The sequence below is a fragment of the Paracandidimonas lactea genome (genome assembly GCF_021653995.1).
Taxonomy (GTDB): domain Bacteria; phylum Pseudomonadota; class Gammaproteobacteria; order Burkholderiales; family Burkholderiaceae_B; genus Allopusillimonas; species Allopusillimonas lactea.
This window is the reverse complement of record NZ_JAJJOZ010000009.1, coordinates 1-57,514: the sequence shown is the minus strand read 5'-3', so window position 1 is coordinate 57,514 and position 57,514 is coordinate 1. Positions and strand designations below refer to the sequence as shown.

Here is a 57,514-nt window from a genome sequence, read left to right as displayed (position 1 = left end):
TATACACGCGCCCGCTGGTCGGGGTGTCCAGCCCGGCGATCATGCGCAGGGTGGTCGACTTGCCGCAGCCCGAGGGGCCGAGCAGTACATTCAGCGTACCTGCCTGTAGCGTGAAGCTGATGTGATCCACCGCTGGCGGGGGCGTCGCGGCATGGCGTGGTGTTTCGCCGTACTGCTTCACGACAGACTCAAGAACAATCTCAGACATGCGTTTCCTGGTGTGTTGCTCGAAGCGTTTGTTGATGCGTTTGTTGATGCGTTTGTTGATGTGTGGTGGCGGCACACTTCGGTACGGATCGCTATTCGTCGATCAACGCACCCTCTTCACGAAAGGGGTAGGGGCCGGCGAACTTGCCGATGTAGGCATGGTGGGTGATCAATGCGCCGCCGCGCCATTCATGCAAATGAAAAGCGGACGGCTCCATGATGAAGGCGTCGGGCCCGTCGGGGCGCAGGTCCAGGACGATCTGGTGAGCGGTGCTGGGACAGATCGATACCACGGTTCCGCCGAAGCGCCGGAAAATCGTGCGGTGCACGTGTCCGCAGATAATGCGCTCTATATTGGGGTAGCGTGCTACCAGGCGCTCGAGCTCGGGTGCGCCTTCGAGCAGCCCCATTGCATCCATATGGGCGATGCCGGTTTCAAAAGGGGGGTGATGCATGGCAATAATCGTCGGCCGACCCGGTTGTTCCGCCAAGCGCTCTGCAAGCCATGCCAGCCGCACCGGGCACAGCTGGCCATGGCTTTCATGCGATACCACTGTATCGAGCATCAACAGGCGTACCGGGTAGTCATCAACGGTGTACTGCAGAAACTCGCTGTCGGTATGCAGGTAGGCGTGATCATTGAAGGTGCGTTTCAGCTCGTCTCGTGCGTCGTGGTTGCCGGGCATCAGAAAATACCGGCACTTCAATGCGTCGAGCATCTGGCGCAGGTGCGCGTATTCCTGCGGGCGGCCGAAATCGGTGAGGTCGCCGCTGATGATCACGGCATCGGGCCGCACATACAAGTTGTTCAGCGCTTCGATGGCGGGCGGCAGGTATTGGCCTGTCTCCACCACCCTATAGGCTTTTTGGCCTGGCATGCGTATGTGCAGATCGGTGATTTGTGCAATCAGCATAGAGGTTCTCGTGTGCTGGGATGTTGGAAGGATTTCAGCGTGCGGCAACGGTTCCTCCTTCGACAATGCAGTGTGCCAAGCGTATTGAAGGTGGGCGATGGCCCGCCAGGTTAGTGAGGAGCATGGCACAGGCGCGCGCGCCGAATTCGCGGCTGGGTTGCGCCACAGATGTGAGTGGGGGCGTCATCAGGCTACCGATCTTGATGCCGTCGAACCCGCATACAGAAATATCCTTCGGGACACGCAGACCCAATGTTGCAAGCTGAGAGATCACCGAACAGGCCAACAAATCGTTGGAGCAGAACAGCACTGTTGGTGCTTCGGGGCCATTGATCAATTGATACAGTGAGTCCATGTGCGCGCCGGTATGTTTGGGCGCAATCCAGTGCCGCACCTCGGGCAGCCCAAGCACTTTCGCCTGGCGGCGCGCCCCCTGGAGCCGCAGGCGTGCGCGGTCAGACGCCGCCAGCGGGCCGCTGATGAAGCCGATGCGGCGATGCCCGAGTGTGGCCAGGTGCGACACCATCGCCGCCGCTGCCGCGCTGTTGTTTACTGAAACAAAAGGCAGCGTGCGCGACTCGTTGTAGACCAATATGTATGGCATGCCCTGTTTGCGCAGTGCGCGCAGCATATGGTTGCGGGCGGGGTTGCCTACCGTGAGAATCAGCCCTTCCACACGGTGGTCCAGAAGCTCATGGACAGCGCTGGCCTCGGTTTGCGGCTGGTAGCCTGAGGTGGACATCATGACGCTGTATCCTGCCGCTCGGGCGTGGGCTTCGGCGCCTTCGAAGCATTCGGCGAATACGGGGTTTGTGAGGGTAGGCAGCAGCAAGCCTATGGTGCGTGTATGGCCCGCTCGCAGGCTGCTGCCTACACGGTTGGGCCGGAAACCGCTGTTGTGTGCAACGGCACGTATGGCTGTCAGTGTTTCGTCACGGACGAGTTCGGGGCGGTTGAAGGCACGCGACACTGTGGCGGGCGATACGCCTGCCTGGCGTGCAATCTCGATGATCGAGACTGGGGTTTTGCGCCGCATGTCGTCCACAATGTTCTCCCGGGAGGGGTGGGGATTGAAAACGTTTTCATCATAAGCATCAAATGTTGCCGCCTGATTACTGCAACTGCGCGCAAGCCCGGCGCGCGGCTCATCGGCACGCCAAGCTTTAGCCGCAGTATACGAGCCGGTGAGAGCGAGCGTATGCAGGAAACCCCGGGTTGTGTCATCTGATTGGCTGTGGCTGGCAACGCGATGCCGGGCCTAGTGGCGTTCAAGCCCATTACCTGCCCGAAAGGTTGCGGGCTGCTATGCACTGGGTCAACCGTGATCTGGCGGCAATTGGGCCGATGCGCGCCGACATGCGCAGGACGCGACGATGGGCACTTGGGCCCGCGCCAGCGCCACCGTTCGGGCGTAATGCAACAGCGCGGTGCTGAAAGGATAAAGCTTGGCATCTGTGGGGAATGGTTCCCGGAGGATGCAAGACCAGTGGCCGAAGCGGATGTACACATGGAGCCGCATCGGTACAAACGCCTCGAATAGATCTGGAAGATAACGAACAACTGACTCGGGTAGCGCTTTGCGCATCGCCGGCAATGCTGAAGACGCCTCACCCAAGACCATAACGGCTCAAAAACAAAACCGGCGTCGATTGTGTCGACGCCGGTTTTCGGGGTATATGCAGTGCCGTTCCGATCAGGAATCTGGCTGCCGGTCTGTCGCGTGTGGCGACAGGACGGCGGGAATAACAAGCATCAGGCGGCGATCGCCTCAGCCTTGCGGCTGACCGCATGGCGATTGACCGCGCCCAGAATGGCCAGGAACGAGGCTGTGACAATATCCTCGTGAATGCCGACGCCAAACCCGGTCGGTGAATCCCCTACGCGCACCTCTACATAACTGGCTGCGCGCGTATCCGCACCTGTGCCGATCGCGTGTTCGGTGTAATCCATAATCTTGATATCCGCATCCAGCGCGGCCACGAAGGCCGAGATCGCACCATCACCTCGGCCGACCAGATTGCGGATTTCGCCGTTTTCTTCCAGTTCGACTTCGATCTGGAACTGCTGGCCCTTGCCCGCCTTCGGATCGCCCGTTACGCGGTGGCGCACCAGCTTCCACGGCTTGTCCAACTTCAGGTACTCGTCGGCGAAAATATCGTATACCTGCGTCGCCGTGACTTCGGCGCCTGTTTGGTCTGTCACGCGCTGGATGGCGCGGCTGAACTCAATCTGCAGGCGGCGCGGCAACACCAGGCCGTGCTCCTGTTCGAGCAGGTACGACACGCCGCCCTTGCCCGACTGGCTGTTCACGCGGATCACCGCATCGTAGCTGCGGCCCAGGTCGGCCGGATCAATCGGCAGGTACGGGACTTCCCAGAGCGCATCGGGCTGCTGCTGCGCGAAGCCCTTTTTGATTGCATCCTGGTGCGAGCCCGAAAACGCCGTGAAGACGAGATCGCCCGCATAGGGGTGGCGCGGATGTACCGGCAATTGGTTGCAGTATTCGACGCAGCGGCGCACTTCATCGATGTCGGAGAAATCCAGGCCGGGGTGGATGCCCTGGGTATACAGATTCAATGCCAGCGTAACCAAGTCTACGTTGCCGGTGCGCTCGCCATTGCCAAACAGGCAGCCCTCGATGCGGTCGGCACCCGCCATAACGGCCATCTCGGCGGCCGCCACCGCGGTGCCGCGGTCATTGTGTGGGTGCACGCTCAGCACGATACAGTCGCGCTTGTTCAGGTTATTGTGCATCCATTCAATCTGGTCGGCATACATATTGGGCGTGGTCGCCTCGACCGTTGCCGGCAGGTTGTAGATGATCTTGGATTCGGGTGTGGGCTGCCACACTTCGGTCACGGCATTGCAGACGTCCAGGGCGAATTCGGGTTCTGTTGTGCTGAACACCTCGGGCGAGTACTCGTAGCGCCAGTATGTTTCAGGGTGCTCGGACGTCAGTTGCTTGACCAGGCGTGTGCCGTTCAGCGCAATCTGCTTGACCTCTTCTTTGCTCATGTTGAAGACGATCTTGCGGAACGCGGGTGCGCAGGCGTTGTACAAGTGGACGATGGCTCGCTTGGCGCCAGCGGCGGATTCGACCGTGCGGCGGATCAGGTCGTCGCGCGACTGGGTGAGCACAATAATGGTGACATCTTCAGGGATACGCTGTTCGTCGACCAGCTTGCGCACAAAATCGAAATCCGTCTGTGAGGCAGACGGAAAACCCACCTCGATTTCCTTGAAACCGATCTTGACCAACTGCTCGAAGAGGCGCAGCTTGCGTTCTACGCTCATGGGTTCGATCAGTGACTGGTTGCCATCGCGCAGGTCGGTGCTCATCCAGATGGGCGGATGGGTGATCCGCTTGCTGGGCCAAGTACGCTCGGAAAAATCACGTGCGAACGGCACAAATGGACGGTATTTGTCGGAAGGGTTGGCAATCATGGGGGCACCTGTATTCGATATTCTGCTGTACTTATGCGTTCACCGGGGTATTGCAGCGGCTATGCCTGCGAGGGGCGGGTAGCGATAAACGGTGGGTGAACGGAATAGGATTGTGGCGTGGAACGGCTGCCGAACTGCCACGCAACGCTAGGCCCGGCAACCGATCGGTAGCAGCAGGGGTAGGGCCAGTAGCGAGAGGGAGGCGCTGCGCGAGGATACGCAGGCAGGCAACGCTACTGCCGTGGAGCCGGCAGTAATGACATCTGGCGAGATGGCGTTGCGAATATTCATAAGGTGATAGTCCACCATATTTCTAGTGTGTTGGCAAGCCTTTTGTATCGCCCTGCGGGGCGGATGGCGGTGCGTCGGGCGCCGGCTCGGTTGATGCGCGTGGCGGCCGAAGCAGGGCGGCGTGGCTGCGTGCAAGGTGGATTTTGGCGGCGCGGCCGTGCCGAAGTTCGGCCGCTGTGCGTTGCAAATCGCCAACGGTAATAGGGTGGCGGCTATCGCGCCAGACCCAGCGCAGCACTTCCAGGGCCGGCTCGGACAGCTGCGACGCGAGCATGGCGACGGTGGATTCGTTGACCAGGCGCTGCCGCACGCGCCTGCGGGTGCTTTGTACGAAGCCATACAGAAAATAGGCAATAATAAGCGTGCACAGGGCGACCACCGCCCACCAGAAAAACGGGTTGTACTGCTGCAGCAAGGCAACGGCCTGTACCCCAAGGGCCTGCAGGCCGCTATAGTCGATGCCTCGTCCGAAATCCACCAGGCGGTTCAGCAGGTCATACCAAACCAGTGCCACCACTGCAACGACCACCACGCAAAGTATGATTTGCGAGGCGGTCAGCTTCAGCAATGTGCTGCGCAGCAGGGCGTGGTCGGCGGCGGTCGGCTGGTGTGGGGATGTGGTCGGCTTCATACTGGGTATTTTATCTATGCAATCGCGTCAATCACTAGAGCTTCGTCAGCATCAGCAACTGGCCCTGACGCCGCAGCTGCAGCAATCGATCCGGTTTCTGCAGTTGTCGACGCAGGATCTTGAGCTTGAAGTGGCGCACGCGCTGGACGAAAACCCCCTGCTCGAACGCGAGGAAGAGTATGACACCGAAGCCGATGGCTCGGTGGCGGGGGAAGAGCGCGCGCAGGAAGACCGATGGGCGACGCAGGGCGTTGGCGGGCGCGCCAGCACTGCGAATGCCGACGATGAAGCGGTGCGGCCCGAGGCCGCCATCCCCGAAACCCTGCAGGACCACCTGCTTGAGCAACTGCAGCTCACGCGCGCCTCTCCGCGCGACCGCGGTCTGGTCACGATCCTGATCGACGAACTCGACGACAATGGCTACCTGGCCACGCCACTGAGCGATATCCACGCCTGTCTGCCGCCAGAGCTGAGCGTTGAGCCCGAAGAGCTGCATGCTGCCCTGCGGCTGCTGCAATCGTTCGACCCACTCGGAATCGCCGCCACCTCACTTGGCGAATGCCTGGCGCTGCAACTGAAGAGCCGCCACGCCAGCGGCGACCTCGCCACCGACGAGCAGGCCTATGCCTGTGCGCTGCGCATTGCTGATCAGCACCTCGAGATACTTGCCACGGGCAACCTGACGCGCCTGCGCGGTGCGCTGGGTTGTGATGCAGCCACGCTGCAGGCGGCCCATGCCTTGTTGTTGTCGCTTGAGCCCCGGCCCGCGCGCAATTGGGCCGGCTCGCCGGCCGATTACATCATCCCCGACGTCTTGGTGCGCAGTGTGGGCAAGCGCTGGCGGGCCAGCATTAACCCGGCGGTCATGCCACGGCTGCGCGTGAATGTTATCTACGAAACGCTACTCGATAAGGCGCCCGAATCCGCCGCTATGCAGGCACAGCTGCAGCAGGCGCACGGTTTGATTAAAAGCATGCACCAGCGCTTTGTCACCATTTTGCGGGTGGCGCAGGCCATTGTGGATCGCCAGCAGGGTTTTTTCGAAGAGGGCGTGCAGGCCATGAAACCGCTGGTGCTGCGCGATATCGCCGAGGTCCTGGGCATGCACGAGTCCACCGTGTCACGTGCCGCGCGTCAAAAGTATGCCCAGACGCCCTGGGGGGTGTTCGAGCTCAAGCGCTTCTTCGGCACCGCGGTGCAGACGGACGACGGCGAAGCCACGTCCGCCACCGCCGTGCGCTCCCTGATCGCCAAGCTGGTACAGGCCGAATCACCACGCAAGCCGCTGTCCGACAGCCAGATCGCGGCGAGACTGGCCGAGCAGGGCGTCGTCATCGCCCGGCGCACTGTGGCCAAATATCGCGAGGCCGCCGGCATTGAGCCTGCGATTTTGCGCAAGGCCCGCGCCAGCCTCGATCCAGGCACTCCAGGCTGAGTCCAGGCACTCCAGGCTTAGACGAACGCCCAATACCGGCTATCACCTCTAGCTTCGATGCGGTTGCCGGCACAGATACCTGGCACAGATACCTGGCACAGATACCTGGCACAGATACCTGGCACAGATACCGGCATTGATACCGGCATTGATACCGGCATTGATACCGGCATTGGCCCGTCGATGAAAACCCCTTTTAAAACAGGGGATTGCGTGATGAAAAATAACGACAAAAGTTACAGATGGATAATTGCATTACATAAAGGATTGGTTGATAATTATTCTCATGTTTATTTGTATCTGTAATGCCATCACTGAACGCCAGGTTCAGGAAGCTGTCGCCCAAGGGGCTGACACCATGGGCGCCTTGCAAGGGCAGCTCGGTGTCGGTACGTGCTGCGGTTGCTGTTCCGATACAGCGGCTGAGTACCTGCCGGGTGGCCGCTATGCCAGCGAAAACGTGCTTCGTTCCGCGCAAGCCACTCCTGTGGAAGCTGCAGCCAACGACACGGGCTTGGGCGGTATGGTCGAAGTTGCCATCCGCCGCGCCTGATCATACCCGCCTGCGCGCATCGTTCCGTAACATTTGCTGGCAATTTTGTTTTGTCAGCTGGCTGGCCTGTCGTTGTCTTCGGCACGCGTCAATGTACGGCTTATTTATGCGTCCCAAAGCGGGGCGTGTTGTCGGTTTTTCCGTTCTCGCCTCCCTGCGTGATACGCCCATAGCCCTGTATCCGCCCATCTCACCCGCCGGCAGCACGCCCATGTGGGTATAAAAGCATTCAAAAAATCAATTCATTCTTATTCTCACACAGCGTCCGAACACGCCTGTAATGCCTTGATTTGCAATGATGAAAGCCTAAACAATTGACTGCGCAACATGGTAGCCTTATGGCTAGCCCGCACGTTCTTGCAGCGTGTGGCGATGATTAACGATACCAAGCAGGAGCGCGGCCATGAAAGGCGACCCCACCGTAATCAAACATCTCAACGCACAGTTAAAGAACGAGCTTACGGCCATCAATCAGTATTTTCTGCATGCGCGCATGCTCAATCACTGGGGCATGGACAAGCTCGGCAAGCATGAATACGACGAGTCCATCGGCGAAATGAAGCACGCAGACCGCCTGATCGAACGTATTTTCATGCTCGATGGCCTGCCCAATTTGCAGGATCTGCACAAGCTGCTCATCGGGGAAAACGTGCCCGAGATCCTTTCCTGTGATCTCAAGCTCGAGACGGCGGCCCAGGCCACCGTGAAAGAAGCCATGGCTTACTGTGAATCCGTGCGCGATTTCGTTTCTCGCGATCTGTTCCAGGACATCCTGAACGACACCGAAGAGCATATCGACTGGCTGGAAACCCAGATCGAACTGGTTGATCGCGTCGGCCTGCAGAACTACCTGCAGTCGCAGATGGGCAGCGCAAGCTGATCGTAATCACGCCGGCTGCGGTCGGTATGTACGCCAGAAGGGCCCGGTGCACGCCCGCGTAGCGCTGCGAACGGGCAAAAAGGCTCCCCAAAAAAGGGAGCCTTTTTGTTGAGCAGCAGATGTAATGGGTGCGGGCGTGCGGCAGCAAGGATGCTGATGCAACGGGGTGTCGATGCAAGTGCCGTTTACACGGATTGAGTGCCGTCACACAGCGTTGGCGACAGCGGCAGGCCTGGGACGCTAGAACGACTTGGCTGGGCAGTCGGGCACACGACCCCAGGCATTATTGGGCTCGCAATACTTGTTGCGCGCCGCCCAGGCACAGCTGGGACGATCGAAGAAGCCCTTGGCGCTGCATGCCTGCAGATCCTGGCGTAGGCTGGCTTGCCAAGCGCGGTTGTTGGCGGGTGCTGTGGGTGGCGGCGGGGGAGGAGGCGGCGCCATCTCGACCGGTTGCAGCGGCACACTGTCGCCCCCCAAGCCCAGGCCGGTGACATCGGCAATCCCCTTGAGCGCAGGCACATTGCCTTCGGCCAGCATGCGGGCTTCGTCCATGGTGATGGTCGTGGTGGCGACGTGAATGGCTGGGTTGGTAGTTACACTTTTTGTAGAGGGTTCTTCCAGCTGCCAGGCCACTTGCGTAGGCGCATCGGGCACACCCAGGCGGCCATTGACCAGCGGCTGGGGCGGGCGGGCAGTGAACGGGCGGCCGTTGGCATCTAGCACAGGCACGGCGTCCAGTTCGGGGTGCACGGGAATGACGGGCGCTGTGGGGCCGTGCGCCACCAGCCAGTCGCCCAGTTTCAGGCCACCCCAGGCTGATGCGCCTGCGGCCACCAACAGTACTGCAAAAATAAAACGCCAGGACATTGTTACTCTCTGTATGCCACGATAGGCCTAGTGTAAACACGTTGGCATGCGGGCCCGGTTGATACCGCTGTGCTGACTCCTATGCGCCCTTGCCGAAAACCTTGCCACCGTGTTCGCGCATGGTATGAAAAGTAATGCCAGGGTAAAGCTCTTGCGCAACCCGGAGCTGGGCAGCCGACGATGCCAGAAACGCAAGGGCTTCCACCACATCATAGGCGATGTTGGCCGCATTCGCGTTCATGAATTTTCGCAATACCTGGGGGTCTTCCGCTGTAAACCAACGTGCCATGTTGTAACGCGAGGACATCATGCGGGCATCGACGCCGTACTCGGTCTTGAGGCGGTGGGCCACGACCTCGAACTGCAGTTGCCCCACAGCACCCAACAACAGCGCGCCACCGGCGATTTCGGGGCGGAATACCTGGATAGCGCCTTCTTCGCCAAGCTGAGTCAGGCCTATGCGCAATTGTTTGGTGCGTAAAGGATCTTTGACTTCTACGGCTTGGAAGAGTTCGGGCGCAAAAAACGGCAGGCCAGTGAACTGCAGCACCTCGCCTTCAGTGAGCACGTCGCCAAGCTGGAGGACACCGTGATTGGGAATGCCGATGACGTCGCCTGCGTAGGCTTCGTCGAGCAGTTCGCGGCGCTGCGACAGGAATGACACCACGTTGTTGGGGCGGATTTCTTTACCTGTGCGGGCGACTTTGAGCCGCATGCCGCGCTCGAACTTGCCCGAGCTGACGCGCACGAAGGCGACGCGGTCGCGGTGGGCAGGGTCCATATTGGCCTGTACCTTGAAAACGACGCCGCTGAACTTGCCTTCGTCGGGCTCGACGGTACGTTGCAGCGCGGCGCGTGGGCCGGGCCTGGGCGCAAGCTCGACGAGGGCATCCAGGACTTCCTGAACCCCGAAATTATTGATGGCGGAGCCAAAGAACACAGGGGTTTGCCGGCCAGCCAGAAAGGTTTGATGATCAAATGCGGGTGCGGCGGCCTGAATAAGCTCGATCTCGTCGCGGGCCTTGCTGAAATTGTCGCCGAAACGCGCGGCAATCTCGGGGTTGTCCAGGCCGTTGATCAGGTCGTCGTGGTCGTCGCGGCGCTCCTGGCCGGCGCGGAAGACGCGCATGCGATCGTTGCGGATATCGAACACGCCGCCAAACTGGCGCCCCATGCCGACAGGCCAAGAGAACGGCACAGCGTCCATCCCCAGGTGGGATTCGATTTCGGACAGCAGGTCGAGTGGCTCGCGCACTTCGCGGTCGAGCTTGTTGATGAAGGTGATGATGGGGGTATTGCGCGCCCGGCAGACTTGCAGCAGGCGGATGGTTTGGGGCTCGACGCCGTTGGCGGCATCGATCACCATCAGGGCTGCATCCACCGCGGTCAGTACGCGGTAGGTGTCTTCGGAGAAGTCTTGGTGACCCGGGGTATCGAGCAGGTTGATCACGCAGTCGCGGTATTCCATTTGCATGACCGATGACGCGACGGAAATACCGCGCTGCTTTTCGATTTCCATCCAGTCGGAGGATGCGTGGCGGCTGGCCTTGCGCGCTTTGACGCTGCCGGCGATTTGGATCGCGCCTGCAAACAGCAGCAGCTTCTCGGTGAGCGTGGTTTTACCGGCGTCTGGGTGGGAGATGATGGCGAACGTGCGCCGGCGGGCGACTTCTTGCTTGATTGAACTCATGGAGGGATTTTAGCTTGGCTGGCCTCAGTCTTTGGCGTGATGGCTGAATGTGGCGAGTACCGTGCCCGCCAGCACAAACAGCGTACCGAAAACACGGTTGAGCCAACGAATGTGGCGAGGGTTGCGCAGCAGCCGCAGCAGGCGCTCGGCCAGGGTGGTATAGCAGCCCATCGCCACCAAGTCGGTGGTACACAGGGTGGCGGCCATGGCGGCGTACTGCAGCGCCATGGGTTGGGAAAGATCCAGAAACTGCGGCACTACGGCCAGCAGAAACACAGTGCCCTTGGGGTTGGTGATATTGATCAGAAAGCCGCGCAGAATCAGGTCGTGCCGGCGGAACTCGGGCTGCTGCTGAGCGTGAACGGCAACCGGGGCGGCGTCTGTGGTGAACTGGCGCCAGCCCAGGTATACCAAATACCCCACCCCCAGCCATTTGACGACCGCGAAGGCGGTTTCGGAAGCCGCCAGCAGTGCGCCCAGACCGACCGCCACAATCAGGAACTGCGCCAGCAGGCCCAGTTGCAGGCCTATGGTCGTCCAGTAGCCGCGCCGGAAGCCATAGCGCAGGCCCGAACTCATGGCGCTGATGGCGCCAGGGCCGGGCGAAAACGAAATCGCCCAGGACGCTGCGAAAAAGGCCAACCAGGTTGAAAACGACATGATTGCGGCGAAGCGAGAGATCAAAAGCCCTGCGGCGGTTGCACGCAGGGGCGGGAGGGTGGCTTACTTGGCCAACAGGGCGGCGCGCTGCGGCGCGGGGCGCTGCGACGGGCGATTGTCGCGGCGACCGCCCTCGGCAGCCGCACGCGGCATGGTGTCGCTGTGTGCGCCCGGGCGTCGGGCCTCGGCTGTTGCGTGTGCGGCACCCTCGGTACGGGCAAAGTGCTCGCGGCGTGCGGGTGCGTTTTCACGTGCACCAGCCGGCCGCCCTTGCCCGGCGGGGCGTCGGGCGCGTTGGCCTTCGGGGCGGCCCTGGCCGGCACTGGCGCGGCGCTCATCACCGCCGTTGCCGCGGGGGCGATTTTCGTCACCCCCGCGTCCGTTGCCGGTGCGCCGTGCACCGCCATTAGCGCCCGCGCTGCTGCGGCGCTCGCCACCGCTGCGCTCGGCATCGCGCTCCTGCGCCGGTTCGGCGCGGACCATGTCAGGCGTCCAGCCTTCGATGGTGGTGCGCTCAATTGGGCGTTTGATCAGTTTTTCGATGGCGGTCAGCAGCTTGACCTCAGTGCGGTCGACCAGCGACAGGGCCGAGCCCTCGCTGCCGGCGCGGCCCGTGCGGCCGATGCGGTGCACGTAATCTTCAGGCACATTGGGCAGCTCGAAGTTGACGACATGGGGCAACTGGTCGATATCGATACCGCGGGCGGCGATATCGGTGGCCACCAGCACGGCAACCTTGCCGTCCTTGAAGCCGGCCAGTGCACGCGTGCGGGCGGCCTGGCTCTTGTTGCCGTGTATGGCAGCGGCGGACAGGCCGTCCTTGACCAGTTTTTCGGCCAGGCGGTTGGCGCCGTGCTTGGTGCGCGTGAAGACCAGCACCTGGTGCCAGCCGCTTTCCCGGATGATGTGGCTGAGCAGGTCGCGCTTGTGCGATTGCTCGGTCAGCACGACGCGTTGGCTGACCAGCTCGGAGGCGGTGTTGCGGCGCGCGACGGAAATCTCGATCGGATTCTTTAGCACGGTGTGCGACAGTTCGCGGATTTCGTCGGAGAACGTGGCTGAGAACAGCAGGTTCTGGCGCGTTTTGGGCAGCAGCGCCAGCACGCGGCGGATGTCGCGGATAAAGCCCATGTCGAGCATGCGGTCGGCTTCATCCAGTACCAGGATTTCGACGCCCGATAGGTCGACGGTTTTTTGCTGCGTATGGTCCAGCAGGCGGCCGGGCGTGGCTACGAGGATATCAAGCGGCTTGCGCAACGCGCTGATCTGCGGGTTGATGTTGACCCCGCCGAACATCACCATCGAGCGGATCTGCGTGTACTGGCTGTATGTGCGAACGGATTCTTCGACCTGTGCGGTGAGTTCGCGTGTGGGGGTGAGGATCAGGACGCGTGGCCGGCCAGGTTTGCGCGCCGTCGCGGGCTGTTGCAGCAGGCGGTGCAGAATGGGTAGCGTGAAGCCGGCCGTTTTGCCGGTGCCGGTTTGGGCGGCGGCGAGGACGTCGCCGCCCTGGATGACTTGTGGGATGGCCTGGGCCTGGATAGGGGTGGGGCGTTCGTAGCCAGTATCGGCAACGGCGCGCAAAAGGGGTTCTGCCAGGCCAAGGTCGGCAAATGTGGGTTGGGTAGACAAGGAAATTACTCCAGCGACAAGCCTATCGCTCGGAGTCGAGAGATACCAATCTAGGCAGGCGATGCTAGGGGTTGAGGGCAAATAAGCCGGATGCAAGACGGAACCGCTTGCGAAACGTGCGGTGATTGGCACCACGCACAAGTTGTCAATTGTAGCGCAGTGCGGCCGCCTATGTCCAAATTTGTGACGTAAGTGTTTATGTCGTTCGCAGAGGCGGGCTCATCCGGCACCGACACCAGCACCGGCACCGGCACCGGCACCAGCAATCGGCACCAGCAATCGGCACCAGCAATCGGCACCAGCAATCGGCACCAGCAATCGGCACCAGCAATCGGCAATTATTTCAATGAGAGTAATTCTCATTAAGATATAATCTAAGCGATGCATTAAAGCTTTCTATCGGGCCGCCTTCCGCAAAGCGGTCGGGCAGTCGGGCGCCCTGGGCAGGCACCTCTTGGCAGGTCACGCATTTTCCCTATCGTTGAACCTCATCATTATTCCTGTAAGCAGGAGGCATTCCATGCAAATGCATTATGTACTGCAGTCCGGCCCTCTAGGGGCGATCACGGCGCGCGGGGCAGATCCCTGGGCGCCGTCGCGCACCGATGGGCCTCATTGGTTGGGTGTGGCCTGGGCCTGCCTGCTGGTCGCGGCGGCCGGTGCGAGCGGAGGGCTGGCGCTGGCATTGCCGCTGGCGTTCGCAGCCGGTGCGGCCCGCCAGATGCGCTACAGCGGGCGCAAGCCGCGCCGCTACGCGCGGAGCGGGTGCTGAACAATGCCAGCGCTATTTGCGCAGCGTATGGCCGATGCCCTGCAGGTACTGCTGCTTCCGCTGCTGGCAGTTTTGGTAGCCGTCTTTCTGTATGCGGTCTACGAACTGGGCAGGCTGGCCATGGCGGCCTGGCAGCGGCGTGGCCGCCGCCCCGGAGAAGCATGGCAGGATTTGCGTTGCTTTACGCTGTTGCATTGGGCGGCTTGCCATCCGGCCGCCAGCGATGGCGACTGGGACATCGCCGCGCGACGGCTGCTCGCATGGCCGCGGCTGCTTATTGTGGCTGCGCCCATGCTGGGGCTGGCGGCTGGCCTTGCCCTGGCGCAAGATGCGGCGGGTGCCTCGGCCGCCATTTTGCAGTGGCCGGTCGGCATGCCGGCGGTTGCGCCCCAGGGCAGCCCGTTCGCGGCCAATGCACTGGCGCCGTTGGCGATCGGCCTGCTTATCTCTGTGCATATGTTGGTCATCGCCACGGTGCGCCGCGGCTGGCTCGACGAGGAACTCGCTTGGCTGCATGCGCGCACCGCCCAGCAGCGTGAGCGCGAAGCCAGGTTGGCTGCGGGTGTGGGTGGGCAGCCGGCAGGGGGCGGGCCCTAGGGGGTTGTGGCTCATGCAGTCGGCCCAAAAGCAGAAGGCCGCGGCAGCGGGCGTGATCGCCGCATGCGGTTTCCCGTTGCGTTTACCGGCGGCGGCTGGTGTAATTTATGCGTTTCCCTTCACCGAGACTGCCTCATGAAACGCATCATTCTTCTGTTGCTCGCCCCGCTGCTCTCCGTTGTACTGACCGGCTGTGGCTATAACGAAATCCAGCGGCTCGATGAACAGGTCAAGGCGTCGTGGTCGCAAGTGCTCAACCAATATGAACGGCGGGCCGATCTGGTGCCCAAGCTCGTCAATTCGGTCAACGCCTACATGGTGAACGAGCGCGCGGTGCTCACGCAGGTCACCGAAGCACGCGCCAAGGTGGGCAGCATCAATATCACCGCCAACGACCTGAAGGATCCAGCCATCATGGCGCGCTTCAATCAGGCACAGGGCGAACTGTCTTCGGCGCTGTCACGGCTGATTGCGGTATCCGAAAACTATCCCCAGCTGAAAAGTGATGGCTTGTTCCGCGATCTGATGACGCAGCTCGAAGGCACGGAAAACCGCCTGGCCACTGAACGGGGCCGCTATGTGCAGGCGGTACAGGCGTACAACCTGTATATCCGTCAGTTCCCGACGTTGATCACCGCCAAGATTTTCGGCTATCAAACGATCCAGAATTACGGCACAGACAAGCAAGACCAGATCACCCGCGATCCTGAAGTCAAGTTCACGCTGCCGGAGCCAGCCAAGCCATGACGTGTACGTGGGCATGTGTTCAACCCATGTCGCGCGCGGGGCGGGGTGATGTCCCGCAGGCGTTGGTGCGCACGAGGCGTGGGCATTACGGCGTCCAGGTCGCGCGGGGTGTGCGGCTGGGTGCGCTTGCGCGCTGCTTGGCATGGCTGGCGTTGTGCGCGGCCATGATCTTTGGCGTGCTGCAGCCTGCACAGGCGCAGCAGGTAAAGGTGCCAGCGCTCAAGAGCTGGGTAACCGACCTGACAAACACGCTGGACGCGGCCACAAAAAACAGCCTGGAACAGAAGCTGGCCGATCTCGACCGCCGCAAGGGGGCGCAGATTGCCGTGCTGATGGTGCCCACCACTGGCGAGGACACGGTTGACAGCTACGCACGGCGGGTATTCGATGCCTGGCGCATCGGCCGCGCCAAGGTTGATGATGGCATCCTGTTTCTGATTGCCAAGGATGATCGCCGGCTGCGCATCGAAGTAGGTTATGGGTTGGAGGGTGCGGTGCCCGATATTGCTGCCGGTCGCATCATTCGCGAGATGGTCGCCCCGCGCTTCAAGCAGGGCGATTTCGCAGGCGGCGTGTCGGCGGGCGTGAGCGCGCTGGTGGGCCTGGTCGATGGCGAGGCCTTGCCGCCCCCGCCCAAGGCAGAGGGTGACGCAGGGCAAGACGAGAGCCCGCTGGCCATGATTGCGCCCATGGCATTCATCGCGTTCTTCATGCCGCCGCTGTTCGCGGCGGCGGCGATCGGTATTTTTGCCTTCCTGCTATTCGGTAGCGTGGCCGGTGCCTTTATCGCCGCGGGCCTGGGTTTCATCGTCGCCAGCGTCGGGCGCGCCCTGGGTGTCAAGAGCCGCCATTTGGGTTCGCGCGCGGCGCGCCGGGGCGGGGTTATTGGCGGCATAGGGGGTGGCTTCGGCGGCGGTTTCGGTGGTGGCGGCGGCTTTGGCGGGGGTGGCGGTTTCGGGGGCGGCGGCGGTGGCAGTAGCGGCGGGGGCGGCGCATCGGGCAGCTGGTAGGTTGCGCCCTTTGGTGCTTTTATCTCACGCAAGCCCAGGCCGATCGCATGTGGCAGTCGCGGTGCATCGCACCTTACTGATCGATGCACGCGGTGTGCAAGCCAATTGAATCAGACACGGAAAGAAAGTGTATGCAACACCCACGTAAATGGAAGGCGATGACCGGGCTGGCCGCGCTCGAGGGGCATTGGCTGCGGCACCGGCATTTTGGAGATGCCCTGCTCGCGCGGGTGGCCGAGCGCATCCGACAGAGCGAGGCTGGCCATACGGGCGAACTGATGATCGCCATCGAGGCCGTCAGCCCCACACACGAGGGCGACAGCGGCTTGCGTGCGCTCGAGGTGTTTGGCCGCTTGCGCGCCTGGGACACGCCGTTGAACACGGGCGTATTGCTGTACTTGGCATTGGATCGGCACGCCATCCATATCATCGCCGATCGCGGTATCCGCGCGGAGAACACGCAATGGGCGGCCATTTGCGATGGCTTGCGCGAGCAATTGCGCCAAGGAAAATTTGAAGACGCCCTGTTCATGGCCATTGATGATATCGAGGCTGTGCTGGCTGGCGCCTGTCCGCCTCTGCCCGAAGGTGCCGTCAATACCAACGATTTGTCGAATCGGCCTGTGCTGCTGTAGCAACTCGGCGGGGGTGGTGCGATCAGTCGCTGGCCAATGCCAAGGCGAGAGACTTCACCGCCTGCCGACGGCGAGAGCCGTTGTCGAAGTCTTCGGACAGGGCTGACCACTGCGGCTGGCTGCGAGCTTCGATGAGGGCGTCGGGCAAGGCCTGTTTGCGCCAGCGTGCCCGTCTGGCTGATTCGGGTTCGTCGGTGCTCACCGCAGCCGCCATTTGTTCGTAGCCCGACGCTACGCCTGCCGCCTCGGCTGCTTCCTGTGCCGCTCCGGCGTGCGCCGCCATTGCCCGCGCTTCTCCGGTATGCGCCGGTTTCAGCTGTGTTGCGAGGGAGGGATCCGCTGCCATCTGCGCTTCGCCTATATGGCCTAGGTCGGCCAGCGCGATGGGGTCTTGTGCGGCATGGCCCCGGCGCTCGAGCGCATCGAGTAGGGCAAGCTGGCGCAAGGCCAGCAGACGCAGCACGGCGTCGTTTACCGTAATCTCGCGATACCCCTGCAGGCGCCCCATGACCCGTTTGCCGAGCTTGTCGGCGCCCTGCCACAGGCCGCCCACGGCAGCGCCCAACAAGGTGGCCGTGCCCAGGCTCAGGCCTGCTGTAAAGACATCGAGTGTGGCACCCGCCATGGCGCCCGCCGCCATGCCCTTGCCGACGTGCAAGCCGAAATCTTTCATGGCCTGCGGATGGAATAAGTCCATGCCCCAGCGCTCGCCCTCCAGGGGTAGCGTGTGAGCGGGGAAGACACTACTGTTGAAGTTATAGCGCTGCAGCAGCGCCCGCACGCAGGCCGTTTCACGTTCACGAACACGGCGGCGCAGGGTTTGGGTAGCCTGTTCCACGGCGTCGTCGTCGGGCTCGGACTGCAGCCGGAATGCGGCCACATCGAGCAGCATCTCAGCGATCAACCGCATGGCATCCTCGCGCCGCAGCTGGTGTTGCTGCGCCACGTCCGCCTTCAAGGCGGCCAGCAGGGGCGCGTGGGTGTCCATCAACAAGGCCAGTTTGTCGTAAAGCTGGGCTTCGCCGTCCAGCGCCGGCGCGACGGTATCGAATTCGGCAATGGCATGCAGGCCCAGGCGGGCCAAGGCCTCACGCCATGCCTTCAAGCGCTGCCGTGGGCCGTGTGTGAAATTGAGCACCGGCAGCAGCGGGTGGCCGCAGGCAGCCAGCAGTGTGAGTTCGTCTTTATGCTTGCCCAATACGGGATCGCGCACATCCACCACATACAGCCCGGCATCGCATTCGAGCAGCTTGCGCAGCACGCGCGCTTCTTGTTCGAACCGGCCACGGCTTTCGGGGCTTTGCAGAAAACGTTGGATGCGGTCGGGGCCGTCCAGACGCTCGCCCGGCGCGGTGAGCCGCTCCAGATAATCGAGCAGGGCGATTCCGTCTTCCATGCCGGGAGTGTCGTACAACTCGATGGCAGGTACGCCATCGACCAGCAGGCGCGCGCCTTCGACGTGACGCGTGGTGCCAGGCCTGTCGCGCACTTCGCCAAAATCGGGGTCGCGCGTGAGCGTGCGCAGCAGCGATGTCTTGCCCGTGTTGGTGTGGCCGACGACGGCCAACCGCAAAAGTGACGGCGAGGTCATGGTCCACCCTCTGTGGGCGCGGATGCTGGAGCCGGTGCCTGGCTTGCGCCCCCCGCCAACCAAACCAGGGATTCGCCCAGGCCGGATTCAATGTCTGTGTCGGCAAAACCCGCCGCCTGCAGGCGTTCACGCCATAGTGCCTCGCGGGAAGACTCGCCCGGCGGCACCGGCAGTGCCAGCCGTGTCTGGCTGGCCAGTTGCGCCAGCTCGGCGACGAGGGCAAGTGTGCCGCGGTCGGGTGTCTGGCGCGCATCGCAGACCAGCAGCATGCGTGCAGGCGTGGCGTGGGTGAGGCGGTCGAGTACGGCCTTGCGCTGCGTGCCGCTGTCGATCACCCCCACATTGGCTACGCCGGCGGCCAAGCCGGGCGGGGGCCAGCGCACGTCGGCGGGTAGCTCGATGCCCGCCAGCAGCGGCTGGCCGGGGCGCAGTGCGGCGGGTGTGGCGGTGCCGATCGCAGGGGTCACGTCTTTGCCGTCGGGGGCATCGATGCCGGCGCGCTCGCTGGCGGGCCAGAGGCGATCGCGCAGCTCCGCAAAACCCGGCAGAGAGGTATCCAGGCGAGGATGACGCAGGCGTGTGGCAGATATTACGAGGCTGATGGCCAGCGCCAGCACGCGGGGCAGCAGGGCGTAGATCACCAGGCAGCCGATGAGCCAGCCCGACCATTGCGCCTGCGCCTCAGCGGGGAGCGCTTGCAGCCCGTCGCTGGCACGGATTAGCTCGGCCGATGGCATGGAGAAACCCAATCGCGATGGCAGCCAGCCCAGCGTCGTTACCGTGGACACGAAGGCGTCGGGGGAAAGCAGCGTGGTTTCCCAATTGAATTGGTAGCGGCGCGTGGACAGCACGGCCAGCATCACCGCCAGCGCACTACCCAGACCCAGGCTCCAGAGCCCATGGCTGACGGCGCCCAGCACCCAGCGCACGGCGTTGTGCCGGGACAGCAGTTCGAGCAATGCGCGGGGCGCCAAGGCGGCGTCGGGCCCGCGCGCGAGCCGCCGTGTAAGCCATAGCCATGCTTCGCCCAGCCAACTGCCGCCGGTAGCCCCGGCCGGCCAGGCAAAGCTGGCGAGCCAGAACAGCAGCGTGAGGGTGTTCAAGCCTAGCAGCGCCGCCAGCGCCAGCATGATATTGACCGGCCGGCTGCCGTCGCCCAGCGCCCCCGATGCGGCGCCCGCGCCAGCGAACAGCGCCGCGACGGCCATGATGAGCAGCGCGGCGCGCGACATGCTTGCCCAGCGTGCAATGGTGGTGTCGAGCTTCTCACGAACGGCCAGCAGGCGCGCGCGTTCGAGAATGCGGGCGGCGAAGTCGCCGCCCCGTGTACGGGCGCGGCGCGCCTCGGCCTCATCATCCAGCGGGCCCCATAGGGTTTCGCGCAGGCGCAGGGTTTCGGCCAGCCAGTAGTCGCGCAGGGTAGAGGGTTCAGGCATCCGCGCGGACGTTGGTGGTGTGGGGACCGAGCCAGCCTGTGAGCTTGCGCTGTGCCTGGGCCTTGACCTCGGGGGTAATGTGGAAGGCGACGGTTGCAAGCGCCGCTGCCATTACCGTGAGGTCATCGGTGTAGCCGACGATGGGTGCCAGGTCGGGCAGTGCATCAAGCGGGAAGATGAAATACCCCAGCGCGCCGAGCATGACCCGCCGCGCCCATTTTGGTGTGGCTGGGTTCTGGACGGCGTAATAGAGATACAGCGCTTTTTCGAGCGCAAACCGGCTGATGCCCTTGACGCCGGGCCCGAGCTTGCGCCAGAAACGAGCCGGCGTGTAGGCCTTGCGGTAGCGGGTGTCGGTCATGTGTCCTCCGGTTTGGATACGCATGGTGCAAACATGATCCATTGTATCCGCAAGGAGAGGAGCGCATGGCGGCGCGCCCCATTGCGTCTGGGCGGCTGGCCGCCGCCCAGGATGACGCGGGGGCCTATGCCTTTTTCTTGACGATGAGCCCGTAGATGAACAGCACAATGATCGCGCCGATGATGGAGCCGATCCAGCCCGCCCCCTCGCCAGGCGCGTACAGGCCCAGCGCACTGCCGAGGTAACCAGCGACCACTGAGCCAACGATGCCCAGGATGACGGTGAGGATGATGCCCAGCTTCTGGTCGCCCGGCATGATAGCCCGTGCGAGCAGGCCTACGATAAAGCCGACGATCAACATGCTGATGATGCCCATGGTGCATTCCTTCTTCTTACGTGTTGAGAACAGCATCCCGCACGGAGGCGCCAGACTGGATGCAGGCTTTGCGTGTTTCCATCATAGGGTGCCTGTATGACACCTGCCATGACGCGACGATGCAAGTTGTATCAATGCATGTCCAGGCCATCGCGCGACAGATAATCCATAGTGGGCATCAAACCCAGCAGATGCTGGGTATACGGGTGCGCGGGCACGGTAAACAGCGTTTCGGTATCGGCCACTTCGAGCAGCTCGCCGTGTCGCATCACGCCAACACGGTCGCACATCTGGCGGATGACCGGCAGGTCGTGGCTGATGAACAGCATGGTCAGGCGCAGTGTTTCCTGCAGATCCTTGAGTAGATTGAGGATCTGGGCCTGGATCGACACGTCCAATGCGGATGTGGGCTCGTCGCAGATCAGAAAACGCGGCCGGGTGGCGAGTGCGCGCGCGATGCAGATGCGCTGACGCTGGCCACCGGAGAACTCGTGCGGAAAGCGCATCAGCGCGCGCTCGCCCAGGCCCACGTAGTCGAGCAGCCCGGAAACGATGCGGCGCACCTCGGCGTCGCTGCGCGCCAGGCGATGAAAACGCATGGGCTCGGCCACGATGTCGAGTACACGCATGCGCGGATTGAGCGACGAGAACGGATCCTGAAACACCATCTGGATCTGCCTGCGGTATCTGCTCATCGCCTGGGGGCTGGCTGTGCCGCCGACATCGATACCCTCGAACTGTATGGCGCCGCTGCTGGGCGTATACAGGCCCGCAATCAGGCGTGCAATCGTGGATTTGCCCGAACCGGACTCTCCGACCAGCCCGAATACCTCGCCTTCGCGCAGCGCGAAGCTGACGCCCTTGACGGCATCGAGCGTAAGGCGTCGGCGGGCGAAAAAGGAGTCGCGCAGCAGAAAGCGCATGCCCAGGCCCTGGACTTGTACAAGCGCCTGATCTGTCTGCCGAGCAGATGTGCGCCGTTCGCGCAGCCAGGCAATGGCCGCCTCTTGCGCTGCCGGGTCGCCAGGCGCTTCGGCGCTTTCGATATAGCTGACCATGGGAAATCGGCGCAGCTTGATGTCTGCGCGCGGCACGGCCGAGATCAGGCTGCGCGTATAGCGGTGCGCGGGCTCGCCCAGCACCTGCCGTGTGGGGCCTTCCTCCATCAACCGGCCGCGGTACAACACGGCGACGCGGTCTGTGACTTCGGCGATTACCCCCATGTCGTGGGTGATCAGGATCATACCGACCTGGCGCTCCTTGCACAGTGCACGCAGCAACGCCAGGATCTGGGCTTGGATGGACACATCCAGGGCGGTGGTGGGTTCGTCGGCGATGATGACTTCGGGTTCGCAGCACAGCGCCAGCGCAATTACCACGCGCTGGCGCATGCCGCCAGAGAACTGATGCGGATACTGCGCCAGCCGTACGTCTGCCTGCTCGATGCCTACGCTTTCCAGCAGGGCAATGGCGCGGGCCCGGGCCTGGGCTGCGTTCAAGCCCAGGTGCAGCCGCATTGTTTCAACGAGCTGCTGTTCTATCGTCTGCAGCGGATCCAACGAGGTCAGCGGATCCTGGAAAATCATGCCAATGCGGCGTCCGCGTATCTTGCGCAAGGCGGCTGGCGGAAGGTGGTCGATGCGTTCGCCATCGAGCAGCACGCGGCCGCCCGTCATTTTTCCGGGAGGCTCCAGCAGCCCGATCACCGCGTTGCCAATGGTGGACTTGCCCGCACCGGATTCGCCCACCACCCCCAGGATCTCGCCTTTGTCCAGTGCCAGGCTGACACCCTGTATCGCCATGACGTTGCCGCGGCGGCTGGCGAACTCGATGTGCAGGTCTTCGATTGTCAGCAGGGCCATGGCATACCTAGCGCAGCTTGGGGTTGAGCGCATCGCGCAGCCAGTCGCCCAGCAGGTTGACAGAGAGCGCCAGCAGCACAAGCGCGACACCCGGGAAGATGGAGATCCACCATTCACCCGAAAACAGATAGCTGTTGCCGATGCGGATGAGTGTGCCCAATGATGGTGTGGTGGGCGGTATGCCCACGCCCAGAAACGAGAGGGTGGCCTCGGTGATGATGGCGATGGCGAGGTGTATGGTGGCAATCACCAATACCGGCCCCATCACATTGGGCAGGATATGGCGGCGCAGAATGGTGAACGGGCGCATGCCGATCAGCCGCGCAGCCTGCACGTATTCCTTGTTGCGCTCTACCATGGTCGCGCCGCGTACGGTGCGCGCGTACTGTACCCACCCCGAAATGCCGATCGCGAAAATCAGCACATACAAGGCCAGGGTATCGTGCAGGTCGCGCGGCAGCAGGCCGCGTGCAATGCCATCGATCAGCAGTGCGATCAAGATCGCGGGAAATGATAGCTGCACATCGGCGATGCGCATGATGACGCTGTCGATGCGCCCGCCCGCATAGCCGCTGATCAGGCCCAGTGAAACGCCTACCACCAGCGAAAACAGCACCGAGGCGATGCCAACCAGCAGCGAAATGCGCGCGCCATAGAGAATTGCAGACAGTAGGTCGCGGCCCTGGTCGTCCGTACCCAGCAGAAAGCGCGGATCGCCATCCGCATGCCAGATGGGCGGCAGGTTGGCGTCCAGCAGATCCAGCGAGGCGAGGTTGAAGGGATCATGCGGCGCCACCCACGGTGCGAGCACGGCGCCCGCGATGATGAGGAACGCCACTGCGGCGGACAGCAGGGCGTGCGGAGAATGGATGAAGCTGTCGAACAGGTCATTGCCGCGCAGGCGGGCCAGCCGGCCCGGGGGCGCCAGGGCTTCGGCGCGCGAGCGCCTTGCCTGGGGTGCGTTTGCCGGTGTTTCCTTTTGGGTCATAACGTGTGTCGCTCAGAAGCAGTGCGCCAAGCGGTCAGGCTTTCTGCACGCGCAGGCGTGGATCGACGGCAAAATAGAGCAGATCCACCACCAGATTGATGATGACGAAAAAAAATGCGATCAGCAGCAAATAGGCTGCCATGACAGGGATGTCGACCACGCCGATGGACTGGATAAAGAGCAAGCCCATCCCGGGCCACTGGAACACCGTCTCGGTAATGATGGAAAAGGCGATGATGGCGCCCAGTTGCAGGCCGGTAATCGTGATCACCGGCACCAGTGTGTTCTTGAGCGCATGGCGGAAATTGATCATGCGCTCGGTCAGCCCGCGCGCCCGGGCAAACTTGATGAAGTCGGCCTGCAGTACTTCCAGCATCTCGGCACGCACCAGCCGCATGATGAGCGTCATCTGGAACAGAGCCAGCGTGAACGCGGGCATGATGATGGACAGCCAGCCGCTGCGAGTCAATAGCCCCGTGCTCCACCAGCCGAGCTGGACCACATCGCCGCGCCCGAAGCTGGGCAGCCAGCGCAGCAGCACGCCAAACACCAGAATCATAAGAATCCCGATCAGAAAGGTGGGCAGCGAGATGCCGATCAACGACAGCGTCATGAACGAGCGGGACAGCAAGCCTTTGCGTCTGAGCGCGGTATACACCCCCATGGGTATACCCAGGCCCAGCGCAATCAGGGCCGAGACGAATGATAGTTCGAGCGTGGCCGGCATGCGGCTCTGGATAAGCTCGCTGACTGGCCGACGCTGCCGATAGGAGGTGCCGAAGTCGCCCCGTGCCGCATTACCCATGAAGCGGGCGTACTGCGTCAGGAACGGGTCATTCAGGCCCAATCGTTCGCGCAACTGTTCGCGCTGCGCGAGCGTGGTGTCCTGCCCCACCATGTTGCTGATCGGGTCGCCCACATAGCGGAACATGCTGAAGGCGATCAAGCCCACAGCCAGCATCACGAACACCGACTGCGCCAGCCGGCGCATGACGAAGCCCAACATGCAGTCAGGGCATCACGACATTACGGATGTCCAGCACGTCATCGGCCCGCTGGGCAACCTTGATGCCTTTGCGCACCCCCCACGACATCGGCTGTTGGTGCAGCGGTAGATAACCATAGTCGTTGCGCAGCATGGTGAAGGCTTCCTTGATCATCTGGTTGCGCTTGACCTGATCGGTTTCGACCTCGATCCTGGCCAGCAGGACATCGATCTCCTTGTTGCAATAACCGCCCAGATTGAACTGCCCCGAGGCAGTCTTGCTGTCGCGGCAGGCGACCAGGTTCTTGAGCACGTTCGCCGCATCGATGGAACTGGGCGTCCAGCCCAGCATGTACATACTGGTGTTATTGCCCGCCTGCAGCAGAATCTTGGCAAAGTATTTGGATTTGGTCTGCGCCAGAAGGTCAATCTTGATGCCTACGCGCGCCAGCATGCTGGCCACGGCCTGACAGATCTTTTCATCGTTGACGTAGCGATCATTGGGGCAGTCCAGCTGTACGCTGAAGCCGTCGGGGTAGCCCGCGTCGGCCAACAGCTTCTTGGCCTTGGCCACGTCTGGTTTGTAGGGTTTGCCGAAGGATTCGTCGTAGCCGTTGATCTTGTCGGCCATGACGGTGCCGAGCGGGTTGGCGGCGCCGCGCATGATTTTCTTGTTGATGACATCGGTGTCTACCGCCAGTACGACGGCTTCGCGCACACGCTTGTCCTTGAACGGGTTTTTGCCTTTGACGCTTGAGAACAGCAGTTCGTCGCGATGTTGATCCATGCCGATGAACACGGCGCGTGCTTCGGGCTCATTGAGCACGGCGGCATTGGGTTCGTTTTCCAGGCGCGGCCAGTCTTGTACCGGAACGGGCATGACCAGGTCCATCTCGCCGGAGATCAGCGCAGCGACCCGGGTGGCTTCCTGGGAGATGGGCTGGAACACGATATCGGTGACGTTGCTGGGCATGTCTTTGTCCCAGTAGCCGTCATAGCGCTTGAGCGTGGTCTTGACGTCGGGCTGGCGATCGACAATGGTGAAGGGGCCCGTGCCGTTCTCGTGCATTGCAGCATAGTTGCTGGCGCCGCCCTTGACGTTGGCAGCTTCGGTGGTGTTGTGCTTTTCGGCCCACGACTTGCTCATGATGTAGAGAAAAATCCAGTCGCGCGGCAAAATGGGATTGGGCTGCGGGGTGGTGACTTCTACCGTGTGGTCGTCGATCTTGCGGATGTCGGACGCCTTGGCGCCGTAGCCTTTCATGTCCGAGCCTTCCGTCAGGCTGCGCTTCCAGGAGAAGATCACATCGTCGGCGGTAAAAGGCGAGCCGTCATGGAAGGTGACGCCTTCGCGCAGATGGAAGATCCACTTGGTGGGCTCGGGGTTTTCCCATTTTGTGGCCAGCCGGGGCACCAGCTTCAGGTCTTTGTCGTAGGCCGTCAGGGTTTCATAGAACCAGCTTTGCAACCCCAGAGTGAAGGTTTCGTTCAGCGACATGGGGTCGAGTGACATCATGTCGCCCTGGTAGGCCCAGCGGAAGGTTTTGCCTTGCTGCGCCGCGGCACTTGGTACAACCGCGCCAAGCGTTGCCGCGAGCAGGGCCGCCATCGCCGTATGCCTGAGAATGTGCTTCAGTTCCATCATGCGTCTCCTGCCTTGATCGAGGGTTAGAGTGATGCAGATTGCACGTGAGACCGTGCCGACGCGCCATGGCTGGCTTTTGGCGAGCAGGTGGGCGGGTCGTGTGGGGAAGCGCTTACAGCCGCCCCAGTGTAGTGACCGAAGCCCGTGTTGAAAATGTGGGTAATCCCCATGCCCATGCCCAAAACCCGGCGCGCTGCAGTATGCTGCATCTTATGGACACCCCACGGGAAACCTTGCGTCTGTTTTTCGCTCTGTGGCCGTCCGCCGAGGATGCCAGCCGCATCATGGCCTGGGCCCGGGCGGCGCACGATTTGTGCGGCGGTCGGATCATGCGTCCGGAAACCCTGCACCTTACGCTGGCTTTTCTCGGGGCGACGCCTGCGAGTCAGGCAGCGGCGCTTATCGAAGCCGCGCCAGGCTGGCCCGCGCCGGTAGCGCCGCTTGCGCTGGCGCATTTCGGTCGCTTTATCGGGCCACGCATCGTTTGGGCCGGCCCGTCGGGCGAGGGCCGCATCCGCTGGCTTGATGCGTTGTACGACGACATCTGGGCGCGCTTGGTCAGCATGGGTTGGGCACGGCCGGCGGGTGTATTCAGGCCTCATGTGTCGCTGTTGCGCCGTGCGGGGCCCTGCGAACTGGGCGGGCTGAGCCAGCCACCGCTGGTCTGGACGCCTGCGCAATGCGTGCTGGTGGCGTCGCAGCCGGCCGAGTCGGGTTCTTATTACCGCGTAGTGGCGCGCATGCCTCTGCAGGCAGCCGGTGCGCAGTAAAGTAGGTAGCAGGGGTGCTTGGCCGGTGCGGCAGGCGGCGCAAGCCGGGGGCACCGGGTGCGTTCATTCATGCACATAGGAGGCCATCATGTTGCTCGAAGGTTCCTGTCACTGTGGCGCGGTGCAGTTTTCGGTTGCCAGCAGTAATCCATATCCCTATCAGCGCTGTTATTGCACGATATGCCGCAAGACGCAGGGCGGCGGCGGATATGCCATCAATCTGTCGGGCGATGCCCGCACCCTCAAGCTCAAGGGCGCTGAGAACGTCACCGTCTACCACGCTGTGATCAACCGCGGCGGTGGCGAGGATCCACGCGTCAGTTCGGCCGAACGGCATTTTTGTGCCCTATGCGGTAGTGCGCTCTGGCTGTTCAGCCCTGAATGGCCCGATCTGATCCATCCGTTCGCCAGTGCCATCGACACCAACTTGCCGATCCCGCCCGAGCGTACGCATCTGTTTCTGGATTCCAAGGCTTCGTGGGTAGAAATCGAAGCCAAGCAGGGTGACCAGATGTACCGGGAATATTCCGAGGAATCCATTGCGCAGTGGCATGAGCGGCTGGGCCTGGAGGGCCGCGACCAGTAAGCCTGCAGGCGTACGGAAGGCGGGCCGGCTGCCCCGGCGCCGAGGTCGCGAACGGCGAAGTGGCTAAAATGGCGCTTATCGCATTCCACCCTCAAAGGCACCGACCGCAATATGGACGACAGTAGTTTCAGTTTAAAGAAAATAGCCGTCCCCGCTTTCGGTCCGTCTCTGCTGTTTGGCCTGGGTAATGGTGCCTTCCTGCCCGTGGTCGCGCTCAGCGCGCGTGACGCCGGCGCTTCGCCCGCCATTGCGGGCCTGATTGTCGCCCTGATCGGGTTCGGCTCGCTGGCGGCCAATATTCCGGCGGCCCTGATCACCAGCCGCATCGGTGAGCGCCGTGCGCTGTTGGGGGCTTCGGCCATCACCGTGCTGGCGCTATTGATGTTCATCGTGTCGATGCAGCCAGTGGTGCTTTCTGTGGCGGCTCTTCTCATTGGGGTCGCAACCGCCGTCTTCTACCTTGCCCGCCAGACCTATCTCATCGAGGTCGTACCCTTTGGCATGCGTGCCCGTGCACTATCGATGCTTGGCGGCGTGAATCGCATCGGCATGTTCATCGGCCCATTTGCGGGGGCGGGGCTGATGCATTTCATGGGCCTGGCCGGCGCATACTGGTTCGGCATTGTGGCGCTGCTGGCTGCCGGCGTGGTGTCATACTACATGCCCGAGCTGCGGGTGGACGATAAACGGGCCCAAGGTGTCGCAGTGCCGCCGCGCGTGGGGCAAGTCGCGCGAGCGCACGCGCGGGTATTCCTGACGCTGGGCCTTGGCATTCTGCTGATCAGCGCCATGCGTGCCGCGCGGCAGATCGTGATCCCGCTCTGGGGCGATCACATCGGCCTGGGGCCGGCCGCAACATCGGTTATCTTCGGCCTGTCATCCGCGGTGGACATGCTGGTCTTCTATCCGGCAGGCAAGATCATGGACCAATGCGGCCGGCTGTGGGTGGCCCTCCCTTGTACGCTCATCATGGGCCTGTCGCTTGTCCTCATGCCGCTTTCCACCGGCACAATTTCCTTCATGATGATTGCCATGCTGCTGGGCATCGGCAATGGCTTCGGATCGGGCATCAATATGACGCTGGGCGCCGATGCGTCGCCCGAGCACGGGCGTACGGAATTTCTGGGCCTGTGGCGCTTGATCAGCGACGTGGGCACTTGCGCCGGGCCCTTCGTGCTGTCGGGCGTCACGGCGCTGCTGTCGCTGGGCGCAGGCATCGCCGTAACAGGCGCCTTCGGGTTTGTGGCGGCGGCGCTGTTCTGGCACTGGCTGCCGCATACGAGGCTGCGGCGCTGACGCTTGCCGTTCGACGCATAGCGGGCATTCAACGCCGCCACCTCAACGCGCGCCATTGCGAACCAGCCCGTGGCTGCAATGCGTCAGCTGTTTCGCTCCGTCTGCATAAGCAATTCGCTGCCCCGCTCTCCGATGGCAAGTGCTGCCGCATTGGTGTTGCCCGATATCAGGGAGGGCATCACAGAGGCATCGATCACCCACAAGTTTTCTATGCCATTGACTTTCAGATCAGGTGTCACCACGGCATGGGGATCCCGGCCCATCCGGCAGGTGCCGACCGGATGATAGATCGAGGTGCCGTTATCTCTGGCGAAGGCGAGAATCTCGTCGTCGCTTTGCGCGGCCGGGCCAGGCGTAAATTCTCCCTGGATAAGGTGGCTGATCGGTGGCGTCGATGCCAGCCGGCGCGTGAGCTTGACACTGCGTATGGCGGCCTCGCAGTCGGCCTGTGCACTTAGGTAATTGGCGTGGATGCGGGGGTGTGCGGCGGGATCCGCGCTCTTGAGCAGCAGCTCACCTCTGCTTTGTGGGCGCAGGTAGCATACGCTGTAGGTAATGCCGGGGAAGGCGTGGGGAACACGCGTCTCGCCGTCTATGCTGTAGTTGGAAAAGTGGTATTGGAGATCGGGGGTTGCGGCATTGGGCGTGCTTCGCGCAAAAAGCGCTGTCTGCGCCGTGGGATATGCCATGGGGCCCGACCGGTGCGCGACATAGTCCCACACCATGCGTGCCTTGCCGAATATCGAGCGGGCTTGCTCGTTGAAGGTAATGGGCTGATGCAGCCGGTAAACCATGCGCAGTTGCAGGTGATCCTGCAGGTTTTTTCCCACGCCGGGGGCGTCGTGCAATACCGGGATGCCCTGTGACCGCAGGTGTTCCCCCGGGCCGATACCCGAAAGCATCAGGAGTTGCGGCGAGTTGATGGCACCGCCCGCCAGTATTACCCCCTTGCGTGCGCGCAGCTGCCGAATCTGGCCCTCGGAACGGCATACGATGCCGCAGGCCCGCTTGCCGTCGAACTCGATGCGGTGCGCCAGCGTGTTCACCATCACATGCAGGTTGCGTCGCGCGCGGATGTTTTTCAGATAGCCCGTTGCGGCGCTGCTGCGTATGCCGCGCTTGATGGTTGTCTGGTAATAGCCAACGCCTTCTTGTGTTGCGCCGTTCAGGTCGGGATTGAATGCAAAGCCCGCCGCTTCGCCCGCGGCAATGAAGGCGTCCCATATGGCATGCCGGTTGGTGCGGTCCTCGACCCGTATTGGCCCGCCTGTGCCATGGAACGCGTCGGCCCCGCGCCCCTGATCTTCGCACTTCTTGAACAGGCGCAGCATCGTGTCCCAGCCCCAGCCAGTTGCGCCTTCGCGCTCCCAGCGGTCGAAGTCTTCTTTCTGGCCGCGAATATAGACCATGCCATTGATGCTGCTCGACCCGCCGATCACCCTGCCGCGCGGCCAGTACAGGCTGCGGTTGTTCATGCCTGGATCAGGTTCTGTTTTATAGAACCAGTTATAGCGGGAGGACTTGAGCAGGTAGGAGATGCCTATTGGGATATGAATCCATTTATCGGTGTCCCAGGGGCCTGCTTCGACCAACGCGACGGTGCGGGTAGGGTCTTCGGTCAGTCGATTGGCAAGCACACAGCCTGCGCTGCCCGCACCGACGATGATGTAATCAAAGAGTTCTGGTGTGATGGCCGCGGACATGTCGGATTATTCCCGGAGTTGGCGTTGTGGGGGGGGGTGGAACCTGCCGGAGCGCGTTCAACTGAGCGGGATGTTGGCCTTCTTGACGATATCCCTATACAACTCGGATTGTGCGCGGATGAATGATTGCGCCTGCGCGGGCGGCAGCCCCACGGGAACCACCTGCAGCTTGTGCAGCCCCGTCTTCACCTCATCGCTTGCAAGCGCCGCCGAGACGGCTTCATACAGGCGGTCGATCACGGCTTGGGGGGTGCCCTTGGGCGCGGACAGCGCATACCAGATATTGATGTCGAAACCAGGAAAGCCGAACTCGGCGAGACTGGGTATGGTCGGTGAAAAAGAGGAGCGTTTCGGCTGCGTCACCGCCAGCGCATTGATGCGCCCCGATTGCACCATGGGCAGGCCGGTGAACAGCCCATCGAACATGGCGTCGACCTGCCCGCCGGCCAGAGCATGCACCGCCTCCACGCCTTTGTACGGAATGTGATTGAGCGTGGTGTTTGTTTCGTTCTGGAATATCTCGGCGATGAGGTGCGTGGACGTCCCGATGCCGTAAGAGGCATACGATACCTTGCCAGGATTCTGTCGCGCATAGGAGATGAACTCGGAGAGAGTCTTCACCGGCAGCTTGGGGTTCACCCCTAGCATAATGGGGGTATAAGCGACGTAGCTGATGGGGATGAGATCCCTCTGTGCGTCGAAGGGCGGTGTGTGAAAAAGATGCGGGACGATGCTGTAAGTCGTATTGGTCGACAGCAGCAGTGTGTAGCCGTCCGCAGGCGAGTTGATGACATCCTTGGTGCCGATAATCGTGCTGGCACCTGGCTTGGCGACGATCACAATCGGGACATCGAGCGTCTTGCTCATCTGCGCGGTAATGACACGTGCCAACGTATCTGTGCCGCCACCCGCCGAATAGGGGATGACGATTTTAATGGGGCGGTCCGGATAGTTGCCGGCAGCGGCGGGTTGACTGGCGGCGCCAAGCGCCAGCGCAAGCGCGAAGGGCGCGGCGAGCAGGGTGCGGCGTAGCGTTCGTGGCGACACTGACAGACCAGTGATTGCAGCGGGAGACAACTTCCTGAATGGATGCTTCATGGGTAACGTCCTTACGGCTGGTTGTTGATTGCGTGGTGCTGCGTGTAGGTCTGGAATTCTATGTAATTGCCTATAGTGCAACAAAGATTCCATTAAATGGAACGAAATGGAGGGGGCAAGGATTGTTGGCAATGGCCTTGGGTTCGGGGCGCACGTCCGGCGCGGGGCGCATGCGGGTGAAGGGAGCGTCGCGGCGGAGTGCGGTTGAAGCAAGCCGCTTGTTCCATCTTGCGAAATAATTGTCTAACGCTCGGCAAACTGATTAGGATGCTGCCGAGGGCGCGGAGTACGCATAGGTGCCCGCGCCGGTGATGCGTCGGCTTCCACGCAATGATCATGACCAAGACACCATGAAGACATATACCGCGGCCCATTGGGGTGTTTACGAAACTGTTCACGAGAACGGCGTACTGTCGCGCCTTGAGCCGATCCCGGAGGATGACGCGCCGTCGCCCATAGGCGCGGCGATGCTTGATGCTTGCCGCGATGCGTCAGTGAGGGTAAAGCGCCCCAGTGTGCGGCAAAGCTGGCTGCGCCACGGGCCGGGCGCGATGCCGGAGCGCCGCGGCAAAGAGCCTTTCATCGAAGTGCCCTGGGACGAAGCGCTTGATCTCGTGGCCGGCGAGTTGCGGCGCGTGCGGGAACACCATGGCAATCAAGCCATCTTCGGCGGATGTTATGGCTGGTCCAGCGCGGGGCGCTTTCATCACGCCCAAAGCCAGACGCACCGTTTTCTGAATGCGATTGGCGGCTATGTCAGTCATCGGGACTCATACAGCCTGGGCGCGGCGCGGGTATTGATGCCGCATATTGTTGCGCCCATGGAAACGCTGATGAGCAGCCATACGTCGTGGGACGTGCTGGCACGCAATACCAAGCTTTTCGTGACGTTCGGCGGTGTGCCCGAGAAGAATGCGCAGATCAGCGCGGGCGGGCCGGCGCCGCATCGCGTGCGCGGCGCACTTGCGCGCATGGCCGATGCGGGCGTGCGCTTCGTTAACATCAGCCCGGTGCGCGACGACCTGCTGACGGGGCGCGAGAGCGATTGGTGGCCGATTGTGCCCAACACCGATGCGGCGCTGTTGCTGGCAATCGCGCATACCCTGTATTCGGAAAGCCTGCATGATCGCGCTTTCCTGGACAAGTACTGCGTTGGTTTCGACGTCTTTGCCGCGTATCTGTCGGGTGAGGCCGATGGCCGACCGAAAAGTGCGGAATGGGCGGCGCCGATCACCGGAATCGACGCGGCTCGTATACGCGCGCTGGCACGCGATTTGGCGGCAACCCGATCCATGATCAACGCCGCCTGGTCGCTGCAGCGCGCCGAGCATGGCGAGCAACCCTATTGGCTTGTGGTCGTTGTCGCGGCCATGCTGGGCCAGATCGGCTTGCCGGGCGGTGGGTTCGGCGTGGGGTACGGCGCGGTGAACATGATAGGCAGTGCTGTGCCCAAGTTCTCGGGGCCCACGTTGTCGCAGGGGCGCAATGCCGTGGCAGCCTTCATCCCCGTTGCCCGCCTTTCGGACATGCTGCTGCACCCCGGAGAGCCGTTCCAGTACAACGGAGCCCAATACCGGTACCCCGATATCCGTCTGGTCTACTGGGCGGGCGGCAATCCCTTCCATCATCACCAGGATCTGAACCGCCTGGCGCGGGCCTGGCGCAAGCCCGAGACGATTGTGGTCAATGAGCCTTTCTGGACGTCAACGGCGCGCATGGCGGACATTGTCCTGCCTGCCACGACTACGCTTGAGCGCGATGACATCGGCTATTCGAACCGCGAGCGCTACATGGTAGCGATGCACCGGGCCATGTCACCCTATGGCGAAGCCCGCGACGATTATCAGATTTTCTCCGAGCTGGCTCAGCGCCTGGGTGCGTGGGACGCCTTCACCCAATCGCGCAGCACGATGCAATGGCTGGAAGCCATGTATAGCGAATGCATAGGCAGCGCCCATAGATCGGGCATCGCGCTGCCCGATTTCGACACTTTCTGGAAGCAAGGCCGGATCGACTTGCAGCCCGAGGGCGAGCCGGAGGAGGGAGTGGTGATGCTGGCGGACTTCCGCCATGATCCCGCCGCCAACCCGCTGACCACCCCATCGGGCAAGATCGAGATACACAGCGAGCGCATCGCCGGTTATGCCCTTCCCGACTGCGCCGGTCACCCGGCCTGGTACGAACCGAAGGAATGGCTGTCGCCCGCCGTGGCTTCCGAGGGATGGCTGCATATGATCTCCGATCAGCCCCACACACGCCTGCACAGCCAACTGGACCACAGCGCATACAGCCGGGGCGGAAAAATCAACCAGAGAGAGCCCGTGCGCATCAATCCGCGCGATGCGGCGGCGCGCGGCATCAGCGAAAACGATATCGTACGCGTGTCGAACGGCCGGGGCGCCTGCCTCGCCGCGGCATTGATTACCGAGGGCGTGCGCCCGGGCGTGGTGGCGCTGGCCACCGGCGCCTGGTTTGACCCGTGCCTGGCGCCGGACGGATCCAATCTAGAAAGCCATGGCAACCCGAACGTATTGACGCAGGACAGGCCGGCATCAGCCCTGAGCCAGGGCTGCGCCGCGCAGTCTTGTCTGGTGCGCCTTGAACGCTATGTGCACCCCTTGCCGCCGATCACCGTTTTTGAAAGCCCCGACATAATGCCGGCGTGAACATCGGGACGCACAGCCGCGGCGCCCCGCCCCGACCGGCGCTACTTTTTGGCGCTGACCATATGCCGGGTAATGTACCCGAGCGCATGGTAGCTTTGGTTGCCCCCAAGGCTAAGGGTGATCGCCTCTGCAGCCCTGCCGAGGTGATCTGCGAAACCCTTTATTTGCTGGGGGCGAAAGCGGGCGGCCGGGCCTGAGAGGCCGATGGCGGCGATGACCTGGCCCGAGCCATCCAGAATGGGGGCGGCAACACCATACACGCCTTCACGCCACTCGCCCCGATTGACCGCATAGCCTTGTTTGCGGATTTTCTCGATTTCCTGTGCGAAGCGCTTGGGGCTGGTGATGGTTGTTGGGGTGATCGGCTTGAGGTTGCCCGCTATCCGCTGAAGCATGCTGTCGGAGCGATAGGCCAGCATGGCCTTGCCGGTTGCCACGCAATAGGCGGGTATGCGCCCGCCGATTTGTGTATAGGCCCGGATAGGGTTGTCGCTTTCGATCTTGTGAACATAAACCACCTCGTCTTCATCCAGCACGGAGAGGTGAACGGTTTCGCCCGTTTGATCCATGAGCGTAGACATCCATTGCTCTGCATGCCGTTTGAGATCCAGCTTGGAAAGTACGGCGGAGCCGAGTTCCCACAGCTTGATGGATGCGCTGTAGCCCCCTGTGACGTCATCGCGTATGACGTACTTTAGTTCGGACAGCGCCTGCAAAAGCCGATGAACATTGCTTTTGGCCAGACCGAGATTGTTTGCGATGTCGGTAAGGCTTTGCTGCCTATCGCTGTGAGCCAGGAACTCGACGACCTGCAACCCCTTGATGAGGGTGTTATTCATGCCTTGGTTCCATTATATGGAAATGTTTTATTGTAATTTGGAACCCTTATAGAATCAATCCTGTCATTGATATTGCCTGCGCCTATGCGCGGAAAATTTTTGAAAAGGGCTCGAAATGAATGAGATCGAAACGAGCGCTCTACCATTGACCGGGATCAGAGTGATTGAATTCTGTTCGGTGGCGGCCGGCCCGTTTGGGGCAATGCTGTTGGCTGACATGGGGGCGGAAGTGATCAAGGTGGAGCCGCCGGGTGGGGATGCGCTGCGGCAATGGCCACCGATCCGGGAAGGCTTTAGCGAAAACTTTGCATCGTTGAATCGGAACAAGTCGTCGGTTGTGCTGGATCTGAAAAATGCGGACGATGTTCGGCTGGCAAAATCGTTGATCCTGGGTGCGGATGTGGTGCTCGAGAACAATCGCCCCGGCGTCATGGACAGGCTGGGGCTGGGCTATGCGGCGCTTTCCGCCGAGCACCCCAAGCTCGTGTACTGCTCGATCTCCGCCTATGGGCAGACTGGCCCCCGGGCGACCGAGGGCGGTTTTGATCTCACCATACAGGCAGCCTCAGGCGTCATGAGCGTGACGGGAGAGCCTGATGGCGCGCCGGTGAAATGCGGCGTTCCGTTGTCGGATTTCGCGTCTGGCCTGTATGCGGCGTACGCCGTGGCCTCCGCGCTGCTGCGCGTGCGCGCTAGCGGGCGCGGCGCGCATATCGATGTCCCCATGTATGGCTGCACCTTGGGTATCGCCGCCTTGCAGACCAGCGAGTATTTCGGCACCGGCAACAGCCCGAGGAAGCTGGGATCGGCGCACCCGAGAAACGCACCCTACCAGGCTTACCAGGCCAAGGACGGGTATTTCGCCATCGCGGCGGGCAATCAGAAGCTATGGCGGGAGGTGTGCAGGGTTGTTGGCCTGGAGCATCTGTTCGATGATGCGCGCTTTGCGTCGCCCACTGAACGCGCCCGCAATCAATTGGCGCTAAAGGATATTCTGGAGCCGGTGTTTCAGACGGCTCCCGTCGATACATGGATAGAAAAATTCAGAGAGGCGGGCGTGCCTCATGCGCGCATCAATGACTATGCCGCCGCCCTTGGCGACCATCAGGTGGCCCATATGCAATGGGTGCGCGACATCTCGCTGCCGGGCGGTACGCAGACACGCACATTTGCATCGCCTCTTATGATGGATGGCAAAGCATTTCCCATAAGAATGAATCCGCCGGCGTTGGGCGAACATTCCGAGAATATCCGTGAGGCTTGCGCACAGGGGGAGGGTAGTCGGTAATGAGTACGAATCAGCAGAACACAGAACGCTTGCGAAAGTTTGTTGGCGCCGTCGACACGTTGCTTGATGCGCCTGCGCTGGACGAATCAGAAATACGCGCGGGGATCGAGCCGCTGATGAAGCAGCTCGTTGCTCACGACGACTGGCTGCCGCGCGAAATGGCGGAGCCCGACGCGCAATACTATCGTCAGTACCTGTTGTATGGAGATCCGCGCGAGCGTTTTTCCGTCGTCAGCTTTGTCTGGGGGCCGGGCCAGAAAACACCGGTTCACGATCATACGGTCTGGGGCGTGATCGGTGTGCTGCGCGGCGCGGAAATCAACCAGATGTACGAGGCATCAGGCAGTGGCCTGCGCAAAGCGGGCGAAGCCGATGTACTGCGGGCGGGAGAGGTAGCCTATGTGTCGCCGGCTTCTGGCGACATTCACCAGGTAAGCAACGCATTCTCCGATCGCGTGTCGATCAGCATACACATATACGGTGGAAATATCGGGCGTATCAATCGATCTGTGTTCGATCCCGACACCGCGGCCAGCAAGGCGTTTGTGTCGGGATATGCCAACGCGTTCGTGCCGAATCTGTGGGTGGGTTAAAGCGCATGCTGCAGGAGATACTGAAAACAGAGCGCCATGCGGGTGTTGTCCGCCTCACGCTTCGGCGGCCCGAGCGGGGCAACAGCCTGTCTCCCGACCTGGTCGACATGCTTGCTGAGCAGGTGCGCATAAGCTACCAGGACGGCACGCGTTTACTGGTGCTTGAAGCGGAAGGCAAGCATTTTTGCACGGGTTTCGATCTGTCCGATCTCGATGCCGTGACCGACGACATCCTGCTGGCACGCTTTGCCCGGATCGAGCTGCTGTTGCAGGCGTTGCATGCCGCGCCGTTCACGGTGGCGGCCATTGGTCATGGGCGCATCATGGGTGCGGGGGCTGATCTGTTCCTGGCCTGCGAGCAGCGCTGGATCAAGGGTGACGCAAGCTTCTGCTTTCCCGGTGCGGCATTTGGCCTGGTGCTGGGGACGCGCCGCCTTGCGTCCATTGTGGGTACGGCCCGCGCCCGCGCTTGGGTGCGGAGCGGCAGTCTGATTTCCGAGGCGCAGGCGCATGAGGCGGGCATGTTTACCGACCGTGTAGACCACGCTGAGATCGACATCCGCATAGAACAATTGGCCGCTGAATCTTCCCGTCTTTCCCTGAATACCCATGCTGCTGTGCAGCGAGCCACTCGCAGCACAGCAGACGAGCTCAATGCAGATTTGTGTGCACTGCTGAAATCCGCGGCTGAGCCAGGGCTGAAGTCGCGCATCGAGGCATACCGCCAAGCTTCGCGAAAATGAACGCTAAACAACGGACGTAAACGAATGGACAATGCAAACGCGGCGCTCGCGCTGAGCGCGTATATGAATCCCCGCAGTGTTGCGGTGATTGGCGCATCGGAAGACCAGTCTAAATTTGGGGGGCGCTTGTATCGCATGCTGCTGCGGCATGGGTACTCGGGTACGGTGTATCCGATCAATCCGGCGCGCGAGACGTTGCTGGGCATCAAGACATACCGCTCGGTGGCCGAGCTGCCCGAAGCGCCTGACATGGTAGTGATGGCGATCCCCCACGCCAAGGTATTGGAAGAAGTGAGCGCATGCGCGCAGAAGGGTGCGCGCTGCGGCATTGTCATCACATCGAAATTCTCTGATGCGGGGGAGGAAGGCGCGGCGCTGGAGCGCGAAGTCGTCCGTGCTGCGCGGCAGGGTGGCATGCGCCTGATCGGCCCGAATTGTCTGGGCGTCATCAGCCCCGCGCATCGCCTGGTGCTATGTTCATCGCCCGCCCTGGACGTGGAGACGCTGGCGCAAAGCCCGATCGGTTTTGTCAGCCAGAGCGGCGCATTGATGGCGACCTTGTTCGACCGCGCACAAGGCCAGGGCATCGGATTCAGTCATTGCGTCTCGGTGGGCAACCAGGCCGATCTGGAGCTTTGCGATTTCGTGGAGTGGATGATTCACGACCCGGCGACAAAAGTGATATGCACCTATATCGAGGGCGTCAAGTCACCGGCTCGTTTGGTGGCTCTCGCCAGGAAGGCCCGCGCGGCCGGCAAGCCCTGGTTGGCCGTGAAGGCAGGGAAAACAAGCATGGGCAGCCGTGCCGCGTTTTCCCATACGGCAAGCATGGCGGGTGATTACGCCTCGATGGAAGCGGTGTTCCGGCGCGAGAACATCGTGCTGATGGAAGACCCGGCCGCCATGCTGCTGCTGGCAAGCGCAATGGCGCGTTATCCGGGCCGCCGCGTGGATCAAACCGCAATCATCACAACCTCTGGCGGTGGCGGTGCGCTGAGCGCGGATCGTCTTTCCGAGGCGGGGATCCCGCTGGCGGAGTTCGAGCCGGCAACGCAGCACAAGCTTGCCGAACTCTATTCGGAAGGGCAGGCGCAGAACCCGATTGATGTGGGCGGGCGCCGTCACGACGTGGCAGCCAATGCGTCCGACATCGTCGAGCGCACCGCACGCATCGCCTTGGAGGATAGCCGCGTGGATGCGGCGCTGATGGTGTTGACCACTGCGCCTGCGCTGCACGATGTGACGCGCTATCTGGAAGAGGGCGCCAGGCAGAGCGGCAAGCCCTCGCTGTTTGTGATGCAGCCCGGGCAGGCAGCAGACGCGTCGCGTCAAGTGCTTGTTGAGCGTCGCCAACCGTTCTCGGACAACCTGGGCGAAGCGGTGCAAGCGCTGGCCGCCTGGCGCGCGTGGTCCGCGTACCAAGAACCTGGTGAGGCTGTGCGTCCAATAGGCTGCACCGCTGCCGCACTGCCCTCGGGCGAACTGGGTGAATTCGAGAGCAAGCAGCTCCTGGGCTCGATTGGCATACCCGTCAATCGTGAACGGCTGGTGGGTTCCGAGCAAGAGGCGCTTGCATGCGCGGCCGATGTAGGCTTCCCGTTGGTAGCCAAGATTGTTTCGCCCGATATCGTGCACAAATCGGATGTTGGCGGCGTACTGCTGAACATCATGGATGAAGCCCAGTTGGCCCGCGGTCTTCGGACAATGCGCGAACGTATCGCGGGCGTCTGCCCGAACGCCCGGATCGAGGGCTTTTCGCTGCAGGCGATGGAAGGCGGAGAGCTGGAGCTGATTCTGGGCGCGCGGCGCGATGCGCAATTCGGCCCGCAGGTGGTTGTGGGAAGCGGCGGCGTGCTGGTCGAGGCGCTGAAAGACATCGTGGTGCTGCCCGCGCCCTTCGACGTGGACACGGCCAAAGCAGCGCTGGCGCGTTTGCGCGTGGCCCCGCTTCTGCAGCCTTACCGCGGCCGTGCCGGTCTGGACATCGATAGCGTCGCCGACGCGTTGGTGCGCCTGGGCTGGCTGGCGTCCGATCTGGCCAAGCGCGATTTTGAAATCGAGATCAACCCATTGAAAGTGAAAATACAGGGGCAGGGATGCGTCGCCGTGGATGCGCGCGCCCGGCTGTCCTGACGCTGAACCCGCAAAGGAGGAATCAAGGCGATGAGTGTCGTGACGATAGAACATCATGGGGCCGTAACGCTGTTTACGATCAACCGGCAGGACAAGCACAACGCCATCTGCAAAGATACGGCGCTGGCGCTGCAGGATGGATTTGCCGAGTTTGACCAGTCGGACCAGCGGGTTGCCGTGATTACCGGCGCGGGCGACAAGGCATTCTCGGCCGGTGCCGATGTGTCCAACCTGCCAGAGCTGTGGCGCTGCATACCCACCGTGGGGATCACCACTGAAAAGCCGATCATCGCGGCGACCGCTGGGTGGGTTGTGGGCGGCGCCATGGTAATGCATATGATGTGTGACCTCGCGGTGGCGGCCGAGAACACACGCTTTTCTTATCCCGAGGCCAAGCTGGGCTTCACGGGCGGGATGATTGCCGGCCTTGCCGCGCGGATTCCCCATAAGGTGGCGATGGACGTCATGTTGCGCGGTGCCATCCTTGATGCGCAGCGCGCCTACGATGTGGGGCTTGTGAATCAAGTCGTGCCAGTGGGCAAGCAGGTGGAGGCCGCGCTCGAGATGGCCGCCTCGCTGGCCGAGATGGCGCCGTTGGTTCAGCGCACGCTCAAGCGCTTCGTGACGGGGCACGTGCTGGCCAAAGGGCCGTCCGAAGACATGGCGCACATCGTGCGGGATCTGGGCGTGGTGCGTGAAAGCGCCGATACACAAGAAGGCATGCGCGCATTCCGCGAAAAGCGCAAGCCTGTATACACCGGCAAGTAATGCACGGAAGGCGATCTACAGATAACGATGCAGGGACAACGTCGCGCGATTGTCTACACCGGAGCGGATGCCCAGTGGAAGATGTCGCGCGGCGAACGATACACAACAGGAGGACGATGATGATGAGACTGGGGAAATGGCTCGGCGCGATGGCGATCGGTCTGGTGATGGGGGCGCCTGCGATGTCGGCGCCGCAGGCGCCCACGGGCCCGATCAAGCTGGTGGTGCCTTATCCGCCGGGTGGCGGGGCTGACAAGGTAGCGCGATTGGTCGGGCAGCGTCTGGGCGAGGTGCTCGGGCAAACCATTGTGGTGGAAAACAAAGGTGGTGCGGGTGGCTCGATCGGTACGCAATACGTTGCTCGCAGCGCGGCCGATGGAACAACATTGCTGCTTGCGCCGACGGCCATCATGGCCGTGACGCCTTACCTGCGGCATGTCGAGTACGACCCGGAGAAGGACTTTGTGTCGATTGCCAAGTTAACGTCTTCGATCGGTATCGTGACGGTCCGCAAGGATTTTCCAGCCCAGAATATTCAAGGTCTGATCGAGTATGGAAAACAGCATCCGGGCAAGCTCACATATGGTTCGGCCGGCCTGGGCACCCTTACGCACTTGCAGGCGGCCGCACTGATGCAACGTCTGGGCATAGAGGCACTCCATGTACCCTATAAGGGATCCAGCGAAGCACTGAATGATCTGATGGGAGGTCGGATCGATCTTGTCGTTGATAGCCTTACATTGCCGCAAGTCCTGAATGGTTCGGTCAAGGCGCTCGCCATTACGCGAAACAATCGGTCAGCCGCGCTTCCCGATGTGCCAACGCTGGAAGAGCAGCGCGCAGTCCTGGGGATACCAAGCTGGTTCGGTATATATGCGCCCGCAGGCACACCGCAGGCGGTTGTCGACCGACTGGGGAAGGCGGCAGGAGAAGTCATGGCAGGGCCGGACATGGAGGAACAACTGGCATCTATGAGTATGTATCCGAGCTTTCAGGGTCCAGCGGAGTTTGCAAAGCAACTCAAGATCGATACGGCCCAGTGCCGTGAGTTGATCAAGCAGGTGAATATCAAGCTGCAGTGAGTTTTCGGAAAGGCCTGCGCGGCAAACGTGCCGCGCAGGCCTTTCCGCTTAGAACCGGAAGCTCACCCGCGCCCATACCGTGCGGCCGGGCTCGTTGAATGGTGATGTGCCCGAGTAGCCGAAGCCGCTGTTGCCGAGCAGGTTCAAGTGTTCGGTGTAGGTCTTGTCGAACACGTTATCCACGCCAATGGCCAACGAGGCCCGCTTGTCGAAGGCATAGCCGGCATTGAGCGACAGCACGCCGAAACCGGCGCTGGGCCCGAAATCCTTGCCGACGACGTTGCCCTGATTGACGGCGTAGCGATGCTGGCTGGCCACAAGCCGCCATACCGCACCGGCTGACCATGGCCCTTGCTCGTACTGCGCATTGAGCGAAACTTCCAGCGGGGGAATCTGCGCCATAGGCCGGCTGTCGCTCTGGTTCTTGCCCCAGGCATAAGCGAGGCTGCCGCCCAGCTTCCACGACGGCGACACCCGCCAACTGCCGCCCAATTCGCCGCCCATGATGCGGGCATCGACGTTGCGCGCGCGCGAGATGGAGCCCATCATGCCGCCCGGCATGTAGTCGAACAGTATGTAGTCCGCAATGGTGCCGGCATAGGCCGAGACCCATGCCTCCACGGTGTCGGTCTTGTACTGTGCACCGATATCGATCTGCGTGGTTTTTTCGGGCTTGATGCCGTCAAATGCGTTGCGTGCGCCGCTTGGCCCCATCTTTGGAGAGAACAGTTCCCAGTAGTCGGGAAACCGCTGCACATGTCCGATCCCCGCATACAGCGTGGCTGGCAGGGATTGAAGATCGTGTTCGTAACGCACGAATCCGCTGGGCAGGGTGTCTGAGCGGCGCTCGTTGGCGGTGGGGTTGAGCCGCTGCATCCCGCGCATGCCCGTAACGCTGCGCATATCCTTGGTCGACGCATGATCCAAGCGAGCACCGCCCACGATCCGCTGATGCGGCGCCAGTTTCCACGTCAGTTCGCCAAAGACGCCAACATTGCTGAAGTTCGCATCCTGCGTCCATGGCGAATATGGCATCGCGCCCATCTTGCTGCGCGCTCGGTGGTCGCTGTCCATGAAGTCCATGCCCGCAATCATTGATACCGTATCGGAGAGCGCCAGCGTGGCGGCCAGGCGGCCTCCCTGCGTCCTGCGATCCACATTCGATGCCATGGGATGATTCATGCCGCCACCGGGCTTGAACTGCCGCAGCGTGTAATTGTCCATGACGTGATCCGCATAGTTGTAGTAAACCTGGCCCTCCAGCGTTGTGAACACATCGCCCAGATTGGCTTGACGAAATCGGAAGGCGGCGCTTTCGCGCCGGAACTGCGTGCCGTCCATGCCGCGTCCCGCATAGCGCGCTTCGCCGTCGCCAGTGCCGGCGCTGATCTCATAATAGGAATCCGCGTCGGGCGTGAAGCCAAGCGCCACATCGGCATTCCATTTATCCCAGCGTGAAGGCACCACGTTGCCGTCGCCATCTTTGTAATCCTGGGCATGCGAATGATTGAACCCGACCCGGCCATAGATGCGCTCATTGCCGACCGTCATGTCCACGGCCTGATCGTTGCGCCCCCACGACCCGCCCATCAGCGAAGCGTCTGCCAGGAAACCGGCTTCGGTAAAGCCTGGCGGCTCGCGGTCGAAGCGCACCGTGCCCGCTGACGCACCCGGCCCCCACAGCACAGTCTGTGGACCTTTGATAACCGTCAAGCGGTCAAAAGTCTCGGGCGAGATATAGGATGACGGAGCATCCATGCGGGAAGGGCATGCGCCAATCATATTGCCGCCGTTGGTCAGAATGTTCAGCCGCGAGCCGAACATGCCGCGCAGCACAGGATCGCCATTCGAGCCGCCATTACGAATGGCGGAGAAACCGGGTATGGTCGTCAGGTAGTCGGTGCCGTCGCTGGCAGGCAGGGGTTGGCGTGGCAGCTTGGGGTCGGTCACGATCGTCACGGGCGAGGTCGGCGCAACGCCGGTGATGACGATGTTTTCGAGCGTGGTGACGTGTGCCTGGTTCGTGTTGTCGGCCTGTTGGGCCCTGGCGGGAAAGATGGCAGCCAGCACAGCCAGTGCAAGCGCGTTGCGCGCATATTCGATCGGGTAGTTCATTTTTTATCCTAGTGCATACCGTAAAGGGCGATGACAGCGCGGGTGTGCGTCGTCGCGCCCGTACACCCGCCCGCAAGCACGGGGGCGCGGGCCGCACGCGTAGCGGCAGCGCAGCCGGCGTGTTGCGCGAGCGGGCACAGAGGTTCAAGAAGAGGGAGGGCGGAAACCAGGCCGGGTGCCACCGTCGCAGGCGCTGCCCAGACGGGCCGCGTCGATGCATCGATGCGAGTCTATGGGCAGGCGGATCCGCGCACGGAGGGATCTCCATGCGGGTCATGCGTCTGTAAGGTAAAGCCGGCCGTCGCCCTTAGGCGAACAAGGAGATAGGCGGCGCGCGCGAACCCAGCGGCGGACCGCGCAGTATGTTGACGACCGGTTCGGCAAAGGCGGCAGGCCGCAGCGGCAACACTGCCGCCATGGCAAGCGGCTGTACGGAAGGCGTAGCCGCGCCGGCGATTGCGGCAAGATGGGTCAGCAGGCTGAAAGGGCATTCCAGGCTGCCGTTTGCATGATGGTTGCCGCGATCGCTGCCGTGATCGTTCCCAGCTTCGGACGCCGTCTCGGTGGTGATGTGGTATTTCGCGCCCGTCACATGCACAAGCATGCCAGCGGCCTCGGCAGGCCGCGACATGTGCGCCAGCGGCCCCGCGTCTTGCGCAGCCAGTGCGCCGGGCGGCATGCCTACCGAACAGATTGTGATGCGCAGCTCGCCGCTGCGTATGGCCGTCAGGTCGGGCATATAGCCCAATGGCATCAGCCCACGCAGCAGAATCGCCAGCGCCAGCAGCCAAAGCGCCGGACGTGCACGGCGCAGTACTGGGCGGGAGGAATGAGACGGGTGAGCCATGCCCGGAGTGTATCGTGATCATCTTGCCGGGGCAGGCATTATCATGCTGAGTGTCTGCGCAAGGTCAAAACAGGCGCCATCTACCCCGTGATGGATTTCCTCCCGGCGCCTCCACCCGCGAAACGTTCAACCACCGCGAACTCCGATCGATGATCACCGTCAACAGAATCATCACAATGAGGTAGGTGCTGGCGCGCTCGAAGCGGAACCACTCGAAGTTGAAGCTGAACTGGAAGCCCAGGCCGCCGACACCGATCAGGCCGAGTACCACGGCGGCCCGCACATTGCTTTCGAATTGGAAGAAGGTGTAGGTGCGCCAGTCGCGCCACACCAAAGGCACGGCCACCGCGGCGTAGGTGACGGGGCGCGACGCGCCGCAGGTAGACTCGAAGCGCCGCAGCGGCTGGTTGTCGAGCGCTTCACCGAACACACGGGTCAGCACACCCAGGGTGTGGGCGGCGATGGCAAGCATGCCCGCCACGAGGCCCGGCCCGAAGAAGGCGATGAAAAGAAACGCCCACATCACTTCGGGTACACCGCGTGCAATGACGGCAACGGCCCGTGCGGCGACCAGTTGCAATGCACGCCACGCCCGGCGCCAGGACGACGGCGTTTCACCGGTGAAGCGTTCGGACAGCCACTGGAAGCTTGTCGAATGCAGGTAGGTGAGCAAGACGGTGGCTGCTACGCCCAGCATTGTGCCGACGACCGCGATGGCCAGCGGTACGGCGGCGGACTCTATTGCGCGCCACACAAACCATTTGCGAAGCTCATCCAGCCAGGCCGACCAAGCGGCCGGACGCCAGGCATCACTCGGCCCATAATGTGCGAACAGGTCTACCGCCTTTCCGGCCGATTGCCGGGCTGCAATGGCCTCGGGCTTGCCGAGCCCGAGGGCTGCCAGGTCGAGGTCGGGCGACAGCAGCCGTTCGAAGAAACTGAGCTTGTTCCAGGCCTGGCCTGTGATCAGCGCCACGGCGGGCGCGAGATGATTCCGTGCCTGCCCGCCATCGCCTGCCCGGTTGCCCCAGCCCATGAACCAGAGCGACCACACCAATATCGCGGCCACGAATCCTGCCGCGTACCATGCGCGCAGGGGCGGGCGGGGGTGCGAGCCCATGCGAGCGGTGATCGGCGCCCGGCCTTGGGCCTGGGCCGGATCTCCGCGCAGCGCCTTGCGCACATGATTGCTTGCCAGATCTGCGGTCAGGGTCAACAGCAAGGTGAAGACGATCAGCGTACCGATCTTGTCCCAGGCACCGAAACGGATCTGATACCAGATTTCCGCGCCAAGCCCGCCGCCGCCCACCGCGCCGATCACCGCCGCATTGCGAATCGCGCATTCAGTCCGCATCAGCGTGAATGAAAGCACATTGCGCGAGGCGAGGGGGCGGATGCCGTACAGAAAGGTCGCCAGCCTTCCACCGCCCAGGCTGCGTACCTGTGCATACCGCGATGGGTCGATGCTGTCCCACAGTTCGCTATAAACCTTGGCCAGGATGCCGGTGATATTCAGTGCCAGGGCCAGTGCGCCGGTCAATGGCCCCAGGCCAATCATGGCGACGAGGATAATGGCCCACACAAAATCGGGCACTGCCCGCAAGACGTCTTGCAGCAGGCGGCAGGCCGCGCACAGCAGCGCGGCCGGTGAACGCAGGGGGAAGTGGCGCCACAGGCGGTGAGCGTAAAGGCCCTGCTCGTCGCCCACACACACTGCGCGGCTCGCACCCATCGCCAGCGGCCACGCAAACAGCACGGCGAGCGTGGTGCCCAGCACCGCCGCCGACAGCGTCTGCAAGGTGAGGTCCCAGGCATGCAACAAGAAATCCCCGGACAAGTCAGGGGCCAGAAAAGCAGCCAGCCACGTCGCTATTCTTGCGGCGGCCTGTGCTCGCCGCTGCGCATCGGTTAGCGCCGCCCAGTCCCATTCGACGGAAAAACAGGCGGCAAGCACAGCCAGCGCCAGCAGCAACAGCGCAAGGAAATTGCCCAGCGGGCGCCGGGTTCGGCCGTGCAAGGCCGCGGCTTCTATTGCAATCGCCGTCATGCCGGCAGCGCCAGATCGTCCAGGCGCAGCGCCCGGTATTCCGCACCGTACAGATCGCGCAGCAGTTGCTGACTGATGTCGGCGGGCACGCCTTGCCAGAAAATACGGCCCTCTCGCAAGGCAACAACGCGGTCGAAATTGCCTTGCAACAGATCAAGGGTATGCAGGTTGATCAACAGCGCCGCCTCGTCGCGTCGCGCCAGCTCGCACAGCAGCGCGATGATCTCCTGGCCCAGCCGCAAGTCCAGCGCACTGACCGGCTCGTCCGCCAGGATCAGCCTGGGTTGCTGCACCATCAGGCGCGCCACAGCGACACGTTGCTGCTGGCCACCCGAAAGCTCGTCGGGCAATGCCCATAACCGATCGGCCAGCTCAACGCGCGCAAGAGCAGCGCGTGCAAGATGGATCTGTTGCGGCCACAGCAAGGAAAGCAGCGCGCGGGGCAGCGGCCAATGACCCAGCCGCCCCATCAGTACATTGTGCAGCACGCGCAATTGAGGGATGAGGTTGTCTTGTTGATGGAGGAAGCCAACTTCTCGCCGCAGCCGCTGCAACCGCCTGCCGGATAACCTGGCCGTGTCCTGATGGAGTGTTGTGACCTGGCCCTCGGCGGGCTTGATCAGGCCCGCCATCAGGCGAAACAGCGTGGTCTTGCCCGCACCCGAAGGGCCGATCACGGCCACGCGTTCCCCGGGCGACACAGACAGGCTCACGGCATCGAGCACGCGTCGATGCCCGTAAGACACCGAAGCGTGTTCAAGCACAACAGATGCCGGGGCTGCGGGGCGGGCGCTGGATTCAATCATCGCAATCGTTTGAAGCAGACATCAACCGCCGATATCGAGGCCCGACTGCAGCAAGTCAACATAGCCCTGCCATTCGGACATATCCGCCTCGACGAAGCGCTTCGCCTTCAGGTAGCTGAGCACCTTTGCGCCGTTGGCATCGCCCGCGTCCAGCACAAGCAGAGCCGCGCGCAGCCGCTGCAACAGGCTTTCGTCCAGGTCGGCGCGCGCCGCCAGCCCGTAATCGATGTAGGGCGGCGTCTTGTAGATGATCGGCGCCCTGGCTTTGAGCGCTTCGGAGGCTTTCTCCCATGACGCGTAGTTCAACGCCCCGACATCGTACGCGCCGTTGGACACCATTTGCATCACCACATCGTGGCTGCCCGAGTATGCGACCGTGCGGAAGACGTTCTCCGGCGCGGTGCCGGCTTGGTCCATGAAGAACTTGCGTGGCCGTACATGGCCCGACGTGCTGCTCTTGCTGCCGAATGTGAACGTCCATGATTTACCCTTCGCCAGCGCGGCCAAGGCTTTCAAGTCGGCCACCTCGCCCAGCCCTGTGGTGGGGTTGGCGATGAAATAACTGACGAACCGCTTGTCGATATCGCGACAGCCAAGGATGGTGAGCTTGTCGCCCATCATCATGCGCGCTTGCGCGATCGTCACCGCGCCCAGCCAGGCAATGTGGGCGCGCCCCGTCGCCAGCGCGGTGACACTGGCCGCATAGTTCTCGACATGCATGTATTCCACCGGAATGCCGACGGCCTTTCCAAGATAGGCGGCCAGCGCGCCGAAATTCTCCCGCATACGATCGGCATCGCCATCGTCGGGGATGGCAGTGATGATGAGTTTTGCGGGTTGCTGCCGGGCCAGCGCACGCGCGCTGAAAGACAGTGGCGTCGCCAGTGCCAAGGCGAGTGCGGACGCGGAACGCAAATACTTCCTGCGCACGGCAGAGAACGTATCGGTCATGGAGAAGCTCCGGGTTTGGTGGGGAGCCCTATAGTACTGCGGGCAACGCAGTGCATGCACAGCGCGTAGCGACGACGCTTAACTACCCTATCTCACGAATCAGGCTGATCAGTTTGGGGGCGATTGTTTCCCGCAGCCAGGACGCGTCGAGCTTTACGCCTTGGAACGAGCAGCTCAAAGATGCAGGTTCGTCTTGATCGATGCGGCCCATGGGGACGGCGACCGCCTGCACGTCCGGATACAGCTCGCCGACGTTGGTACAGCAGCCGTGGCGGGCGAACTGCTTGATGTTTGCCATGGTCGCCTCGCCAAACCGTTGCCAGTCTTCCGGCGATCTGATCTGGATCTGGTTCAGAATTTGCATGCGCTCGTCTTTCTGGCAGGACATTAGGCAGGCCCTGCCCAGTGCTGTGCCGATGAGGGGGCGCACCTCTCCGACGTCCATCCGGTAAAGGCGATTGTTATCGGCGCGAATGGCCTCTATGCACACAATACCCATTTGATCGCGAACACCGATGGCAACCGTGCCACCGGTCTCTTTGGCCAGTTGCCACATTAATGGGCGAGCCCGTGTTCGTATCCGGTACGACTCCAACAACGGAGAGCCCAGCACCAGAATCTTGTTGCCCAGCCGGTACTTCCCGTAGTTCTTGCTCTGGGTCAGGTAGCCCATGCAAAGCAGCGTGTAGGTAAGCCGGGACACCGTGGCGGCGGGTAGCCGCAGCATGTTCGCCAACTCTTTATTGCCCAGCTCAAGGGTGTCGGTGCTGAAGCAGCGGAGTAGCTGCATCCCGCGGGCCAGCGTCGTGGCGAATTGCCTGTCTCCCTCGTACTCCTCATAACCCAGCGGCACTCGACTCTGAGGCTTCATGGCACGATCCAGTCAAGAAAATATGACATAGCGAAATGCAATCATACATAGCAGAACTGCCAGCCACAAGTTGTATAGGGCTAAACATAATCCAATCCATCACATTTGATTAATTCAAATTTAAAGGAGATGCATGGTGACGACGCTGAATCGAGAGCCATTGCCGGTCAACGATATTCCGGCATTGAACGGCAACAATGCGCCCGTTCATGAAGAAGATATTTTTGAGGACATGGTGACGATCGGCACTGTCCCCACAGATTTGAATGGTCTGTATGTCAGGAACGGGCCGAACTCGTATTTTCCGCCCGATTGGCGATATCACGCCTATGACGGCGATGGCATGCTGCATGCCGTGAAATTTGAGAACGGAAAAGTCACCTATCGCAATAAGTTCGTGGCGACCAGTGGCTTGGAAGAAGAAAAAGAAGCGGGCAAATCACTTTGGAAAGGGCTCAAAGAGCCGGTCAGAGCCGACAGGCCAGATCAGCTCTGGAAAAATACCGCCAATACCGATGTCAAATATCATGCCGGCAATCTGATTGCCATGTGGTATCGCTCGGGTATGCCGTATGCCGTCAATCCGGAAACACTGGAAACGGTAGGGCACTACGCTTTCGATGGCGTTTCGACACGGGTGTCCGCGCATTCCAGGCCCGACGAACATACCGGGGAGTTATTGTGGTTCGATTACGATGTGAAGCCGCCCTACATGACGTACGGCGTGGTGGGGCCTGATCGGCAACTGAAACACAAAATCGAAATCCCCCTGGACAGCCCGTCGCTGCCTCATGACATGGCCGTCACCGAGAACTATGTCATCTTGCATGATTTCCCGTTGCGGCCCGATAGCGAGGCGCTGCAGGCCGGCCGCTACAAGGTGAAAATGTATGAAGACCGGCCCAGCCGGTTCGCCATTGTTCCACGCTATGGCCAGCCCGATGACATCCGGTGGTTCGAAGCCAAGCCCACTTACCTGCTGCACGTCGTCAATGCCTGGGAAGATGCGGACGAGGTTGTCATGGTGGGGACACCCTATCGCATGCATTCGGCGAAAGACGGCAGTCTGGATTTCCGCCGTTTGGAGGAAACCATACATTGGCGTCAGCGGGATTATGTGCTGTACGAGTGGCGCTTCAATCTGAAAACAGGTGAAACCACAGAAAGAGTCATTGATGATGTGCTGAATTCAGAATTTCCCGTCATTAATTCGGCATATCAGGGGCGCAAAAATACATTCACCTATAACGTGATTTTTCCCCACGGTGGAAAGGAAGAACCACGCTACCCAGGCCTGGTGAAGTTCAACCTGAACACCGGCGGCTATGTCGCCTATAGCGAGGGCCCGCAATTTTTCTACAACGAGCCCGGTTTTGCCCCGCGCGACAACAGCGTAGCGGAAGACGACGGCTATCTGGTTACGTTCGCCTGGAACCCGCGGGAAGAGCGTTCCGAGATCCAGATTTTCGATACGAAGAATGCGAAGCTCGCGGAAGGCCCGGTTGCAAGGGTGATTCTGCCGCGCCGAGTGCCGCATGGTTTTCACGCGACCTTTGTCAGCAAAGCCAATCTGGATAAGTGGAAATAAGATGATACTGGCATCCAAAGACATCATCGCTCAATACACGGATAAGGGGTGGTGGGGTACTGAAACCTTGGGTGAGCGATTCATTCGGACTGCGAATCAATTGCGGGATACCTTCGCGGTAGCCGATCCGCCGAACCTGGCGAGTTTGACGGACATCGCGCCGCGACGGTGGAGCTGGGCCGAGCTGCTGCACAAAGTGGGCCGATATGTTGCGTTCTTTCAGGAGCAAGGCGTTCGTCCCGACGAGGTCGTCGTCGTGCAGCTGCCGAATATGGTTGATCTGCATGCCATATATTTGGCCTGCGCCATCAGCCGCATTATTGTTTCGCCCGTGCCCATGCAGTACCGCTATCACGAGTTGAAACACGTGTTCGAGGTGACGCACGCACGCTGCGCCATCACAGTGACCCGTTTAGGCAATCATCGGCCCTTGCAGGAGCTGCTGAGCAACGCCGGGAAACTCGAATCGCTCGAAAAGGTCTGGTACCTGGGGGCGGAGGCCGGGCTCCATACCGAGGCTACGAATATCGAGGAAAGCATCAGTGGCTTGCCCTCTCTCGATGCCGCGCAATTGACGCAAGCGCTCGCACAGTCGAACGTGACGGCTAATGACGTGTTGACGATATGCTGGACGTCGGGCACCGAAGCGCAACCCAAAGGTGTACCGCGCAGCCACAATGAATGGTTTATTGTCGGTAGTTCTGTCATCGATGCGGGGCAATTGTCCCAGGGCGACCAGTTGTTGATCCCCTATCCCTTCGTCAATATGGCGGGCATATCCACCAGCCTGATCGCCTGGCTGATGATAGGCGGTGGCCTGCATCACCACCATCCTTTCGATGTGGATGTCTTTGTTGACCAATTGCGCGCCGAGAACATCAACTATGCGGTTTCCGCGCCGGCCGTGCTGAGTATGCTGTTGAAAGACGTGGAGAAGCTGGCCGGCATCAATTTCGACGTGCTGACGCGTATCGGATCGGGCGGCGGACCAGTCTCGGATTGGCTGGTGGAGCAATACCATACGCGCTTCGGCGTGGAAATCGTGAATTACTACGGTTCCAACGAGGGGGCGGCACTGGCCTCGACGCCACAGGATATTCCCGACAGGCGCCAGCGCGCCAACTTCTTTCCTCGATACGGCGTCACAGATTTCAACTGGTCGGTCGGAAATTCGCGTCGAGTCAGCACCCGTCTGGTCGATCTGGAGACGGGGGCGGATATAACTTTGGCGAATCAAGTAGGAGAGCTGCGTTTCAAAGGGCCGACGATTTTTAGCGGCTACTATCGGGCGCCCGAGCTTTCCGCCAACGCCTTCGACGATCAAGGGTACTACCGCACCGGCGATCTTTTCGAAATAGCGGGGGACGATAAACAGTACTACCGCTTCGTCGGTAGGTCGAAAGATATCGTTGTTCGGGGCGGCATGAACATATCGTCGGAGGAGATTGAGAACCTGCTGCTGGGGCATCCCGCCATTCGCGAGGCGGCCATTATCGGCTGGCCGGACGAGCGCCTGGGCGAACGTGTCTGTGCGGTCGTGGTACCCGGAAACGGCGTTGCGTTGAGCTTGCCGGTGCTGGTGGATTATCTGCGCAACGAAGAGAAGATCGCCGCCTTCAAACTGCCCGAGAAGCTGATCATCGCGGACAGCCTGCCGCGCAATCTGCTAGGCAAGGTGCTGAAGCGCGAGCTGCGTCAGACCTATTTCGGCGACGGGGCGGCGGGATGAAGCCTGTTCTTGTTTTTGTGCCAGGCATGTTGTGCGATGAACGCCTATGCGTGCCTTTGATATCGGCCACCTCTGAATTCGACCTGCAGATAGCCGATACGCGACAGCATAAATCCATTGAAGAGATGGCCAACGCCGCCTGGCAGCTGATTCTGTCTTTGCCGGCAGAGCGGGAGATCGTGTTGTGCGGATTCTCCATGGGCGGTTACGTCGTGTTGAACATGTTAAGTGACATGAGACGCCCCACTGAAGCGGCCGTGTTGATATCAACGTCGGCACGCGCAGCTACAGAGGATGAAAAGGCGAACAGACGGAAAGCCATCGAATATATCGGGAGCAATTTCCCCAAGATGTTGGAGCATCTTGCCGCGGTGGGCTTTTCTCAGCCTACGCCAGCGACTGGAAAGTGCATCGTCGATATGGGAATGCATATCGGGCCGGAGATCGCCAGCCAGCAATGCAGGGCGATCATGGATAGGCCTGACGTCAGGTCCATGCTTGGCCGTATTTCGATACCAGTGCATGTTCTCTGCGGCGAAAACGACAGGCTGACACCTCAGCACTTATCCGAGGAGATGGCGTCGCTTATCCCGGGCGCCTGTCTGCAAATTGTGCCGGATGCCGGCCACATGCTGCCCCTGGAAAAAACGGAAGCGTTCAAGAAGTTGATTAACAAGGTTTTCATGGAAAAGAAAACCACTAAAACCAGAATGGAGACACTGTGAAGTATCGGTTATTTAAAAGCGTCGCTTGCGTGGCGGGAGCCTGTCTTATCGCGTCCGGTGTGGCCGTTGCCAATACGTTTCCCGAACGACCCATCAGAATCATCACCCCCTTCCAGGCCGGCAACGTGCTCGACGCCGCCACCCGGGATCTGGCCGACCAGTTTCACAAGAACACCGGCAAAACCATGATTGTCGAGAATCGAGCAGGTGGGGAAGGGGTGATTGCCGCCCAAACTGTGATCAACGCCAAAGACAGCGGTTATAGCCTGCTGGTTTCCACGACCTCCATCATGGGCATCAATCCTCATCTGATGAAGAACCTGCCCTACGACCCGATCCGGGATTTCACGCATGTTTCGAGCATGATAGGAATGACACTGGTGCTGGCTGTGCGCCAGGATATGCCCGTGAACTCGTTGGACGAATTCATACGCTGGGTGAAAGAGCACCCCAAGAGCATTACATACGCCTCATTCATCGCTTCGTCTCAGTATCTGGGGGCCTTGCTGAACAGCAAGGCGGGGATCGATATGTTGAGCGTTCCCTTCAATGGCACACCAGCCGCCGTCCAGAACCTGATGGGCGGGCATGTGGACGCGGCCATACTGCCTTTGGCGGCGATCAAGACGCTCACGGATACGGGCAAGCTCAAGGTGCTGGCGGTATCCAGTCCAGAGCGGTCCTCGCTGCTGCCCGACGTGCCCACATTCCGCGAAAAAGGTTTGGATGCCTTGACCGTATATATCTGGGCCGGGCTGTCCGCCTCGCCCGACACTCCGCCGGACGTGGTGGCGTGGTTGAACAAAGAGATCGTGAAGATTCTGCAAGACCCTGCATTGAAGGAAAAATGGGCTCGCCTCGATATGACACCGCTGCCTTCTACCTCGGCCGAGTTTGTCGCGCATATTCAAGCCGACCAGCGCTTGTGGGGTTCCGCCATTGATGCTGCCAAGTTTCTGGGGGAGCGATGAGCAATATGTCCAGAATCCCATTTCGTTTGACGGTGCCAGTTGTGGCAGCCCCCATGTTTTTGATATCCGGACCTGAGCTGGTTATCGAAGCCTGTAAATCCGGGATTGTCGGCGCATTTCCAACCTCGAACGCCAGGCCTATTGGCGTTTTGGAAGCGTGGATGGAGCAGATTGTCGTCAGCCTGGCGGAGTTCCGCCAGGCCAACCCCGACAAACTGGTCGGTCCATGGTGCGCGAACCTCATTACCCACACATCAAACCAGCGTCTTCCAGAGGATCTGCGGCTTGTTGCGAAATACCAGCCGCCTATTGTTGTGACCGCCTTGGGCAGCCCGAAACCTGTCATTGAGGTTGTGCATGGTTATGGGGGATTGGTAATCGCCGACGTCATTAATCTGGCGCTGGCCCGCAAGGCAGTCGCTGCAGGAGTTGACGGGCTGGCTTGCATCTCGGCTGGGGCAGGCGGGCACACAGGTCAACTCTCGCCCTTTTCATTCGTGAGTGCGGTGCGGCGATTCTTTGACGGCCCGATTGCCATCGGCGGTGGAATCAGCGATGGCTGGGGAGTGGCAGGCGCGATCGCCGCGGGGGCAGATCTGGTCTACATGGGAACCAGATTCATACCTACCCACGAAAGTATGGCGCAGGACGCTTATAAGCAGATGGTCGTGGACAGCACGGTGGACGATCTGATCATTAGCGCTGCGCTGACCGGCGCCCCGGCCAGTTGGTTGAAACCCTCGCTCGAGGCCAATGGTGTGGACCTGAACAATATGCCCGCCGTGCCCGAACGGAACTACGACAGCAGCAAGTCTTTGGATGCCAGGCGTTGGAAGGATATCTGGGCGGCGGGCCAGGGTGTGGAGTCCATCGAGCGCGTGGAATCAACGGGTCATGTGATCGCTCAAATTACACATGAGTATCGACATGCCCGCGAAAGAATGCTCGCCCTGAGCGCATGAACAAGGTGGCCTGGCAGCAATGAATATTCTGTTGACCAACGATATTCAGAACAATATCGCGCAGCTCGTCGTGTTTCGCGATCTGTTGGCCGGTTCGCGTATGAGGGTATTGACGCTTCAGGTGGTTCCCGGGGGCTCAATAGGCCAGGGCTTGTCGCGGGTACCAGAGGCAGGCCCGGAGCATCCTGTTTACCTTAACGCGGGGCATGCCGAGGAGGGCGTATCGGCGGCGTGCTCGAAAGCCTGGATAAACAGCGAAACATGGGTTGTTTATGTGTGCCAAGCGTTGCCAGCCGTGAACGCTGTCGCCCAACGCGCACTGACCCATGGTTTGTCCTGCCTCACATTGCACATCGCCCGCCCAGACGCGCTTTGCATTCAGGTAATGGACCTGGTGGCTGAGGTTGCCGCACTGGCCTTGCATCGCCCGCCCCCGATCCCGTGCGAGCTGGTGGCGAGCGTGGAGAGCGATCGTACCAAGGCAAATGTCGTGGGCCGGGATCGCGACAGCGTCGGTTTGCGACTGTCTGTACGCATGGATACGGACACCCCCGCGCGGCCCTGTGCTTTGACGGAATGGCTGGACCGCCTGTTGATGGCGATACATGGGCGCATGAGCATGCATGGCGAAGCGTGCACATGCTGTGCCCTGGCGCCGGCTCAAAAATTGAACTTCACATCCCTTACAACAGAAGAAGGAATTCTGAAAGCATGACAACGATCAACTGGAAGCGTATTCAAGATGGCGTGGAACGCGATAATTCGAGAATGATCTGGAAGCCTTACGGCGCTCCGCAGATTCTTGATTTGGAGCATTCCTCATTACATGATGCGGCTATTTCTGTGCCTTGGCGTATTCCTGAAAAACTGGCGATTTCCGTTGCCATCACAGGCGCATTCTTCAAGCATGACCAGAACCCGAATCAGCCGCTGACCACCGATGCCATCAGGCAGTCGTCTCTGTCCGTTCTTGAGGCGGGGGCGAGCACTGTGCATATCCATGTACGGGATGACGACGGCTACAACACGCTCTCCCTGGAGCGCTTCGAGGCTGTTATCAAGCCGTTGAAGCAAGCCTATCCCGACTTGGCCGTCGATGGGTGTCTGGTGCCCGCGCTTGAAGGAGAGTGGGACGAAATGCGGCGCGTGCTGAATGCGGGGCTGCTGGACGCCGCACCCGTCAACGCAACCGTGACATATATCGGTGATTCGCTGTTTGCCAAGCCGGCACCGCTGCTCATGGAAAAGACGCGCTTGATCGTTGAATCGGGCGCCGTGCCCGAAATTGCGGTATACACCGATGCGGACATCTCCAATGCCGACCGGTTCCTGATTCGCAGTGGCTTGATCCAGACACCTGCCGTCTGGCTGATATTGCCCGCGTTGCCAGGTTGCAGCCCCATGGAAAACCCACGTCAGATGGTCGAAGGCCTGACCCGCATGGTCAGCGCCATTCGCGACATTGACCCCGAAGGCATGATCATGGTGTGTGCAGCCGGCCGGGCCAGCATGTATGTTGCCACGCTTGCCGCACTCATGGGCCTGCATATCCGGGTCGGCATGGAAGACACATACTGGCTCTGGCCGCATCGCGATGATCGCGTCGAATCCAACCTGCAAGCCTATCAACTGGCGACCCACATATCTGCGGTGACGGGCAGGGACATTGCTTCACCCGCCGAGTATCGCAAGATGATTGGCGCCTGAGCCGGCCATCGCACCGGCACGCGTTTCGTCCCGAACGATCCGGGGACGAGCCCGAATGGGTTGGAGGCCCCGGCTGGCGTGGTGGCGCAAATTCAAGGACACAAGCCCAGCGCCATTGCCGAAAAGCACTACCGCCGCCGCCCGTTGGACTTGCTGCGCATAGAGGCATGGCTGGGGCTTGAGCGTCGCGGCGAAGCCCGCTTGTGGCTGGCGGAACAAACCGCCTATGACATGTGGCAGGCCGAGCAAAAAATAAAGACTGCACCGCTGCACGTTCAGCGAGCGCCGGCGTTGCATGACTTAATGCGCCCCCGTATTTCACGAAAGTGTTTACAAGGTGCGGCTCTACATCATGAACGGGGGACAAGCGGTATTCATTAGACTTGTTTTTGCGAAGAACATTTCTAATGGAAGCAAT

At 61.5% G+C, this 57,514-nt stretch carries 51 protein-coding genes and 1 pseudogene (1 of these 52 cut by a window edge); 26 read left to right on the top strand and 26 right to left on the bottom strand.

Features of this window, described 5'->3' with window-relative positions; genetic code table 11:
* The 5 genes from LOL23_RS15440 to LOL23_RS15420 form a co-directional block, all read right to left on the bottom strand.
* Nucleotides 1–208, bottom strand: partial view of an ABC transporter ATP-binding protein gene (locus tag LOL23_RS15440; RefSeq protein ID WP_237173844.1) — the 5' end (the start) only. It extends 905 nt beyond the left edge of the window; 208 of the gene's 1,113 nt are visible here — the first part of the coding sequence; it begins with the start codon at nt 206–208; the stop codon falls past the left edge of the window.
* 91 nt (nt 209–299) lie between these two features.
* Nucleotides 300–1,121, bottom strand: coding sequence for a phosphodiesterase (locus LOL23_RS15435; protein ID WP_160977257.1), 822 nt, complete (start codon nt 1,119–1,121; stop codon nt 300–302).
* A gap of 34 nt (nt 1,122–1,155) precedes the next feature.
* Entirely contained in the window at nt 1,156–2,157 is a 1,002-nt protein-coding gene (locus LOL23_RS15430) for a LacI family DNA-binding transcriptional regulator (protein WP_160977255.1), read from the bottom strand.
* Nucleotides 2,158–2,873: 716 nt separating this feature from the next.
* Nucleotides 2,874–4,565 (bottom strand): 2-isopropylmalate synthase, encoded by a 1,692-nt coding sequence (gene leuA, locus LOL23_RS15425; protein WP_160977253.1) that lies wholly within the window; start codon nt 4,563–4,565, stop codon nt 2,874–2,876.
* Between the two features lie 313 nt (nt 4,566–4,878).
* Nucleotides 4,879–5,487 (bottom strand): hypothetical protein, encoded by a 609-nt coding sequence (locus LOL23_RS15420; protein WP_237173843.1) that lies wholly within the window; start codon nt 5,485–5,487, stop codon nt 4,879–4,881.
* A 16-nt stretch (nt 5,488–5,503) separates the two neighbouring features.
* Here LOL23_RS15420 and rpoN point away from each other — a divergent pair, with 16 nt between their 5' ends.
* The 3 genes from rpoN (at nt 5,504) to bfr (ending at nt 8,355) form a co-directional block, all read left to right on the top strand.
* Nucleotides 5,504–6,922: an RNA polymerase factor sigma-54 gene (rpoN, locus tag LOL23_RS15415; protein WP_237173842.1), complete on the top strand. Its 1,419-nt coding sequence runs from the start codon at nt 5,504–5,506 to the stop codon at nt 6,920–6,922.
* A gap of 286 nt (nt 6,923–7,208) precedes the next feature.
* On the top strand, nt 7,209–7,475 hold the full coding sequence (locus LOL23_RS15410) for a (2Fe-2S)-binding protein (RefSeq protein WP_160977247.1): 267 nt from the start codon (nt 7,209–7,211) through the stop codon (nt 7,473–7,475).
* A gap of 403 nt (nt 7,476–7,878) precedes the next feature.
* Nucleotides 7,879–8,355 (top strand): bacterioferritin, encoded by a 477-nt coding sequence (gene bfr / locus LOL23_RS15405; protein WP_160977245.1) that lies wholly within the window; start codon nt 7,879–7,881, stop codon nt 8,353–8,355.
* A gap of 240 nt (nt 8,356–8,595) precedes the next feature.
* Here bfr and LOL23_RS15400 read toward each other — a convergent pair whose 3' ends face one another.
* The 4 genes from LOL23_RS15400 to LOL23_RS15385 form a co-directional block, all read right to left on the bottom strand.
* Nucleotides 8,596–9,225, bottom strand: a complete 630-nt coding sequence (locus LOL23_RS15400) for a hypothetical protein (protein ID WP_237173841.1) — start codon at nt 9,223–9,225, stop codon at nt 8,596–8,598.
* Nucleotides 9,226–9,304: 79 nt separating this feature from the next.
* Entirely contained in the window at nt 9,305–10,915 is a 1,611-nt protein-coding gene (locus tag LOL23_RS15395; protein WP_160977241.1) for a peptide chain release factor 3, read from the bottom strand.
* A gap of 24 nt (nt 10,916–10,939) precedes the next feature.
* The gene (locus tag LOL23_RS15390) at nt 10,940–11,575 is read right to left on the bottom strand and encodes a LysE family transporter (protein WP_237173840.1); all 636 of its coding nucleotides are present in this window, start codon (nt 11,573–11,575) and stop codon (nt 10,940–10,942) included.
* Nucleotides 11,576–11,638: 63 nt separating this feature from the next.
* A complete protein-coding gene (locus LOL23_RS15385; RefSeq protein WP_237173839.1) occupies nt 11,639–13,207 on the bottom strand; it encodes a DEAD/DEAH box helicase in 1,569 nt (522 codons plus the stop codon).
* Nucleotides 13,208–13,727: 520 nt separating this feature from the next.
* On the opposite strand from LOL23_RS15385, the gene LOL23_RS15380 reads away from it, so the two are divergent.
* From LOL23_RS15380 to LOL23_RS15360, 5 genes are all read left to right on the top strand, one after another.
* Nucleotides 13,728–13,979, top strand: a complete 252-nt coding sequence (locus tag LOL23_RS15380; protein WP_160977237.1) for a hypothetical protein — start codon at nt 13,728–13,730, stop codon at nt 13,977–13,979.
* 3 nt (nt 13,980–13,982) lie between these two features.
* Nucleotides 13,983–14,576 (top strand): hypothetical protein, encoded by a 594-nt coding sequence (locus tag LOL23_RS15375; protein ID WP_160977235.1) that lies wholly within the window; start codon nt 13,983–13,985, stop codon nt 14,574–14,576.
* Nucleotides 14,577–14,711: 135 nt separating this feature from the next.
* Nucleotides 14,712–15,323: a LemA family protein gene (locus tag LOL23_RS15370; RefSeq protein ID WP_160977233.1), complete on the top strand. Its 612-nt coding sequence runs from the start codon at nt 14,712–14,714 to the stop codon at nt 15,321–15,323.
* Nucleotides 15,320–16,333, top strand: coding sequence for a TPM domain-containing protein (locus tag LOL23_RS15365; RefSeq protein ID WP_237173838.1), 1,014 nt, complete (start codon nt 15,320–15,322; stop codon nt 16,331–16,333). Before LOL23_RS15370 ends, LOL23_RS15365 begins: the two co-directional genes overlap by 4 nt.
* Before the next feature lie 131 nt (nt 16,334–16,464).
* Complete coding sequence (locus tag LOL23_RS15360) at nt 16,465–16,968, top strand: TPM domain-containing protein (RefSeq protein ID WP_160977231.1); 504 nt, start codon at nt 16,465–16,467, stop codon at nt 16,966–16,968.
* A gap of 22 nt (nt 16,969–16,990) precedes the next feature.
* On the opposite strand, the gene LOL23_RS15355 is transcribed toward LOL23_RS15360, so the two are convergent.
* The 8 genes from LOL23_RS15355 to LOL23_RS15320 form a co-directional block, all read right to left on the bottom strand.
* Complete coding sequence (locus LOL23_RS15355) at nt 16,991–18,559, bottom strand: GTPase/DUF3482 domain-containing protein (protein WP_160977229.1); 1,569 nt, start codon at nt 18,557–18,559, stop codon at nt 16,991–16,993.
* Nucleotides 18,556–19,995 (bottom strand): DUF2868 domain-containing protein, encoded by a 1,440-nt coding sequence (locus LOL23_RS15350; protein WP_160977227.1) that lies wholly within the window; start codon nt 19,993–19,995, stop codon nt 18,556–18,558. The genes LOL23_RS15355 and LOL23_RS15350 overlap by 4 nt, the downstream gene beginning before the upstream one ends.
* Nucleotides 19,988–20,356, bottom strand: a complete 369-nt coding sequence (locus tag LOL23_RS15345) for a YkvA family protein (protein ID WP_160977225.1) — start codon at nt 20,354–20,356, stop codon at nt 19,988–19,990. Before LOL23_RS15345 ends, LOL23_RS15350 begins: the two co-directional genes overlap by 8 nt.
* A gap of 124 nt (nt 20,357–20,480) precedes the next feature.
* Entirely contained in the window at nt 20,481–20,732 is a 252-nt protein-coding gene (locus LOL23_RS15340; protein ID WP_160977223.1) for a GlsB/YeaQ/YmgE family stress response membrane protein, read from the bottom strand.
* A 131-nt stretch (nt 20,733–20,863) separates the two neighbouring features.
* A complete protein-coding gene (locus LOL23_RS15335; RefSeq protein WP_160977221.1) occupies nt 20,864–22,594 on the bottom strand; it encodes a dipeptide ABC transporter ATP-binding protein in 1,731 nt (576 codons plus the stop codon).
* 7 nt (nt 22,595–22,601) lie between these two features.
* Nucleotides 22,602–23,582, bottom strand: coding sequence for an ABC transporter permease (locus tag LOL23_RS15330; protein WP_160977219.1), 981 nt, complete (start codon nt 23,580–23,582; stop codon nt 22,602–22,604).
* Between the two features lie 34 nt (nt 23,583–23,616).
* Nucleotides 23,617–24,588, bottom strand: coding sequence for an ABC transporter permease (locus tag LOL23_RS15325; RefSeq protein WP_160977217.1), 972 nt, complete (start codon nt 24,586–24,588; stop codon nt 23,617–23,619).
* Nucleotides 24,589–24,592: 4 nt separating this feature from the next.
* Nucleotides 24,593–26,209 carry an ABC transporter substrate-binding protein gene (locus LOL23_RS15320; protein WP_237173886.1) on the bottom strand — a complete coding sequence of 539 codons (1,617 nt, stop codon included), beginning with the start codon at nt 26,207–26,209 and terminating at the stop codon, nt 24,593–24,595.
* Between the two features lie 203 nt (nt 26,210–26,412).
* Between LOL23_RS15320 and thpR the strand changes: the two genes are divergently transcribed.
* The 3 genes from thpR (at nt 26,413) to LOL23_RS15305 (ending at nt 28,864) form a co-directional block, all read left to right on the top strand.
* Nucleotides 26,413–26,982, top strand: coding sequence for an RNA 2',3'-cyclic phosphodiesterase (gene thpR, locus LOL23_RS15315; RefSeq protein WP_237173837.1), 570 nt, complete (start codon nt 26,413–26,415; stop codon nt 26,980–26,982).
* Between the two features lie 88 nt (nt 26,983–27,070).
* On the top strand, nt 27,071–27,568 hold the full coding sequence (locus LOL23_RS15310; RefSeq protein ID WP_160977213.1) for a GFA family protein: 498 nt from the start codon (nt 27,071–27,073) through the stop codon (nt 27,566–27,568).
* 111 nt (nt 27,569–27,679) lie between these two features.
* Nucleotides 27,680–28,864: an MFS transporter gene (locus LOL23_RS15305; RefSeq protein ID WP_160977211.1), complete on the top strand. Its 1,185-nt coding sequence runs from the start codon at nt 27,680–27,682 to the stop codon at nt 28,862–28,864.
* An 83-nt stretch (nt 28,865–28,947) separates the two neighbouring features.
* Here LOL23_RS15305 and LOL23_RS15300 read toward each other — a convergent pair whose 3' ends face one another.
* Nucleotides 28,948–30,567 (bottom strand): GMC family oxidoreductase, encoded by a 1,620-nt coding sequence (locus LOL23_RS15300; protein WP_237173836.1) that lies wholly within the window; start codon nt 30,565–30,567, stop codon nt 28,948–28,950.
* A gap of 57 nt (nt 30,568–30,624) precedes the next feature.
* A complete protein-coding gene (locus LOL23_RS15295; protein ID WP_160977207.1) occupies nt 30,625–31,665 on the bottom strand; it encodes a Bug family tripartite tricarboxylate transporter substrate binding protein in 1,041 nt (346 codons plus the stop codon).
* 350 nt (nt 31,666–32,015) lie between these two features.
* On the opposite strand from LOL23_RS15295, the gene LOL23_RS15290 reads away from it, so the two are divergent.
* Nucleotides 32,016–34,331, top strand: coding sequence for a molybdopterin guanine dinucleotide-containing S/N-oxide reductase (locus LOL23_RS15290; RefSeq protein WP_237173835.1), 2,316 nt, complete (start codon nt 32,016–32,018; stop codon nt 34,329–34,331).
* Nucleotides 34,332–34,372: 41 nt separating this feature from the next.
* Here LOL23_RS15290 and LOL23_RS15285 read toward each other — a convergent pair whose 3' ends face one another.
* Nucleotides 34,373–35,170 (bottom strand): IclR family transcriptional regulator, encoded by a 798-nt coding sequence (locus LOL23_RS15285; protein WP_160977203.1) that lies wholly within the window; start codon nt 35,168–35,170, stop codon nt 34,373–34,375.
* A 115-nt stretch (nt 35,171–35,285) separates the two neighbouring features.
* Here LOL23_RS15285 and LOL23_RS15280 point away from each other — a divergent pair, with 115 nt between their 5' ends.
* From LOL23_RS15280 to LOL23_RS15255, 6 genes are all read left to right on the top strand, one after another.
* Entirely contained in the window at nt 35,286–36,458 is a 1,173-nt protein-coding gene (locus LOL23_RS15280) for a CaiB/BaiF CoA transferase family protein (RefSeq protein ID WP_160977201.1), read from the top strand.
* A complete protein-coding gene (locus tag LOL23_RS15275; RefSeq protein WP_160977199.1) occupies nt 36,458–37,051 on the top strand; it encodes a cysteine dioxygenase family protein in 594 nt (197 codons plus the stop codon). Before LOL23_RS15280 ends, LOL23_RS15275 begins: the two co-directional genes overlap by 1 nt.
* A gap of 5 nt (nt 37,052–37,056) precedes the next feature.
* Nucleotides 37,057–37,794, top strand: coding sequence for an enoyl-CoA hydratase/isomerase family protein (locus LOL23_RS15270; protein WP_237173834.1), 738 nt, complete (start codon nt 37,057–37,059; stop codon nt 37,792–37,794).
* 63 nt (nt 37,795–37,857) lie between these two features.
* A complete protein-coding gene (locus tag LOL23_RS15265) occupies nt 37,858–39,927 on the top strand; it encodes an acetate--CoA ligase family protein (protein WP_237173833.1) in 2,070 nt (689 codons plus the stop codon).
* 30 nt (nt 39,928–39,957) lie between these two features.
* The gene (locus tag LOL23_RS15260; protein ID WP_160977193.1) at nt 39,958–40,695 is read left to right on the top strand and encodes an enoyl-CoA hydratase/isomerase family protein; all 738 of its coding nucleotides are present in this window, start codon (nt 39,958–39,960) and stop codon (nt 40,693–40,695) included.
* A gap of 116 nt (nt 40,696–40,811) precedes the next feature.
* Entirely contained in the window at nt 40,812–41,777 is a 966-nt protein-coding gene (locus LOL23_RS15255; protein WP_160977191.1) for a Bug family tripartite tricarboxylate transporter substrate binding protein, read from the top strand.
* A gap of 48 nt (nt 41,778–41,825) precedes the next feature.
* Here LOL23_RS15255 and LOL23_RS15250 read toward each other — a convergent pair whose 3' ends face one another.
* The 6 genes from LOL23_RS15250 to LOL23_RS15225 form a co-directional block, all read right to left on the bottom strand.
* Nucleotides 41,826–43,892, bottom strand: coding sequence for a TonB-dependent copper receptor (locus LOL23_RS15250; RefSeq protein WP_160977189.1), 2,067 nt, complete (start codon nt 43,890–43,892; stop codon nt 41,826–41,828).
* Between the two features lie 307 nt (nt 43,893–44,199).
* Nucleotides 44,200–44,739 carry a DUF2946 family protein gene (locus LOL23_RS15245; protein WP_237173832.1) on the bottom strand — a complete coding sequence of 180 codons (540 nt, stop codon included), beginning with the start codon at nt 44,737–44,739 and terminating at the stop codon, nt 44,200–44,202.
* A 64-nt stretch (nt 44,740–44,803) separates the two neighbouring features.
* Nucleotides 44,804–46,786, bottom strand: coding sequence for a PhnE/PtxC family ABC transporter permease (locus LOL23_RS15240; RefSeq protein WP_237173831.1), 1,983 nt, complete (start codon nt 46,784–46,786; stop codon nt 44,804–44,806).
* A complete protein-coding gene (locus tag LOL23_RS15235; protein ID WP_160977183.1) occupies nt 46,783–47,592 on the bottom strand; it encodes a phosphonate ABC transporter ATP-binding protein in 810 nt (269 codons plus the stop codon). The genes LOL23_RS15240 and LOL23_RS15235 overlap by 4 nt, the downstream gene beginning before the upstream one ends.
* Nucleotides 47,593–47,613: 21 nt before the next feature.
* Nucleotides 47,614–48,543 (bottom strand): phosphate/phosphite/phosphonate ABC transporter substrate-binding protein, encoded by a 930-nt coding sequence (phnD, locus tag LOL23_RS15230; RefSeq protein ID WP_160977181.1) that lies wholly within the window; start codon nt 48,541–48,543, stop codon nt 47,614–47,616.
* Nucleotides 48,544–48,625: 82 nt separating this feature from the next.
* Nucleotides 48,626–49,414 carry an IclR family transcriptional regulator gene (locus LOL23_RS15225; RefSeq protein WP_160977179.1) on the bottom strand — a complete coding sequence of 263 codons (789 nt, stop codon included), beginning with the start codon at nt 49,412–49,414 and terminating at the stop codon, nt 48,626–48,628.
* Between the two features lie 133 nt (nt 49,415–49,547).
* Between LOL23_RS15225 and LOL23_RS15220 the strand changes: the two genes are divergently transcribed.
* The 8 genes and pseudogenes from LOL23_RS15220 to LOL23_RS19175 form a co-directional block, all read left to right on the top strand.
* Complete coding sequence (locus LOL23_RS15220) at nt 49,548–51,002, top strand: carotenoid oxygenase family protein (protein ID WP_237173830.1); 1,455 nt, start codon at nt 49,548–49,550, stop codon at nt 51,000–51,002.
* Nucleotide 51,003: 1 nt separating this feature from the next.
* The gene (locus tag LOL23_RS15215; protein ID WP_160977177.1) at nt 51,004–52,731 is read left to right on the top strand and encodes a class I adenylate-forming enzyme family protein; all 1,728 of its coding nucleotides are present in this window, start codon (nt 51,004–51,006) and stop codon (nt 52,729–52,731) included.
* Nucleotides 52,728–53,456, top strand: a complete 729-nt coding sequence (locus LOL23_RS15210; protein ID WP_237173829.1) for an alpha/beta fold hydrolase — start codon at nt 52,728–52,730, stop codon at nt 53,454–53,456. The genes LOL23_RS15215 and LOL23_RS15210 overlap by 4 nt, the downstream gene beginning before the upstream one ends.
* Nucleotides 53,453–54,427 (top strand): Bug family tripartite tricarboxylate transporter substrate binding protein, encoded by a 975-nt coding sequence (locus tag LOL23_RS15205; RefSeq protein ID WP_160977173.1) that lies wholly within the window; start codon nt 53,453–53,455, stop codon nt 54,425–54,427. Before LOL23_RS15210 ends, LOL23_RS15205 begins: the two co-directional genes overlap by 4 nt.
* Nucleotides 54,428–54,480: 53 nt before the next feature.
* Nucleotides 54,481–55,389 (top strand): NAD(P)H-dependent flavin oxidoreductase, encoded by a 909-nt coding sequence (locus tag LOL23_RS15200; protein ID WP_237173828.1) that lies wholly within the window; start codon nt 54,481–54,483, stop codon nt 55,387–55,389.
* A gap of 19 nt (nt 55,390–55,408) precedes the next feature.
* On the top strand, nt 55,409–56,104 hold the full coding sequence (locus LOL23_RS15195; protein WP_160977169.1) for a hypothetical protein: 696 nt from the start codon (nt 55,409–55,411) through the stop codon (nt 56,102–56,104).
* Nucleotides 56,101–57,096: a beta-keto acid cleavage family enzyme gene (locus LOL23_RS15190; RefSeq protein ID WP_160977167.1), complete on the top strand. Its 996-nt coding sequence runs from the start codon at nt 56,101–56,103 to the stop codon at nt 57,094–57,096. Before LOL23_RS15195 ends, LOL23_RS15190 begins: the two co-directional genes overlap by 4 nt.
* 63 nt (nt 57,097–57,159) lie before the next feature.
* Nucleotides 57,160–57,288: pseudogene (locus LOL23_RS19175) on the top strand (preprotein translocase); the annotation flags it as partial.
* Nucleotides 57,289–57,514 lie beyond the last annotated feature (226 nt).

Coding starts and splice junctions, on each gene's coding strand:
- LOL23_RS15435 (WP_160977257.1), bottom strand. CDS start 1,121: ATGCTGATTGCACAAATCACCGATCTGCACATACGCATGCCAGGCCAA.
- LOL23_RS15430 (WP_160977255.1), bottom strand. CDS start 2,157: ATGCGGCGCAAAACCCCAGTCTCGATCATCGAGATTGCACGCCAGGCA.
- leuA (WP_160977253.1), bottom strand. CDS start 4,565: ATGATTGCCAACCCTTCCGACAAATACCGTCCATTTGTGCCGTTCGCA.
- LOL23_RS15420 (WP_237173843.1), bottom strand. CDS start 5,487: ATGAAGCCGACCACATCCCCACACCAGCCGACCGCCGCCGACCACGCC.
- rpoN (WP_237173842.1), top strand. CDS start 5,504: ATGCAATCGCGTCAATCACTAGAGCTTCGTCAGCATCAGCAACTGGCC.
- LOL23_RS15410 (WP_160977247.1), top strand. CDS start 7,209: ATGTTTATTTGTATCTGTAATGCCATCACTGAACGCCAGGTTCAGGAA.
- bfr (WP_160977245.1), top strand. CDS start 7,879: ATGAAAGGCGACCCCACCGTAATCAAACATCTCAACGCACAGTTAAAG.
- LOL23_RS15400 (WP_237173841.1), bottom strand. CDS start 9,225: ATGTCCTGGCGTTTTATTTTTGCAGTACTGTTGGTGGCCGCAGGCGCA.
- LOL23_RS15395 (WP_160977241.1), bottom strand. CDS start 10,915: ATGAGTTCAATCAAGCAAGAAGTCGCCCGCCGGCGCACGTTCGCCATC.
- LOL23_RS15390 (WP_237173840.1), bottom strand. CDS start 11,575: ATGTCGTTTTCAACCTGGTTGGCCTTTTTCGCAGCGTCCTGGGCGATT.
- LOL23_RS15380 (WP_160977237.1), top strand. CDS start 13,728: ATGCAAATGCATTATGTACTGCAGTCCGGCCCTCTAGGGGCGATCACG.
- LOL23_RS15375 (WP_160977235.1), top strand. CDS start 13,983: ATGCCAGCGCTATTTGCGCAGCGTATGGCCGATGCCCTGCAGGTACTG.
- LOL23_RS15370 (WP_160977233.1), top strand. CDS start 14,712: ATGAAACGCATCATTCTTCTGTTGCTCGCCCCGCTGCTCTCCGTTGTA.
- LOL23_RS15365 (WP_237173838.1), top strand. CDS start 15,320: ATGACGTGTACGTGGGCATGTGTTCAACCCATGTCGCGCGCGGGGCGG.
- LOL23_RS15360 (WP_160977231.1), top strand. CDS start 16,465: ATGCAACACCCACGTAAATGGAAGGCGATGACCGGGCTGGCCGCGCTC.
- LOL23_RS15355 (WP_160977229.1), bottom strand. CDS start 18,559: ATGACCTCGCCGTCACTTTTGCGGTTGGCCGTCGTCGGCCACACCAAC.
- LOL23_RS15350 (WP_160977227.1), bottom strand. CDS start 19,995: ATGCCTGAACCCTCTACCCTGCGCGACTACTGGCTGGCCGAAACCCTG.
- LOL23_RS15345 (WP_160977225.1), bottom strand. CDS start 20,356: ATGACCGACACCCGCTACCGCAAGGCCTACACGCCGGCTCGTTTCTGG.
- LOL23_RS15340 (WP_160977223.1), bottom strand. CDS start 20,732: ATGGGCATCATCAGCATGTTGATCGTCGGCTTTATCGTAGGCCTGCTC.
- LOL23_RS15335 (WP_160977221.1), bottom strand. CDS start 22,594: ATGGCCCTGCTGACAATCGAAGACCTGCACATCGAGTTCGCCAGCCGC.
- LOL23_RS15330 (WP_160977219.1), bottom strand. CDS start 23,582: ATGACCCAAAAGGAAACACCGGCAAACGCACCCCAGGCAAGGCGCTCG.
- LOL23_RS15325 (WP_160977217.1), bottom strand. CDS start 24,588: ATGTTGGGCTTCGTCATGCGCCGGCTGGCGCAGTCGGTGTTCGTGATG.
- LOL23_RS15320 (WP_237173886.1), bottom strand. CDS start 26,209: ATGGAACTGAAGCACATTCTCAGGCATACGGCGATGGCGGCCCTGCTC.
- thpR (WP_237173837.1), top strand. CDS start 26,413: ATGCTGCATCTTATGGACACCCCACGGGAAACCTTGCGTCTGTTTTTC.
- LOL23_RS15310 (WP_160977213.1), top strand. CDS start 27,071: ATGTTGCTCGAAGGTTCCTGTCACTGTGGCGCGGTGCAGTTTTCGGTT.
- LOL23_RS15305 (WP_160977211.1), top strand. CDS start 27,680: ATGGACGACAGTAGTTTCAGTTTAAAGAAAATAGCCGTCCCCGCTTTC.
- LOL23_RS15300 (WP_237173836.1), bottom strand. CDS start 30,567: ATGTCCGCGGCCATCACACCAGAACTCTTTGATTACATCATCGTCGGT.
- LOL23_RS15295 (WP_160977207.1), bottom strand. CDS start 31,665: ATGAAGCATCCATTCAGGAAGTTGTCTCCCGCTGCAATCACTGGTCTG.
- LOL23_RS15290 (WP_237173835.1), top strand. CDS start 32,016: ATGAAGACATATACCGCGGCCCATTGGGGTGTTTACGAAACTGTTCAC.
- LOL23_RS15285 (WP_160977203.1), bottom strand. CDS start 35,170: ATGAATAACACCCTCATCAAGGGGTTGCAGGTCGTCGAGTTCCTGGCT.
- LOL23_RS15280 (WP_160977201.1), top strand. CDS start 35,286: ATGAATGAGATCGAAACGAGCGCTCTACCATTGACCGGGATCAGAGTG.
- LOL23_RS15275 (WP_160977199.1), top strand. CDS start 36,458: ATGAGTACGAATCAGCAGAACACAGAACGCTTGCGAAAGTTTGTTGGC.
- LOL23_RS15270 (WP_237173834.1), top strand. CDS start 37,057: ATGCTGCAGGAGATACTGAAAACAGAGCGCCATGCGGGTGTTGTCCGC.
- LOL23_RS15265 (WP_237173833.1), top strand. CDS start 37,858: ATGAATCCCCGCAGTGTTGCGGTGATTGGCGCATCGGAAGACCAGTCT.
- LOL23_RS15260 (WP_160977193.1), top strand. CDS start 39,958: ATGAGTGTCGTGACGATAGAACATCATGGGGCCGTAACGCTGTTTACG.
- LOL23_RS15255 (WP_160977191.1), top strand. CDS start 40,812: ATGATGATGAGACTGGGGAAATGGCTCGGCGCGATGGCGATCGGTCTG.
- LOL23_RS15250 (WP_160977189.1), bottom strand. CDS start 43,892: ATGAACTACCCGATCGAATATGCGCGCAACGCGCTTGCACTGGCTGTG.
- LOL23_RS15245 (WP_237173832.1), bottom strand. CDS start 44,739: ATGGCTCACCCGTCTCATTCCTCCCGCCCAGTACTGCGCCGTGCACGT.
- LOL23_RS15240 (WP_237173831.1), bottom strand. CDS start 46,786: ATGACGGCGATTGCAATAGAAGCCGCGGCCTTGCACGGCCGAACCCGG.
- LOL23_RS15235 (WP_160977183.1), bottom strand. CDS start 47,592: ATGATTGAATCCAGCGCCCGCCCCGCAGCCCCGGCATCTGTTGTGCTT.
- phnD (WP_160977181.1), bottom strand. CDS start 48,543: ATGACCGATACGTTCTCTGCCGTGCGCAGGAAGTATTTGCGTTCCGCG.
- LOL23_RS15225 (WP_160977179.1), bottom strand. CDS start 49,414: ATGAAGCCTCAGAGTCGAGTGCCGCTGGGTTATGAGGAGTACGAGGGA.
- LOL23_RS15220 (WP_237173830.1), top strand. CDS start 49,548: ATGGTGACGACGCTGAATCGAGAGCCATTGCCGGTCAACGATATTCCG.
- LOL23_RS15215 (WP_160977177.1), top strand. CDS start 51,004: ATGATACTGGCATCCAAAGACATCATCGCTCAATACACGGATAAGGGG.
- LOL23_RS15210 (WP_237173829.1), top strand. CDS start 52,728: ATGAAGCCTGTTCTTGTTTTTGTGCCAGGCATGTTGTGCGATGAACGC.
- LOL23_RS15200 (WP_237173828.1), top strand. CDS start 54,481: ATGTTTTTGATATCCGGACCTGAGCTGGTTATCGAAGCCTGTAAATCC.
- LOL23_RS15195 (WP_160977169.1), top strand. CDS start 55,409: ATGAATATTCTGTTGACCAACGATATTCAGAACAATATCGCGCAGCTC.
- LOL23_RS15190 (WP_160977167.1), top strand. CDS start 56,101: ATGACAACGATCAACTGGAAGCGTATTCAAGATGGCGTGGAACGCGAT.